This window comes from Franzmannia pantelleriensis (assembly GCF_900102875.1).
GTDB classification, from domain to species: Bacteria; Pseudomonadota; Gammaproteobacteria; order Pseudomonadales; family Halomonadaceae; genus Franzmannia; species Franzmannia pantelleriensis.
In genome coordinates this window covers 222,318-264,374 of record NZ_FNGH01000006.1, presented here as the reverse complement: position 1 = coordinate 264,374, position 42,057 = coordinate 222,318, and the positions used below count along the sequence as shown (strand labels likewise).

General features: G+C 63.8%; 37 protein-coding genes and 4 tRNA genes (1 of these 41 cut by a window edge). 14 read left to right on the top strand and 27 right to left on the bottom strand.

The window, feature by feature from the left end:
• The 4 genes from BLT16_RS09785 to BLT16_RS09770 form a co-directional block, all read right to left on the bottom strand.
• The coding region (locus BLT16_RS09785; protein ID WP_143025059.1) for an electron transfer flavoprotein subunit beta/FixA family protein at nt 1-380 on the bottom strand (380 nt) is incomplete at its 3' end.
• A gap of 147 nt (nt 381-527) precedes the next feature.
• Nucleotides 528-1,916, bottom strand: coding sequence for a hypothetical protein (locus tag BLT16_RS09780; protein ID WP_089658341.1), 1,389 nt, complete (start codon nt 1,914-1,916; stop codon nt 528-530).
• Nucleotides 1,913-3,538, bottom strand: coding sequence for a class I adenylate-forming enzyme family protein (locus tag BLT16_RS09775; RefSeq protein WP_089658340.1), 1,626 nt, complete (start codon nt 3,536-3,538; stop codon nt 1,913-1,915). Before BLT16_RS09775 ends, BLT16_RS09780 begins: the two co-directional genes overlap by 4 nt.
• A complete protein-coding gene (locus BLT16_RS09770; protein WP_089658339.1) occupies nt 3,538-4,689 on the bottom strand; it encodes an acyl-CoA dehydrogenase family protein in 1,152 nt (383 codons plus the stop codon). Before BLT16_RS09770 ends, BLT16_RS09775 begins: the two co-directional genes overlap by 1 nt.
• Before the next feature lie 181 nt (nt 4,690-4,870).
• On the opposite strand from BLT16_RS09770, the gene BLT16_RS09765 reads away from it, so the two are divergent.
• The 5 genes from BLT16_RS09765 to BLT16_RS09745 all read left to right on the top strand — a co-directional run bounded on the left by BLT16_RS09765 (nt 4,871) and on the right by BLT16_RS09745 (nt 9,874).
• Nucleotides 4,871-6,415, top strand: coding sequence for a 3-hydroxyacyl-CoA dehydrogenase (locus BLT16_RS09765; RefSeq protein ID WP_089658338.1), 1,545 nt, complete (start codon nt 4,871-4,873; stop codon nt 6,413-6,415).
• Between the two features lie 22 nt (nt 6,416-6,437).
• Nucleotides 6,438-7,643 (top strand): 3-oxoadipyl-CoA thiolase, encoded by a 1,206-nt coding sequence (locus BLT16_RS09760; protein WP_089658337.1) that lies wholly within the window; start codon nt 6,438-6,440, stop codon nt 7,641-7,643.
• Nucleotides 7,644-7,727: 84 nt separating this feature from the next.
• Nucleotides 7,728-8,543: an IclR family transcriptional regulator gene (locus tag BLT16_RS09755; protein ID WP_089658336.1), complete on the top strand. Its 816-nt coding sequence runs from the start codon at nt 7,728-7,730 to the stop codon at nt 8,541-8,543.
• Nucleotides 8,544-8,624: 81 nt separating this feature from the next.
• On the top strand, nt 8,625-9,179 hold the full coding sequence (locus tag BLT16_RS09750; RefSeq protein WP_176817202.1) for a sigma-70 family RNA polymerase sigma factor: 555 nt from the start codon (nt 8,625-8,627) through the stop codon (nt 9,177-9,179).
• Nucleotides 9,158-9,874: an anti-sigma factor gene (locus BLT16_RS09745; protein ID WP_089658334.1), complete on the top strand. Its 717-nt coding sequence runs from the start codon at nt 9,158-9,160 to the stop codon at nt 9,872-9,874. The genes BLT16_RS09750 and BLT16_RS09745 overlap by 22 nt, the downstream gene beginning before the upstream one ends.
• Before the next feature lie 9 nt (nt 9,875-9,883).
• Here BLT16_RS09745 and lhgO read toward each other — a convergent pair whose 3' ends face one another.
• Nucleotides 9,884-11,080: an L-2-hydroxyglutarate oxidase gene (lhgO, locus tag BLT16_RS09740; RefSeq protein WP_089658333.1), complete on the bottom strand. Its 1,197-nt coding sequence runs from the start codon at nt 11,078-11,080 to the stop codon at nt 9,884-9,886.
• Between the two features lie 128 nt (nt 11,081-11,208).
• On the opposite strand from lhgO, the gene csiR reads away from it, so the two are divergent.
• On the top strand, nt 11,209-11,907 hold the full coding sequence (gene csiR, locus BLT16_RS09735) for a DNA-binding transcriptional regulator CsiR (RefSeq protein WP_089658332.1): 699 nt from the start codon (nt 11,209-11,211) through the stop codon (nt 11,905-11,907).
• Nucleotides 11,908-11,921: 14 nt separating this feature from the next.
• Here the strand turns inward: csiR and BLT16_RS09730 are convergent, their stop codons facing one another.
• The 8 genes from BLT16_RS09730 to osmF form a co-directional block, all read right to left on the bottom strand.
• A complete protein-coding gene (locus BLT16_RS09730) occupies nt 11,922-13,745 on the bottom strand; it encodes a protein kinase domain-containing protein (RefSeq protein ID WP_089658331.1) in 1,824 nt (607 codons plus the stop codon).
• Nucleotides 13,746-13,756: 11 nt separating this feature from the next.
• The gene (locus tag BLT16_RS09725; RefSeq protein ID WP_089658330.1) at nt 13,757-14,971 is read right to left on the bottom strand and encodes a 2-oxo acid dehydrogenase subunit E2; all 1,215 of its coding nucleotides are present in this window, start codon (nt 14,969-14,971) and stop codon (nt 13,757-13,759) included.
• 16 nt (nt 14,972-14,987) lie between these two features.
• Nucleotides 14,988-15,965 carry an alpha-ketoacid dehydrogenase subunit beta gene (locus BLT16_RS09720; RefSeq protein WP_089658329.1) on the bottom strand — a complete coding sequence of 326 codons (978 nt, stop codon included), beginning with the start codon at nt 15,963-15,965 and terminating at the stop codon, nt 14,988-14,990.
• Nucleotide 15,966: 1 nt separating this feature from the next.
• Complete coding sequence (locus BLT16_RS09715) at nt 15,967-17,169, bottom strand: thiamine pyrophosphate-dependent dehydrogenase E1 component subunit alpha (protein WP_089658328.1); 1,203 nt, start codon at nt 17,167-17,169, stop codon at nt 15,967-15,969.
• A 204-nt stretch (nt 17,170-17,373) separates the two neighbouring features.
• Complete coding sequence (locus BLT16_RS09710; protein WP_143025058.1) at nt 17,374-18,087, bottom strand: ABC transporter permease; 714 nt, start codon at nt 18,085-18,087, stop codon at nt 17,374-17,376.
• Complete coding sequence (locus tag BLT16_RS09705) at nt 18,084-19,076, bottom strand: ABC transporter ATP-binding protein (protein WP_089658327.1); 993 nt, start codon at nt 19,074-19,076, stop codon at nt 18,084-18,086. The genes BLT16_RS09710 and BLT16_RS09705 overlap by 4 nt, the downstream gene beginning before the upstream one ends.
• A complete protein-coding gene (locus BLT16_RS09700) occupies nt 19,069-20,271 on the bottom strand; it encodes an ABC transporter permease (protein WP_245701576.1) in 1,203 nt (400 codons plus the stop codon). Before BLT16_RS09700 ends, BLT16_RS09705 begins: the two co-directional genes overlap by 8 nt.
• Before the next feature lie 5 nt (nt 20,272-20,276).
• The gene (gene osmF, locus BLT16_RS09695) at nt 20,277-21,164 is read right to left on the bottom strand and encodes a glycine betaine ABC transporter substrate-binding protein OsmF (RefSeq protein WP_245701574.1); all 888 of its coding nucleotides are present in this window, start codon (nt 21,162-21,164) and stop codon (nt 20,277-20,279) included.
• A gap of 76 nt (nt 21,165-21,240) precedes the next feature.
• Between osmF and BLT16_RS09690 the strand changes: the two genes are divergently transcribed.
• Complete coding sequence (locus tag BLT16_RS09690) at nt 21,241-22,248, top strand: DUF1853 family protein (protein WP_089658325.1); 1,008 nt, start codon at nt 21,241-21,243, stop codon at nt 22,246-22,248.
• A 51-nt stretch (nt 22,249-22,299) separates the two neighbouring features.
• On the opposite strand, the gene BLT16_RS09685 is transcribed toward BLT16_RS09690, so the two are convergent.
• The 3 genes from BLT16_RS09685 to BLT16_RS09675 all read right to left on the bottom strand — a co-directional run bounded on the left by BLT16_RS09685 (nt 22,300) and on the right by BLT16_RS09675 (nt 26,820).
• Nucleotides 22,300-23,568 carry a M20 family metallo-hydrolase gene (locus BLT16_RS09685; RefSeq protein ID WP_089658324.1) on the bottom strand — a complete coding sequence of 423 codons (1,269 nt, stop codon included), beginning with the start codon at nt 23,566-23,568 and terminating at the stop codon, nt 22,300-22,302.
• Nucleotides 23,569-23,717: 149 nt separating this feature from the next.
• Complete coding sequence (gene cysS, locus BLT16_RS09680; protein ID WP_089658323.1) at nt 23,718-25,124, bottom strand: cysteine--tRNA ligase; 1,407 nt, start codon at nt 25,122-25,124, stop codon at nt 23,718-23,720.
• 1 nt (nt 25,125) lies between these two features.
• Complete coding sequence (locus BLT16_RS09675; RefSeq protein WP_089658322.1) at nt 25,126-26,820, bottom strand: glutamine--tRNA ligase/YqeY domain fusion protein; 1,695 nt, start codon at nt 26,818-26,820, stop codon at nt 25,126-25,128.
• A 164-nt stretch (nt 26,821-26,984) separates the two neighbouring features.
• On the opposite strand from BLT16_RS09675, the gene BLT16_RS09670 reads away from it, so the two are divergent.
• Complete coding sequence (locus BLT16_RS09670) at nt 26,985-27,482, top strand: peptidylprolyl isomerase (RefSeq protein ID WP_089658321.1); 498 nt, start codon at nt 26,985-26,987, stop codon at nt 27,480-27,482.
• A gap of 68 nt (nt 27,483-27,550) precedes the next feature.
• Nucleotides 27,551-28,303 carry a UDP-2,3-diacylglucosamine diphosphatase gene (locus BLT16_RS09665; protein ID WP_089658320.1) on the top strand — a complete coding sequence of 251 codons (753 nt, stop codon included), beginning with the start codon at nt 27,551-27,553 and terminating at the stop codon, nt 28,301-28,303.
• 5 nt (nt 28,304-28,308) lie between these two features.
• Here BLT16_RS09665 and BLT16_RS09660 read toward each other — a convergent pair whose 3' ends face one another.
• From BLT16_RS09660 to BLT16_RS09610, 11 genes are all read right to left on the bottom strand, one after another.
• Nucleotides 28,309-29,349 carry a CobW family GTP-binding protein gene (locus BLT16_RS09660; RefSeq protein WP_089658319.1) on the bottom strand — a complete coding sequence of 347 codons (1,041 nt, stop codon included), beginning with the start codon at nt 29,347-29,349 and terminating at the stop codon, nt 28,309-28,311.
• Between the two features lie 104 nt (nt 29,350-29,453).
• On the bottom strand, nt 29,454-31,268 hold the full coding sequence (locus BLT16_RS09655; protein WP_089658318.1) for a SurA N-terminal domain-containing protein: 1,815 nt from the start codon (nt 31,266-31,268) through the stop codon (nt 29,454-29,456).
• A 182-nt stretch (nt 31,269-31,450) separates the two neighbouring features.
• On the bottom strand, nt 31,451-31,723 hold the full coding sequence (locus BLT16_RS09650) for an HU family DNA-binding protein (RefSeq protein WP_076748090.1): 273 nt from the start codon (nt 31,721-31,723) through the stop codon (nt 31,451-31,453).
• A 177-nt stretch (nt 31,724-31,900) separates the two neighbouring features.
• Nucleotides 31,901-34,309 carry an endopeptidase La gene (gene lon, locus BLT16_RS09645; RefSeq protein ID WP_089658317.1) on the bottom strand — a complete coding sequence of 803 codons (2,409 nt, stop codon included), beginning with the start codon at nt 34,307-34,309 and terminating at the stop codon, nt 31,901-31,903.
• Nucleotides 34,310-34,421: 112 nt separating this feature from the next.
• Nucleotides 34,422-35,702, bottom strand: coding sequence for an ATP-dependent Clp protease ATP-binding subunit ClpX (gene clpX, locus BLT16_RS09640; protein WP_089658316.1), 1,281 nt, complete (start codon nt 35,700-35,702; stop codon nt 34,422-34,424).
• A gap of 78 nt (nt 35,703-35,780) precedes the next feature.
• Nucleotides 35,781-36,401 (bottom strand): ATP-dependent Clp endopeptidase proteolytic subunit ClpP, encoded by a 621-nt coding sequence (gene clpP / locus BLT16_RS09635; RefSeq protein ID WP_089658315.1) that lies wholly within the window; start codon nt 36,399-36,401, stop codon nt 35,781-35,783.
• Nucleotides 36,402-36,517: 116 nt separating this feature from the next.
• Nucleotides 36,518-37,897: a trigger factor gene (gene tig, locus BLT16_RS09630; protein WP_089658314.1), complete on the bottom strand. Its 1,380-nt coding sequence runs from the start codon at nt 37,895-37,897 to the stop codon at nt 36,518-36,520.
• A 294-nt stretch (nt 37,898-38,191) separates the two neighbouring features.
• A tRNA-His gene (locus BLT16_RS09625) sits at nt 38,192-38,266 on the bottom strand.
• Between the two features lie 44 nt (nt 38,267-38,310).
• Nucleotides 38,311-38,385: transfer RNA gene (locus BLT16_RS09620), tRNA-His, on the bottom strand.
• Between the two features lie 63 nt (nt 38,386-38,448).
• Nucleotides 38,449-38,525, bottom strand: a tRNA-Arg gene (locus BLT16_RS09615).
• 71 nt (nt 38,526-38,596) lie between these two features.
• A tRNA-Pro gene (locus BLT16_RS09610) sits at nt 38,597-38,673 on the bottom strand.
• Between the two features lie 215 nt (nt 38,674-38,888).
• Here BLT16_RS09610 and folD point away from each other — a divergent pair.
• The 5 genes from folD to BLT16_RS09585 form a co-directional block, all read left to right on the top strand.
• Complete coding sequence (gene folD / locus BLT16_RS09605; RefSeq protein ID WP_089658313.1) at nt 38,889-39,752, top strand: bifunctional methylenetetrahydrofolate dehydrogenase/methenyltetrahydrofolate cyclohydrolase FolD; 864 nt, start codon at nt 38,889-38,891, stop codon at nt 39,750-39,752.
• A gap of 72 nt (nt 39,753-39,824) precedes the next feature.
• Complete coding sequence (locus tag BLT16_RS09600) at nt 39,825-40,292, top strand: S-ribosylhomocysteine lyase (protein WP_089658312.1); 468 nt, start codon at nt 39,825-39,827, stop codon at nt 40,290-40,292.
• Nucleotides 40,289-41,017 (top strand): 5'-methylthioadenosine/S-adenosylhomocysteine nucleosidase, encoded by a 729-nt coding sequence (mtnN, locus tag BLT16_RS09595; RefSeq protein WP_089658311.1) that lies wholly within the window; start codon nt 40,289-40,291, stop codon nt 41,015-41,017. The genes BLT16_RS09600 and mtnN overlap by 4 nt, the downstream gene beginning before the upstream one ends.
• 107 nt (nt 41,018-41,124) lie before the next feature.
• A complete protein-coding gene (locus BLT16_RS09590) occupies nt 41,125-41,487 on the top strand; it encodes a flagellar protein FlaG (RefSeq protein WP_089658310.1) in 363 nt (120 codons plus the stop codon).
• 116 nt (nt 41,488-41,603) lie between these two features.
• Nucleotides 41,604-42,057: the 5' portion of an alpha/beta hydrolase gene (locus tag BLT16_RS09585; RefSeq protein ID WP_089658309.1), read on the top strand. The gene runs 443 nt beyond the window's last position; only the first 454 of its 897 coding nucleotides appear in the window; it begins with the start codon at nt 41,604-41,606; the stop codon falls past the right edge of the window.

Below are 42,057 nucleotides of genomic sequence, written 5' to 3'. Positions count from 1 at the left end.
GTCTGGTTGTTGTCGGTGTCGATGGCCTGCTTGCCGAGAATCACCAGGCCCGGCTGCTCCTCCTCGACCACCTTGGCCAGCAGCTTGGCCACCGCCAGCGACTCGACGCGTTCGTCGGTCTCAAGGTGAATGGCGCGATCAGCGCCCAGCGCCAATGCGGTGCGCAGCTGCTCCTGGGCAGCCTTGGGACCCACGGTCACGGCCACGACCTCGGTGGCCACGCCTTTTTCCTTGAGCCGCACCGCCTCTTCCACGGCGATCTCGCAGAAGGGGTTCATGGCCATCTTGACGTTCGTGAGATCGACGTCGGAATTATCCGGCTTGACCCGGATCTTGACGTTGTAGTCGATGACGCGTTTGACCGCGACGAGGATCTTCATGGGCGGCTCTCCCGGTTCACATCACTGCCAGCGCCAGTGATGTCGTCTAAATTTCAAAGCGCTTATGTTTTGCATAGCAAAATGTAATTTCATTATACAGACAAGACAGTAAAAAACCCAGCGGGACAGGTCAAGCCCAAAAAAGCATCACCAGGGGGCAAGCACGAACCAGGCGGAAAGTAGCGGAATGGACGCCAGCAGGAAGTGAGCATTCCAGCGGTAGCCGATGCGTGTCGAGGCCACACCAGTGAAACGAGACAAGATCAACATGGAGGCGGTCATCGGTGAGGACATCAGCGCCAGTGCCCACCCCACCATCAGTGAAGCCCCTATCAGTGCCGGCGACAACCCCTCGATGGCAAGCGACGGTAACAGGCCGACCAGCAGCGTCACGGTCACGATCGGATTGACCCCCACCTGGGCCAGCACCACGACCATCAGCATCGCCAGCACCGCATTCACAGCACCCAGCGGCTGTAACAGCGTGATCAGTGGCGCCAGGCTCTGGACATCCACCAGGGCCACGCAGAGGTGCCCCAGGTAGCCGGCAGCCCCCAATACCACGATCTCGTTGGCACTCGGTGCCAACAGCCAGGGCAGCTGCCGATGCAGGCTGGCGACTGCCGCCGGGATGCCAGCGGCGCCCAGACGACGACGCTGCCAGGCTAGCCAGGCCATCGCTCCCAGTGGCGCCCCCAGCAGCGCGGCGATCGGCAAGCGTACGTCAAGGGCCCAGGAGAGGATAAACACCAGCGAGACGATCGCCATCAGCAGCAGCGAGAACTGCAAAAGCGGCATCAGCGAAGGCGAAGACGTCGCTCGGTTGGCGCGGTCGGGATGCGGGCCGGTCAGATGGTCTATCCCCCAGCCGACTAAGAAGATGACCAGTGCCGCCCCGAGCACGAAGGGCGCCAAGTCGAGCCAGCGCAACTGCGGCAGGCTCGACAGCACTACCGCCACGCCGATGCCCATCGGTGAGATCAAGGGCGCCAGCGAGAAGCCGCGCAGCAGCGCCAGCATCATCCGCCGCTGGCGGGCGTTGCGCACCCAGGCGCGGCCCTGGGCCGCCGCCAGCGTATTGCTCTTCTCGATCATGCCGGCGAACAGATTGAGCACACCGATATTGAGAATAATGCCGAACAGCGCGGAACCCGCCGAGAGAATCGGATAGCGGCGCCCGGGGGGCTGCAGCAGCATGGCCTCGCCGCAGCGACGCACCAGTCGCGACCGGTACGCCGGTAGGCGCAGCAGGCTGAGCGCTACCACAAAGGTGGCAAAAAACGCGAAGCGACCCGCCGCCTCGAACAGCAGGTGTCCAGGCGCAGCGGCAATCCACAGCGCCAGCGGCGTCAGCAGAGCAGCGGCCAGCAGCAGGCCACGCGCCATGCGTGAAAGTTGGCCGCCCAAGGACACCAGGTAGATCACCAGGGCAAGGATACCCAGGCCCTGCAGCACCAGGCTGCCAATAATCAGATGGCCGAGGGTTGCAAGGGTCACCAGCGCCAGCAGAGAGGAGCGCTGCTGGGCCCATTTCACTCTGTTTTGCCCTTCCCACCGGCCATATCACGCAGGCGTCCCTTGAGAATCTTGCCGCTGGCGGTGGCAGGCAGCGCCTCCATCATCACCAGAGTCGACGGCCGCTTGTAGGGCGATAGGCGCTCGGCGATAAACGCCCTGAGTGTGGCTTCGTCCACGCCAGCGCCCGGCTCGCACTGAATGAAAGCGACCACCTCCTCGTTACCGGCCACCTCACGCCCGACCACCGCCGAGAGGGTCACATCGGGGTGCTGGTTGATCACCGCCTCGACGTCGGGTGGGTAGATATTGAAACCGGAGCGGATGATCAGCTCCTTGCTGCGTCCAACGATATATAGCTGCCCGAGGTCATCGACACGGGCGATATCACCAGTATTGAGCCAGCCGTCATCACTCAGGCAGGCACGTGTTGCCTTGGGTTGGCGGAAGTAGCCCTTCATCACATTAGGGCCGCGCACCCAGAGTTCACCGATACCATCACCGCCCTGATCCTTTTCGCCACGCTCTGCTAGCGGCTCGAGACGGTACTCCAGCAGGGGCAACACCGCACCAACGGTATTGCTGTCGAAGCGGTCGTCGATGCGGGTCTGGCTGATGGTCGGGCTGGCCTCCGTCAAGCCGTAACCGTTGTGCAGCGTCAAGCCGAAGATGGCCTCGACGCGCTGCTTGGTGTCGCTGTCCAACGGGGATCCGCCGGCGGACATATAGCCAAGTTCCGGTGCGACCAGCGCACGACCCTGGCGCCGCAGATATTCCAGGGTGCGTGAATACATCGCCGGCACCCCCTGGAGCACCGTAATCCGCTCCTGGTCCAGGGCGTCGAGCATGGCCACCGCGTCAAAGCGTGGCACGGTATACAGGCAGGCACCGTTATAGAGCGAACCCATGCATACCGACGACAAGCCAAAGACATGCGACATCGGCAGCACCCCGTAGACACGCTGCCCCTGATTGAGGTGCCGCATGCCGCCGGAAATCGACGCGATATAGAGGATCCCGCGATGCGTCAGCATCACGCCCTTGGGCGTACCGGTGGTCCCCGAGGTGTAGATCATCGCCGCCACCTGATCGGCACCGCTGCGTTCGACGTGCTCGGGCGCGGTGTCACGAGACTCCCCGATATCCAGGGCGCCCAGGCGAGGATGATGATATGACGCGGCGCCGTGGCGTGCCGCGTGCTGTGACGCTTCATAGGAGGCCCCGCTGGTATAGAGCACCCGGCGCGGATCACAGTTATCATGAATCTGGTCAATTTCCTGAGCCGATAGCCGAGAATTGACGATCGCGACCCAGGCATCCAGTTCGCTGGCCGCCAGCAGAATGACGACCAACGCACGGCTATTTTCGCTAACCAGCATGAGGCGATCGCCGGGCCGAATGCCCAACGTCGTCAGCCATTCGGTGGCAGCCCGGATCTCGTCGCCCAGCTCGGCGTAACTCCAGCGCACCTCGCCATCCACCAATGCCAGCTGCGAGCCAAGGCGTTCGGCGTTGAACAGCACACGATGGCTCAGCCGTTCCGGCAACTCGGCCACCAACTCGCTAGCCAGGCGGCCGAAGATTCGCTCGTCCGGCGCCTGGTGGATCACTGACAGAGCCTTCAGCTCGCTGCCAACAGCCATCAGGACACCTCCCGCACCATATCGCGGGCGATCACCACCTGCTGAATCTGGGTGGTGCCTTCATAGATCCTGAACAGGCGGACATCGCGATAGAAACGCTCCACGGCATATTCGGCCATGTAGCCGGCGCCGCCGTGTACCTGTACCGCCCGATCCGCGACACGCCCCACCATCTCGGCACAGAACAGCTTGCAGCAGGAGGCTAGGGTCGAAACCTTCTCGCCAGCGTCCTTGCGCTGGGCAGCATCGAGCACCATGGTGCGGCCGGCATAGGCTTCGGTCTTGCTGTCGGCGAGCATTGCCTGAATCAGCTGGTGATCGGCCAGCGGAACACCGAACTGCTTACGCTCGATGGCATAGTTCAGCGACTCCTCTACCAAACGATCCGCCACGCCGACGCACACCGCGGAAATATGCAGGCGTCCGCGATCGAGCACCCTCATTGCGGTCTTGAACCCCTGTCCCTCCTTGCCGCCGATGATGTTCTCGGCCGGCACCCGACAATCTTCGAAGATGATGTCGCAGGTATGTGCCCCTTTCTGGCCCATCTTGCTGTCGGCCGGGCCACGCTTGAGGCCCGGGGTGTCACCTTCGACGATGAAGGCAGTGATGCCACCGGCGCCCTTGTTGCTGGGATCGGTGCGAGCCATGACGGTAAACAGATCGGCCTCGGGGCCGTTGGTAATGTAGCGCTTGGTGCCGTTGAGCACATAGTGGTCGCCATCGCGAACCGCCGTGGTCCTCAGGCTGGCGGCATCTGAACCGGCATCAGGCTCGGTCAGGCAGAAGGAACTCAGCAGCTCTCCGGTGGCCAGGCGCGGAACATACTTCGACTTTTGCTCGGGGGTACCGTCGATCAGAATGCCCTGAGCGCCGATGCCATTGTTGGTGCCGAAGACCGAGCGGAAGGCCGGCGAAGTCTTGCCGATCTCCATGGCCACCAGCGCCTCCTCTTCCATGGTCAGCCCCAGGCCACCGTACTCCTCGGGGATCGATAGGCCGAATAGGCCCATCTCCTTCATCTCCTCCAGCAGCTCGGGTGGCACAGCATCCTCTTCGGCCAGACGTGCTTCGTTGGGAATCAGGCGTTCACGCACGAAGCGAGAAATAGTGTCGACGAGCTGATTGAGCAGTTCGGGATCGCGAATCATGGCGTGTCCTCGGCGGTTGGCGGACTCTTGTTGGAATCGGCAGACGCTGCTTATGTTTTGCATAGCAGAATAGACGCCCACATTGTTGTCAGGCACTGTCACATAGCCTACGATGACCGTCAATAAACGAAATGATGTTTTGCTATGCAAAACTAAATGCGCCATGACGAGGAAACCGCCCATGTCGACCTCCCCCTCATCGCCGTCCGCCAGTACCACTCCCGCTGCTTTCCACGTGCTGGGCATCGTGGGCACTGGTGCCATGGGCCGCGGCATTGCTCAGATCGCCGCTCAGGCCGGACTGACCGTCTACCTTTACGACCAGCGTGACGGTGCCGTCGCCGAGGCCCGCGACTTCATCAGCGGCATGTGGGCCCGAGGCGTACAGAAGCAGCGCCTGAGCGCCGCTGATGCCGAGGGCTATGGCGGACGTCTCAAGGAAGCGGCGACCCTGTCCACGCTGGCTGAGTGCGACATCGTCATTGAAGCCATCGTCGAAAGGCTCGACGCCAAGCAGTCGCTGTTTAGCGAACTCGAGACGCTGCTCAGCGACCAGGCGGTCCTGGCGACCAATACCTCGTCGCTGTCCGTGACCGCTATCGCCTCGGCCTGCCAACACCCTGAGCGGGTCATCGGCTTTCACTTCTTCAATCCGGTCCCCTTGATGAAGATCGCCGAAGTGATTCCCGGGCTGCGAACCGACCCCGGCGTTGTGTCTCGGGTCGAGGCACTCGGCCAGTCGATGGGGCACTTCACCGCCCGCACCACCGACACCCCAGGTTTCCTGGTCAATCACGCCGGGCGCGCCTACGGCACGGAAGCGCTGAAGGTCCTCGGCGAGTGCGTTACCGACCCTGTCACCATAGACCGCATCCTGGTCGATCAGGGTGGCTTCCGCATGGGGCCGTTCAGCCTGCTCGACCTGACCGGGCTCGACGTGTCGCATGCGGTGATGGAGTCGATCTACCACCAGTACTACGAGGAGCCGCGCTTCCGCCCTTCGCCGCTGACGCGCCAGCGCCTCACCGCCGGCCTGCTGGGCCGCAAGAGCGGCGCAGGCTTCTACCGCTATGTCGACGGCAAGTCCGAGGTGGCGGACGAACCGCCTCTACCCCGCGTGGCGCCCTGCCCGGTCTGGATCAGCCCCGACCCAGCCGAAGCCTGCCAGGCCCTGACAAACCTCGTCGAGGCCGCCGGCTGGCCGCTGGAGGGCGGTGATACACCCTCGTCGCAAGCGCTCTGCCTGGTTGCCCCTCTCGGCGAGGACGCCACCGCCGCTGCGCTGCGGCTAGGCCTGGAGCCCGAGCGCTGCGTCGCCGTCGACCTGCTCGCCGGCCTCAAGGGGCGCCGCAGCCTGATGACCACTCCGGCCACCCGCCCCGAGGTACGCGCTGCGGCCATGGCACTGCTTGGTGACGACGGCACCCCGGTCAGTGCGCTCAACGACAGTAACGGCTTCGTGCTGCAGCGGGTGGTGGCCTGCATCGTCAACGTAGGCAGTGACATCGCCCAGCAGGGCGTGGCCACGCCCGACACCATCGACCGCGCCGTCGAGTTGGGACTGGGCTATCCGCGGGGGCCCTTGGCCATGGGCGACCACTACGGCAACCGCCGAATCCTCACGATCCTCGACAACCTGCTCGCTGCCACTGGTGATCCTCGCTATCGCGCCAGCCCTTGGCTGCGGCGCCGTGCCTCCATCGGCCTACCGCTGACCACCCCTTGAGCCCTACACGGAGATGACTCTCATGCAAGACGCCTACATCTATGACGGGCTGCGTACCCCCTTTGGCCGCCACGGCGGTGGCCTGGCTGGCGTGCGCCCCGACGACCTGCTGGGCCAGGTACTCAAGTCTCTGGTAACGCGCAATGGCTTTGCCCTGGAGTCCTATGAAGAGATCCTGGCAGGCTGCACCAACCAGGCCGGCGAAGACTCGCGCAACGTGGCCCGCCATGCAGGCTTGGTCGCCGGCTTGCCGGTCGAGGTCGCAGCGCAGACGGTCAACCGCCTTTGCGGCAGCGGGCTGGCCGCCCTGATAGATGCCGCCCGAGCCACGCGCCTCGGCGAGGGCGGGCTGTTCCTGGCCGGCGGCGTGGAGTCGATGTCCCGTGCGCCCTACGTGCTGGGCAAGGCAGAGTCGGCCTTCGCCCGCAACCAGCCGATGTATGACACCGTTATCGGTGCACGCTTTCCCAATCCTTGGATCGCCCGGGAGTTCGGCAGCCACAGCATGCCCGAGACCGCCGACAACGTGGCCCACGATCTGTCGATCAGCCGTGAGGCCGGCGATGCCTTCGCCGCTCGCTCCCAGGCACGCTATGCCGAAGCACAGGCGCGCGGCTTCTACGACGAGGAGCTGCTTGCCATCGAGGTACCCCAGGGCCGCAAGCAGCCGCCGCAGCTGGTCGAGCGGGACGAGCACCCGCGTCCAGGCACCGACGCTACCAAGCTCGGCAAACTGGGTGCACTATTCGACGGCGGCGTAGTCACCGCAGGTAATGCGTCGGGGCTTAACGACGGCGCCGCCGCGCTGATCGTGGGCAGCAGAGCCGCCGGCGAGCGCGCCGGCGTCGCCCCGCGGGCGAGAATCGTCGCCAGCGCCCTGGCCGGGGTACCGCCCCGCGTGATGGGCCTAGGGCCGGTGCCGGCCAGCCGCAAGGCGCTGGAGCGCGCCGGACTGACCCTCGACCAGATGGATGTGATCGAGATCAACGAGGCATTCGCCGTCCAGGTGCTGGGCTGCGCCCAACAGCTCGCGCTCGATCCCGACGACAGCCGGCTAAATGCCAACGGCGGCGCCATCGCCATCGGCCACCCGCTGGGCGCGTCAGGGGCCCGCCTCGCACTCACCGCACTCCGTCAGCTGGAAGCCAGCGGCGGGCGCTATGCGCTGGTGACCATGTGCATCGGTGTCGGCCAGGGCATCGCCTGCGTGCTTGAGCGTCTCGATTGAGACGGCCTGCCCCGCAGCGGCGGACGTCGCTGCGGGGGTATGCGATACTTAACCTATGCTCGGCTTTGGCACAGGGAACCCGCAATGCATAACCCCGCGAAATGGGAAGATGAATCGACAGCGCCACCCAAGGACCGTAATTTCGTCACCGCCCTCGCCCGCGGCCTGGAACTACTGCGCGCATTTGGTACAGGCGAGGAGTATCTTGGAAACGCTGAACTCTCCAGCCGCACCGGCATTCCCCGACCCACGGTCTCGCGCCTGACCTATACGCTGACCCAGCTCGGCTACCTGAAACACAACACACGACTGGAAAAGTACCGACTCGGTCCCGGCATTCTGGCGTTGGGCTACCGGTTTCTGGCCAACCAGGGCATTCGAGAGATTGCTCGGCCCCATATGCAGCAGCTGGCCGACACCACGGACTGTGCCATCGCGCTGGGCAGCGCGGACCGTCATGCCATGACGTATATCGAGGTCTGCCAGGGCAAGGGGCCTCTGGTCATGCGCCTCGAAGCCGGCTCTAGGATTCCCATCGCCACCACGGCCATTGGGCGCGCCTGGCTATGCGGACTTTCCCAGCCTCAGCGGGACAGCTTTCTGGAAGAACTTCGCCAGCAGTCTCCTGATCAATGGTCAGCGGTCTCCGCCACCATCGACAAGAGCCTCGAGGAGTATCAGCGCTACGGGTTCTGCCTCTCGGAAGGCGAATGGGAGCGCGACGTCAGCGCCGTAGCCATTCCCCTTGTGCTCGAAGACGGCGCCGAGATCATGGCGCTCAACTGCGGCGGTGCCTCGCTGCGCCTGAACCACGATATCCTGATCGACAACCTCGGCCCACGCCTTCGTGACGTCGCCGAGCGAATCCTGGCAGAGTTGCGACACGATCCGATGCGTTGACTCTATCAACCCCAAGGCACAATGGATTAAGGATACTGATCACCTGCTATGCTATCTGGCAGCACCGCCAAGGAAATCGGCATGTCTGAATTCTCTCAAGACCCTCTCGTGACCAGCCTCGCCGCCTGCGCGCAGGGTGACGGCAAGGCCCTGGAGCGACTCTACCGCCTCGCCAGTCCGCATCTGTACGCCCAGCTGCTGCGTATCGTAAGAAACGAGAGTGCCGCCCAGGACTGCTTGCAGCAGGTCTTTATCCGCGTTTGGCAGTCTGCCGGGCAGTACGACGCCAGTCGCGCCAAGCCGATGACCTGGCTGAGCACCCTGACCCGCAACATCGGCATCGACTGGCTGCGCCGCCAGCGCCCGCAGGAAGCCGACGGTCAGGCGCTGATCGACGAACTGGCCGGGCTCGATGATCCCGCCGCTGACGGCCAGCGCGATCAGGAGAGCGGGCAGTTGCATGAGTGCCTGGAGATTCTGCCATCGCAGCAGCGCAGGGTACTGGAGCTGGCATTCTTCCAAGGGTTGACGCATAGCGAACTGGCCACCGCCATTACCCAGCCGCTGGGCACCGTCAAAAGTTGGGTCCGCCGCGGCCTGGAGAGGTTGAAAGCATGTCTGACGACTGGGAATTAAGCGACCCCGATGAACGCCACCTGGCGGCCGGCGAGTATGCGCTGGGGACTCTCGATGCCGAGCAGAAAGCGCGCTTCGAGGCGCTGCTGGCGGTCAGCCACGATCTGCAGAACGATGTGGCCCTGTGGCAGGAACATCTGCAGCTGTTCAATGAGCAGCTCGACCCACACCTGCCGCCCGCCGAGGTCTGGCGACGCATTGCCAATGCCACCGGTGTCGCGCCTCGCCCCTGGTGGCAATCACTGGGCATATGGCGCACCGCCAGCGCCACCTTCGCCATTGCCGCACTGGCCCTGGGGCTGCTGTGGACCCAGAGTGAAGATGTTGTCCCCAGATTTGACGACGGCCAGGCAGTTTATGTGGTACTCGACGAGCAACGCACGCCGGGCTGGATCATCAGCGCCAGCGACGCCGGCGAGCTCTATGTTCAGGCGGTACAGCCCACTCAGGTCGGCGAGCAGCAGACCGGCGAGCTGTGGCTGATCGCCGACGAAACGCCGATCTCGCTGGGCCTGCTGCCCAACCAGGGGCGCCACACCCTGGCACCCAGCGAGGAACTGCGAGAGTTGCTGATGACCGCCGACCTGGCGGTTAGCGTCGAGCCGGAAGGCGGCGCACCAGAGGGCCAGCCGACCGGCCCCATCATCGACTCAGGACGCATGACCCCGGTGCGCGGCGGTACCTTCTCGTTCTGAAGCGTGCGCCTAGGCCTCTACCTGGGCACGCACCTTATCGACGATATGCGCGCCGATCGGCAGCGCCGAGGTAGCAGCCGGCGACGGCGCATTGCACACATTGACCGTGCGCCGCGTGTTGACGAACAGGAAGTCGTCGATCAACTTGCCCTCCCGCGACACCGCCTGGGCACGTACGCCCGAGGGATAGGGACCAAGATCGTCCAGGGTAAGGCTCGGGCAGTACTTACGCACTTCGTCCAGGTAGCCCTTGCGGTACAGCGAGTTCTTCATCTCGACCAGCCCGGGGCGCAGGTTCTTGCCCAGCACCTTGAGGATCCCGGGGTTGGAGAACATCTTGGCCATGTCGACCAGCGACATATCACGCTTGCGGTAGCCCTCGCGCTTGAGCGCCAGTACCGCGTTGGGGCCTACCGTGACGCTGCCATCGATCATCCGCGTCAGATGGACGCCAAGGAATGGCATGGAGGGGTCAGGGATGGGATAGATCAGGTGCTTGACGATGGCATTGTGCTGCGCGGGCAGTTGGTAGTACTCACCGCGAAACGGGCAGATGGTGAAGCCCGGGTCCTTGCCCAGCATACGCACCAGGCGGTCGGCCATCAGTCCCGAGCAGGACACCACATAGCGGCTGACGAATTCGCCCTGGCGCGTCTTGAGCACCACCTCGTGGGGACGCTCCTCGATGCCGGTCACCTCGGTGCCGAAGCGCAGCTCGCCGCCATGGCGATCGAATTCATTGGCCATGGCCCGGGCCACTTCGGCGTAGTCGACGATACCGCTGGACGGCACCAGTATGGCCCCCTCACCCACGATATTGGGTTCGCGCTCGCGCAGTTCGGCGGCGCTCAGCCAGTAGCGCTCCAGCCCGTTGGCCTCGGTGCGCTCCCACAGCGCCTGCATGCGCTGCATCTCCAGATCGTTGGTCGCCACCAGCAGCTTGCCGCAGGTGTCGTAGGCAATGTCATGCTCGTCGCAGAACGCCTTGGTAGCACGATTGCCGGCCAGGCAGAAACGCGCCTTCATGCTACCCGGCGCATAGTAGACGCCGGCATGGATGACGCCGCTGTTATGCCCGGTCTGATGGCGTGCCGGGCCATCTTCCTTGTCCAGCAGCAGCATGCGACGGCCGGGATAGAGGCGGTTAAGCTGCATGGCAGTGGAGAGCCCGAGGATCCCGCCACCGATAATGATGAAATCGTGCACGCGCGCCTCACACTAGGCTGAATGTTGACGTTACTGGATAATATCAGCTTACCAGTGATAATTTCGCCAGTTCAGCAGGGTTTGGGTATCATCAGAGCGCGGTATCACGACTCAAGCCAAGGAACGTCATGCCCTCGACCACGGACAGCCAACCACGCCAGAACCTCGCCATCAGCGCCTATCGCAGTCTCAAGCGCGATATCACCCGCGGCCAGTTCCGTCCCGGCGAAAAGCTGCTGATGAGCAAGCTCAAGGAGCGCTACGCCCTCGGCGTCGGGCCGCTGCGCGAGGCGTTGTCGCAGCTGGTGGCGGAGCGCCTGGTGGTGGCCATCAGCCAGCGCGGCTACCGCGTCGCGCCGATGTCGCTGGCCGAACTGCACGATCTCTACGATGCCCGCTCGCAGCTCGAGGCGATGCTGCTGCGCCTGGCCATTGAGCGCGGCGACGATGCCTGGGAGGCCAATATCCTGGCCAAGGCTCATACGCTGTCGCGAGTGATGGAGGTCAACGGACCGGAGGAAGTGCTCGACGTCTGGGACCACCGCCACAAGGCGTTTCACACCGCCATGGTCGCCGGCTGCAATTCCCCGCACCTGCTGCAGATGCGCGACAGCCTGTTCGACCAGGTCGAGCGCTATCGCCACCTGTGGCTATGCGAAACGGTGTTCTCGGAAAGTGCCCTGGAGGCCAAGCGACAGGAGCATGCCGCGCTGGTTGACGTGGTGCTTGCCCGCGATGCCGAGCGGGCCAGTGCGATGATGTGCGAGCACCTGATGACGCCGGTGCCGATCATCACCGACACCATGCGCCGTCAGGGCTTGCTGTGAGCGCTGATGAGGTGCTATCGATGCTGACACTGGGCACGCGGGTTGGGCGGGTAGTAGCGCTCGGGGAGGCGTTCGATGTGGGTAAAGAAACGCGTGTCCTTGTAGGGCATCTTCATATAACCCGATACGCCCAGCCCCTCGATCTGATCGATCGACGCAAGCATCGTCGCCAGCAACGCGGCGAAAGCGGGCTCCTGGTCGGGGTCGAGGAGCCGATAGTAGCTGTGAATCTTGAGATGGGTAGGCAGCGCCTCGAAAATGATCATGCCGGTGTGGCGAATGGCGTTTAGCGCCTCCAGCGCATTGATGATGGTCGCCGGCAGCGCCAGCAGCTCCTCCGGATCCGGCCCGTCCTCGAAGTAGGAGTGAACGCGGCTGTCGTCCTCTAGCTCGGGTACCGCACTGACTTCGTAGGGCAGCGTCATGCCCGGGGCGGCGTGAAACGGCTCACCGGGCCCGTCACGATCGATATGCAGGGTGTCGCGGGCATTGAACAGACAGCTCTTGAAGATGCCCTGGCGATAGACCGCCCGCGCCAACTGGACCATGGCGTTGACCGCGCTGACGAAGGCATCGCGGCGTGACGGATCGTGGAGGTTGAGCGAGGTGTCGATATAGATCCCATCACTCTCCCAGCGCACCGCCAGGCCGCCGACCACCGGGTAGCGCCCCAGTCGACTGACCGCTGCCAGGAAGGCCTTTTCGGTGTCGCCCATGCCCTGCATGAACTGCTTGTAGTAGCGGTCGAGCTGCACATCGTTGACCTCGGCGGGCGACGCCACAGCCCCCTCCTCGCGCAGGAACGCCTTGCGCGAACTGTAGACCACGGTGTCGATATCGCGGTCGGCGCGGCGGCTCCACACCGGCACCAGGGGCGCCGGCGGCGAGCCTGGCAGGTCGATCATCACATGCCGCGCCAAGCGTGGCATCTCGCGCAGGAAATAGTCGCCGGCACGGTAGCGCAGCGCCGGGTCGTCATCGAGCAGCGCCTCCAGCACGCGCGCGAACTCCCTCGGCAGCCCCAGCGAGGTCGGCGGCAGCGCCCGCCAGGCGAAGCGGCACGACTGGCCCGCCGCCAGCGCATACAGCGTGGCCGCCGCGCCCTGCTCATCGAAGCGCGGCGACGACAGTGCGCCGTTAAGCTGCTCCTCGCCGATGAAATAGACATCCCCCAGCCGCGCATTGGTCTGCTGCAGGTCATCCGCCATCAACGATGCAATGCCGCTGGTCAGAAACTGTCGCTGGGCATCGAGCTGAGCGAACACCGACGAGCCCCAGTCGATCAAGGCGATGCGCTCGCGCTCGGCGTCGAAGACCAGGTTCGAGGGCTTGATATCGCCGTGCACCACCACCCGCGACCCGCTGCGCAGCGCGCGCAGGATATCCGCCAACTGCGCGGCGATATGCACCACCAGTCGCGGGCTCAGCGGCCCCTCCTGCAGCGAGACCTCCTCGAGGTTGAGCCCCGGAGCACGCTCCATGACCAGGATCGACTGCTGGCGCACGCGTTGGAACGCCACCAGCCGCGGCACCTGGGGGTGGTCGACCTGCTCCAGCATGAAGGCCTCCTCCTCGAGGCGCGCCTGGAGCTGGGCCGGCAGCGTGATGCGGTTGAACTTGAACACCAGCCAGGCGCTCTCCAGCGCCCTGGAGCGGCCGGCGAACACGAAGCCGTAGGCGCCCTTGCCAATCAGCTCGATGTCGCGATAGCCGAGCTGCTCGAGCTGCGACCGACACAGCGCCACCCAATCCTTGAGCTTGCGCGCGTCGTCGTGGCTGAGCAGATAGATCGACTGCTCCTCGGGGATATAGAACTGCTGCAGCGGCGCCTCGCTCATCGCAGCCTGCCTCAGCCGAGATGCAACAGCATCGATTCCGGCGCTTCCAGATAGCCCTTCCACGCCAGGCAGAAGCGTGCCATGTCTCCGCCGTCGAGCACCCGGTGGTCGCCGGCCCAGGTGACGGTCATGATCGCCCGCGATACCACTTCACCGTCAGCATCGAAACGCGGCAGTCGCTGCACCCGCCCGATGGCGCCGATCGCCACCTGCGGCGCACTGATGATAGGGGTCGCATAGGTGCCGCCTAGCGCACCGATATTGGAGAGCGTAATGGTCGCCCCCTTGAGATCCTCACCCGTCACTCTTCCATCGCGGGCGAGCTCGGTCAGGCGTGCGATCTCGGCGGCCAGGCTCAGCAGGCTGTGCCCCTCGACGTGCTTCACCACCGGCACGATCAGCCCGCTGGGGCTATCCACGGCCATGCCGACATGGCAGTGCTCATGAAAATGCACCGCGTCGCTGTCCGGCTGGTAGCTGGCATTGACGCGGGGGTGTTCCGCCAGCGCCAGGCTCAGCGACTTCATGAACAGCGCCATTAGCGTCAAGCGCTGCCCCTGGGCCTCGGCCGAGACCTTGAGCCGCGCGTGAAGCGCCAGCAGGGCCGTGACGTCGATCTCCTCACCGTAGTGAAAATGTGGAATCGAGACCGCCTCGCGCATATGCCGGGCCATCGCCGCGCGCAGGCCGCTCTGGGTTTCGACGCGGGTCGCAGGCGCCTCGGTAACGTCGGATTCAATGCTCGACCGTGGCTGCTGCAGGGCGTACAGGTCCTCCTTGAGCACACGCCCCTCCTTGCCGGACCCCTCCACCTGGTCGAGCGCCACTCCCAGTTCCCGCGCCAAGCGTCTCACCGCAGGGCTCGCCGGGGTACGGGGCGTCGCCGGCAGCCGTTCGCCCGCCGGCGCCGTATCAGCCTCGAGGGGGCTATCCGCCGAACGCGCCTCCACCGCGGGGAGCGGGGAATCGACCTCAGCCGCATCGTCTCCTGCCGCGACCTGGTAGCTGAACAGCGACGAGTGCACCCTGGCACTCTCCCCTTCGGCGTAGTGCAGCGCCGTGACGCGGCCACTCTCCGGCGCAGTGATCTCGACCAGTGCCTTGTCGGTCATCACCTCGACCACCGGCTGATCTTCCTGGATCTCGTCGCCTTCGCTCACCAGCCACTTGACCACTTCACACTCGACGATGCCCTCACCGATATCGGGCAGTTTGAATTCGCTCATCACACGACTCCCATCCCTAGAAATTGACGCTGGCGCGGATCGCCTCGAGCACCTTCAGCGCATCGGGCAGATACTCCTTTTCCAGGGTCAGCGGAAACGGCGTATCCAGCCCGGTGACTCGGGCAATCGGCGACTCCAGGTACAGGAAACAGCGCTGCTGGATAGCGGCGGCGATCTCGGCGGCGAAACCGCCGGTAAGCGGCGCTTCGTGGCTGATCACCAGGCGTCCGGTCTTGAACACCGATTCGGCGATGCAGTCGCGATCCCAGGGCAGGATGCTGCGCAGATCGATCACCTCGCAGGAGATACCCTCGCGCTCGGCCATCTCGGCGGCCTCCTCGATGATTGGCATCTGCGCCCCCCATGCCACCAGGGTCAGGTCGCCGCCCTCCTTGACCACCTCGGCCTCGCCCAGCGGCAGCTGGTAATCGCCCTCGGGCACCTCGCCGCTGGACGCGCGATAGAGCCGCTTGGGCTCGAAGAACAGCACCGGGTTGGGGTCACGAATCGACGCCAGCAGCAGCCCCTTGGCCTGATGCGGGTTGCGCGGCACCACCACCTTGAGGCCTGGGGTATGCGCGAAGTAGGCCTCGGGCGACTGCGAATGGTAGTGACCACCCGAAATACCACCGCCGTAGGGGGTACGAATCGTCAGGCCGCCGACGTCGAACAGGCTGCCCGAGCGATAGCGGAATTTAGCACTCTCGTTGACGATCTGGTCGAAGGCCGGGTAGATGTAGTCGGCGAACTGGATCTCGGCGACCGCCTTGTGCCCCTGGGCGGCCAGGCCGTTGGCAAAGCCGACGATTCCCTGCTCAACCAGCGGCGTATTGAAGCAGCGCGCCTTGCCGTACTTCTCCTGCAGGTGGCTGGTGGCGCGAAACACCCCGCCGAAGCCCCCCACGTCCTCACCAAAACAGATCACCCGCGGGTCGCTGTCCATGGCCACGTCGAGGGCCTGGTTGATCGCCTGAAGCATATTCATATGCGCCATCTCACTGCCCTCCCGCTTTTGCCGCATCGCCGTCACTCAGGCCGACAGCGCCACGTGGGTAGTGGTCGGGATAGCGGCGTACGTGGGCCTCCAGTGCGGCCAGCTGCTCGGCCAGGGCCGGTGGCACCTGGTCGTAGACGTCGCTGACCAGGCTCGCCAAGGGCGGCGGGGGCTCGCGTTCGGCGCGCTTCATGCCGGCCAGTATCTCGCCGCGCAGCTGCTCCTCGCGCCGGCGCTCGTCGTCGTCATCCCACCACCCCTGATGCTCGAGCCAGAGGCGCATCCGCGCCAGCGGATCCTTCTCGCGCCAGGCCGCCTCCTCCTGCTGGCTGCGGTAACCGGCGGGATCATCCGACGAGGAGTGGGCGGCCAGACGATAGGTCATGGCCTCGATCAGTACCGGCTTGTTGTGTTCGACGGCGAGTCGGCGTGCCGCCAGGGTGGCCTGGTAGACCGCCAGAATGTCGTTACCGTCGACCCGTATCACGTGCATGCGGTAGCCAAAGGCGCGCGGCGCGATGCCGTCGGCGGCGAACTGCTCGGCCACCGGGGTCGAGATAGCGTAGCCATTGTTGCGGCACAGGAAGATCACCGGCACCTGATGCACCGAGGCCATGTTGAGGGCGGCATGGAAGTCCCCTTCCGAGGCCGCGCCTTCGCCGAAGAACGTGATGGTACAGCGCCCTTCAGCGTCCAGCTTCTGGCCATAGGCATAACCCACCGCCTGGGGAATCTGGGTCGCCAGCGGCGAGGAGATGGTCATGTAGTAGCGCTCGGCGGAGCCGTAGTGGATCGGCATCTGACGCCCCTTGCCATAGTCCAGGGCATTACCGAACAGCTGATTCATGAACTCGTCGATGGAGAAACCGCGGTAGGCCAGCGCCCCCTGCTCGCGGTACTGCGCCATGATCATGTCATCATCGCGCAGCGCCGCGGTAGCGCCGACCACGGTGGCCTCTTCGCCTGTGCACTGCAGGTAGAAACTCAGCCGCCCCTGGCGCTGAGCGGCCAGCATGCGCTCGTCCAGCACCCGGGTGAAGCGCATCGCGCGGTAGATGCGCAGCGCCTGGTCCTGGGTCAACGCTGGCGCTTCGGCGCCCGTATGCAGGGTGCCGTCCTGACGCAGCAGCGCAAAGGTAGGGATCTGCCATTCGTCGCCGGTCATGAACTGCGGGGCGTGAACGCTGGAGGTGTCGCGGGTCATGATCCTCTCCCTGGGGTAGTGGTCGGAGGAGCGTCGTCGCCTTGTGGGCGCGACCGTAGGGCGGTGCGATGAATGCCCCTGTTCTCAAGGTAGCCGCTTGGCGTCATCTCACCCATTCATGGATCAACGCTATCATCAGTTTACGTTAACGTCATCCAACCGTCCGAGCAAATGCTTCTTCACACGATGGATCCCGCTTATGCGCTACTGCAAACGCTCGAACAGGCTATCCACGCACAGCGCCAGCAGTGCGATCAATATCGCCCCTTGCAGGATAAACGCGGTGTTGCCGTTGACGATGCCGGCGATGATCGGATCGCCCAGGGTTCGCGCGCCGATGGTCGAGCCGATTGCCGCGGTGGCGATATTGATCGTCACCGAGGTGCGAATGCCGGCCAGGATCACCGGCCGTGCCAGCGGCAACTCCACCTGCCATAGGATCTGGCGCCCCGACATGCCCATGCCGTGCGCCGACTCCATTACCCCCGGTGAGATGCCCTGAATCCCGACCAGGGTGTTGCGCACGATAGGCAGCAGCCCGTAGAGCACGAGCGCGACGATGGTCGGCACGCTGCCGAAGCCGAGCACCGGCACCGCCAGCGCCAGCACGGCCACCGGCGGAAAGGTCTGGCCAATCGAGGCCAACTGGCTGACCAGCGGCAGGAAGTCACGCCCCCACGGCCGCGTGACCAGGATCGCCGCGCCCATCCCGAGCAGGATGGCACACAGTGAGGCCACCCCAACCACCAGCAGATGATTGGCCACCAGGCTAGCGAAGCTGTCGCGCTGATAGATCAGCGTGCGAGCATCCGGTGCGATCAGGCGAAACCCCTCCTCGAGCCGCGGCATCAACAGCATCAGGGTCACCAGCAGTAGCGCCCAGGCCAGCGGCGCACTCGAGCGTCGCAGCCAACTCATGCGCGGGTGTTCCGCTCGACAACGGCATCTTGCAGCGAGAGGCTGCCGACCACCTGCCCTTGCGTGTCGCTGACAAGCAGGCTGTCGACGCCGTGCCACAGCATCAGCGACAGCGCCTGACGCAGGCTGTCGTCGGCAGATACGCCCAAGGTATCTACCGCCGGGCCGCCGGCCTGGGCATCGGTCAGCGGGCGCATGCGCTCGGCGACGCGGGTCAGGGCGGCGTGTTTGAGGCCGCGATCACGGCCACCCAGCAGCGATTCGACGAAGGCGTTGGCCGGCGCCTGAAGCAGCGCCGCGGCGCTGCCCTGCTGGACGATGCGGCCGGTATCCATGACCACGAGGCGGTCGGCCAGCTTGAGTGCTTCGTCCATGTCATGGGTGACGAAGACGATGGTCTTGTGCAGTCGCGCCTGCAGCCGCAGCAGCTCATCCTGCAGGCTCTCGCGGGTAATCGGATCCAGTGCACCGAAGGGCTCGTCCATCAGCAGAATCTCGGGATCTGCCGCCAGGGCTCTCGCCACACCGACCCGCTGCGCCTGCCCACCGGAGAGCTGGTGGGGATACTTGCCGGCAAACTCATCTTCATCAAGTCCGAGCAATGCCAACAGCTCGCTGACCCGCGCGGCGATGCGTGCCGCCGGCCAGCGCAGCAGGCGCGGCACCAGGCCGATATTGCGCGCTACCGTCCAGTGGGGAAACAGCCCGGTACTCTGGATGGCATAGCCGATCCGGCGCCGCAGGCGCTGCTCGTCGACGTCGCGAATCTGCTGACCATCGATGCGAATCTGCCCGGAACTGTGTTCGATCAGGCGGTTGATCATGCGCAGGGTGGTCGACTTTCCGCAACCCGACGTGCCCACCAGTACGCATAGCTCACCGCGCGGAATCGCCAGCGAAATGGCATCCACCGCAGTGGCATCGCCAAAGCGCTTGGTGACCGCATCCAGCTCGATAAGCGCCGGCGCGGCTCCCGATTGATCAGGCATGGGCCGTCTCTCCTCGTCCCTGAGCACGTCGCAGCTGCTCGGCCAGCGCGCTGAATAAGCCATCCACCAGCAGCGCGATCAGGATGATCGGCAAGGCCCCCAGCAGCACCAGATCCATCGCCGCCTGGCCAAGCCCCTGGAAGATAAAGGTGCCAAGCCCGCCGGCACCGATCAGCGCCGCCACCGCCGCCAGGCCGATGGCCTGCACCGCAGTGATGCGAATCCCTTCCAGCATGACCGGAAGCGCCAGCGGTAAGCGCACCTGCCAGAACACCTGAGCAGGGCTCATGCCCATACCGCGTGCGGCGTCGGTCACGTCAGCGGCCACCTCATCGAGGGCCACAAAAGCGTTGCGGGTCATCGGCAGCAGGCTATAGGCCACCAGCGCGATCAGCGCCGGCGCCCAGCCGATGCCACGCACGCCCAGATCACCCAGCCAGGTAAACCGCACGGCCAGGTAAGCAAGCGGGGCCAGCAGCAGACCGAACAGCGCCAGGCTGGGAATCGTCTGCAGCACGCTCAGCACGCTGAACGTGCCACGCCGCAAGCCCGACCAGCGGCGCATCGCCAGCGCCAGGCCGGCCGCCAGCAGCAGGCTGATCCCCACCACCGCCGATACCAGCAGCAGGTGATAGCGCAGCGCGGCATGAAACGCCGCACGGCGTCCATGGTACTCACGCATCAGCGCCAGGCCATCGAGCCCGCCGCCCGTCAACGCCAGCAGCAACGACAGCCCCAGCCCCAGCAACAGCCCCCACCTCAATAGCGGAGACAGGGCCAGGCGATTGATCAACTCCAGCAGCATCAACAGCAGCAAGAACAGCAGCGCCCACAGGCCAGCCCCCAGGCCAATACGCGCCGAACTCATGCCAGGCTCGATCTGCGCAGCTGCGACGACCACCAGGGCCCAGGGCAACAGCGCCAGGCACAGGCCAACCAGCGTCAGAGCTGCCGACAGTGCGCGCCGCGTGGGCCGCCACGCCAACCAGGTCAGACCGGCAAGCACCATCAGTGCGCCAGTCAGCGCCATTGGGCCACCAAGGGCCCATAGCGTCAGGCCCTCACCGGGCATGATGCGATTGGGCTGCACACTGACTAGCGGCAAACCGACTATCGCGCCAGCGGCCAGGGCTGTCAGCACCAGCAGCACCGGATTGGGCGCCGCGGGGGGCAGCGCACAGGTATCAGACGTCACGTTGCTCAAAGGCCGTCGAGAAACTCGCTGGCGACCTGCCGCGGGTCGGCACCCTCGACCGCCACATCGCCGTTAAGGCGCTGTAGGGTTTCCAGGTCGAGAGCCTGAAACACCGGCGTCAGCAACGACTCGATCTCGGGATGAGCCTCGAGGACATCCTCGCGAATCAGCGGCGCCGGCTGATAGACCGGCTGCACACCCAAGGTGTCCTCGAGGACCCGGATATCCAGGGCATTGAGCCCGCCATCGGTGCCATAGGCCATGGCGGCATTGACACCGTTGGTCTGCAGCGCTGCGGCACGCAGCGTAGCGGCCGTATTGCCTCCCGACAGCACCACCAGCTGATCGGAACTGAGCTCGAAACCGTAGGCCTCCTGGAACGCCGGCAGCGCGGCCTCGGACTCGACGAACTCGGCGCTGGCGGCAAAGATGAATTCACCACCATCGGCCAGGTAGTCGGCCAGGTCCTCGAGGGTTTCGAGGCCGTGCTCACGGGCCAGTTCGCCGCGTACGCTCATCGCCCAGGTATTGTTGGCATCCGCCGGCGTCAGCCACACTAAGCCGTTGCGCTCCCGGTCCAGCGACTTGACCTCGGCATGGGCCGCTTCGGCGTCACGCCACAGGTCGCTGTCGGCCATGTCGAAGAAGAAAGCGCCGTTGCCGGTGTACTCGGGATAGAGGTCGATTTCGCCAGCGATGATGGCCTCGCGTACGATGCTGGTACCGCCCAATTGGGTACGATCCTCGACCTCGATGCCGCCCCGCTCCAAGCTGAGCAGGATCAGCTGGCCGAGCACGGCCCCTTCGGTGTCGATCTTCGACGACACCACCACGGGTTCGTGGGCCTGAGCACTGCTCAGGGTCAGCAAGCCGCCGGCCAGCACGGCACTCATCCACGTCAACGTCCTGTTCATCGCAACCGCTCCAGTGTCAAATGGGTATGGGGCTCAGTATAAGGAACGTAGCCGCATGTGTCAGACGGACGATCAACGCCGCATCGAGCGCTATATTCATCCGCTGGTTCGCGACCTGGCCTGGCTGATCGACGCGCCCGACCTGTTGGCGATGCCTTGGCCGGGGCGCCCGTCACGCGAGGAACTGGGTCTGGCCGGTAGCGCCCTGATCGACTATCTGGATGCCCAGCACCGCGCCCCCCAAGCACTGGAGCAGCGGATTGGCGACAGTGTTAACGGCCGCCTCGGCCACTACCATGAGCGTCTCTGGCAGCACCTGCTCGACACGGCCCCCGGCACCCGCCTGATCGCCCACAACTGCCGGATAGAGCGCGACAAGCGCACCCTGGGCGAGCTCGATCTGATTTATCAGCGGCGCGACGACGGCCGGCTGGTGCACCTGGAAGTGGCCATCAAGTTCTACCTTGGCCTCGCCAGCGGGCCGGGCGACGCCGACAGCCAGACACGCTGGATCGGGCCCGGCTGCGTCGACAGCCTGGCGGTCAAGCGTGAACACCTGCATTATCACCAGCTGCCGCTGCTCGACCGGATCAGCGACGCGGCAACCCTCACCCAACTGCTCGGTTCAACGACGCTGGCCGAAGACGCCCTCGCCCGCGGCATCGATCAGCGCCTGGCGATCCCCGGTGCACTGTTCTACCCGCTCATCGCTGCGCCGGCAGTCGATGCCGCCGCCCTCGTCGCCCCCCGCGAGGCCACCGCCGACCACCTGCGCGGCCGCTGGCTGCATTATCGTCAGTGGGCTGAATACAAGCGCTCGCTCGACGGCGACACTCGCGGCGCCTGGCTCAGCAAACCCCACTGGATGGCTCCGCCCCACGACGACCAACTGCTGCCGCTGGCCGCACTGGACCACCATATCCAACGCCACTTCGCGGACTACGCCTCACCGCTGCCGGTGATGCTGCAGACGCCATCAGGCTGGCAGCGGCTGTTCATCGTCGGCGACGATTGGCCGCGACGCATTCCGCTCCCGCCCTCTACGCCTCTGGCCACTCAGTAACCGATTTGGGCGTCCAACCACCCGCTGAGATACCGGCAGCGGTCGCCACCATCAGGCGACGGGCTGATCGGCGGACTCAGCGAGCGCCATGCAGAAGCTCGCCAGTACTGCAACCACCACGCTTAGGTCATCGGGTTCGATGGCCTCGTCGGGATGGTGGCTGACGCCTCGCGCGCAGCGCAGGAACAGCATGCCGATGTCGCACAGCGCCTGCATCGCCAGGCCATCGTGGCCGGCACCGCTGAACAGGGTGCGTGGCGCCACCCCGTTGGCCGCGACCGCCGCCTCGAGCTGGGCGACCAGGGCGGGGGCACACTGCACCGCGGCCTGTTCGTAGATCAGCTGGTGCTCGAGGCGCAGGTCCAGCGCAGCAAGCGCCGCCTCGATACGCGCCAGCAGCGTGTTGCGCGCCGCCAGCCGCGTGGCATCCTCGGGCGAGCGCAGCTCGACGGTGAGATCGGTACGCTGGGGAATCACGTTGACGCCGTTGGGTGAGTTGTCGATCTTGCCCACCACCCCAACCAGCTCATCGGTGGTCTTGCACAGCTCATCGACCAGCCCGATCACCCTGGCGGCCCCTACCAGCGCATCCTGGCGAAGGTGCATCGGCACCGTCCCGGCGTGCCCCGCCAGGCCATGGATGCTCAGCTTATGCCGCTCGATACCGGTGATGGCGCTGACCACGCCGATCGGCAGCCCCTCGGCCTCGAGCTGCGGGCCCTGTTCGATATGCACCTCGACGAAGCCCAACGCCGCGCCGGGGGGATAACGATCGTCGGCGATACGTTCGGGGTCGCAGCCAAAATCAAGCAGCGCCTGGCGCAGCGTCACCCCTGCATCGTCCTCGGCCCCGAGCATCACTGGATCGAAGCTGCCGGCCAGCACCTTGGAGCCCAGCAGCGTCGAACTGAAACGCGTGCCCTCCTCGTCGCTGAAGGCCACCACATCGAGGTGAAAAGGCAGTGCGATGGCGTGGTCATTCAGGTAGTGGACCAGCGCCAGCGGCAGCAGCACGCCCATGATGCCGTCGTACTTGCCGCCATGCGGCACGGTGTCCTGGTGCGAGCCCATAATCAAGGTGCGCGCATCGGGATCGGCACTGGCATAGCGCCCGATCAGATTGGCGCCATTATCCACGCGCACCGTCATGCCTGCGTCGCGCATCCAGCCACCAAGCAGATCCAGCGCCGCGCGATGCTCGCGAGTCGCGCACAGCCGGGTCACGCCCTCGCTCTCGGGATCCTCGGTTTCGCTAACCCTGGCAATCTGCTCCAACCACTGCCAGGCCAGCGCACCGGCTTGTTCGTAGGTAACCCCCATGGTCTCGCCCTTGGTGTGCCGGCAACGCGATGCCAGTCTATTTATCATGATAAATAGACTAGTAAAGGTGACGAACCACTGTCAAACCCCACCATAACGACGACGCCCGGCATCTGCCGGGCGCCGAAACGGGATGAAGGCAGAACATGCTAGTCGTCGACGCTGGTCAGTACCCAGGTGGTGCCCTCGCGGGAGTCCTTGAGCTCGATCCCCAGGGCGGCCAACTCGTCGCGGATGGCATCGGCCCGGGCGAAATCCTTGGCCTGCTTAGCCGCGGCACGCTCGGCGATACGTGCGTCGATATCGGCGGCCGGCAGCGGCAGCGCAGTGTCACCGCCCTTGAGGAAGGTCGCCGGATCCTGCTGCAGCAGGCCGAGCACGCCGGCCAAGCGCTTGAGGCCAACGGCTAGGCGCGGTGCCGACGCAGGTGCCTCCTTCTTGGCCCGATTCAGCTCGCGGGTCAGATCGAACAGAGCCGACAGCGCCACCGGGGTATTGAAGTCATCGTCCATGGCGGCGTTGAAAGCGCGCTCTGCCTGAACCACCGGCGCGCTATCCGCCTCGTCGACACCCACCAGGTCCAGACCATCGAGGGCCGTATAAAAACGCTCCAGCGACTTGCGCGCCTCGGACAGCGAATCCAGTGCATAGTTGATCGGGCTGCGGTAGTGGCTGGCCACCAGCAGGTAGCGCACCACTTCGGGATCGTGATGTTCGAGCACGTCGCGGATGGTGAAGAAATTGCCCAGCGACTTGGACATCTTCTCCTGATTCACCCGCACCGCCCCGGCATGCATCCAGGTGTTGACGTAGGGCTTGCCGGTCGCCGCCTCCGACTGAGCAATCTCATTCTCATGATGCGGAAAGGTTAGATCCGGCCCGCCACCGTGAATGTCGAAGGTCTCACCCAAACAGCAGGTCGACATCGCCGAGCACTCGATATGCCAGCCGGGGCGCCCCTCGCCCCACGGCGATGGCCAACTTTCCTCGCCGGCCTTGGCAGCCTTCCAGAGCACGAAATCAAGCGGGTCTTCCTTGTGCGCCTCGACCTCGACCCGCGCCCCGGAACGCATCTCGTCCAGATCACGATTATTGAGCTTGCCGTAGCCCTCGAACTTGCGCACCCGATAGTAGACGTCGCCGTTGTCCGCGGCATAGGCGTAGCCCTTGCCGATCAGCGTCTCGATCATGCTGACGATCTCGTCAATATGGTCGGTAGCGCGGGGCTCCGCGTCCGGCCGCGCGACGAACAGCCGCGCCTCGTCCTCGTGCATGGCGGCGATCATGCGCTCGGTCAGCGCGCTGATGCGCTCATCGTTCTCGTCGGCACGCTTGAGAATCTTGTCGTCGATATCGGTGATGTTGCGCACATAGGTGACATCGTAGCCGCGGGCGCGCAGGTAGCGGGTGATCACATCGAAGGCCACCATCACCCGGGCATGGCCCAGGTGGCAGTAGTCATAGACGGTCATGCCGCACACATACATCCGCACACGGCCCGGCTCGATGGGGGTAAAGGGTTCCTTGCGCCGCGTCAGCGTGTTGTAGATCTGCATATCAGCCCTTTTTCTGGCCATCGTTCTTCTGGATTTTGGCCCAGCCATCCTTGAGCCCCACGGTGCGGTTGAACACGCGCTTGCCATCGACGCAGGCATGGCGGTCGGCACAAAAATAGCCGACACGCTCGAACTGGAAACGGCTCTCGGGCGCGACCTCAGCCAGGCTCGGCTCGCCGATGGCCTGGCATACCTGCAGCGACTCGGGGTTGAGGTGCTCGAGGAAGTCGGCGTCCTTATCCTTGTCCGGCTGCTCGACCTGGAACAGGTTATCGTATAGGCGCACCTCCATGGGCACCCCGTGGTCGGCGCTGACCCAATGGATCACGCCTTTGACCTTGCGGCCCTCAGGGTTCTTGCCCAGGGTGTCGAAGTCCACCGAACAGTGCAGCGCCGTGACGTCACCGGCGGCGTCTTTCACCACCTCGTCGCAGCGGATCACATAGCTGTTGCGTAGGCGCACTTCCTTGCCCGGCGCTAGACGGAAGAACTTCTTGGGCGGCTCCTCCATGAAATCGTCGTGGTCGATGTAGATTTCACGGCTGAACGGCACCTTGCGTACGCCCAGGTCGTCGCGGGCCGGATGGCCGGGCACGTCATAGACCTCTTCATGCCCCTCCGGCACGTTGGTCAGCACCACCTTGAGCGGCTTGAGCACGCACATGGCACGCGGGGCATTGTCCTCGAGGTCGGAGCGAATGGCGTGGGTCAGCATGGCGATCTCCACCAGGCCGCCGTCGGCGCGGGTCACGCCGATCATCTCGCAAAACTTGCGGATCGAGGCCGGGGTATAGCCGCGCCGGCGCATGCCGGAGATGGTCGGCATACGCGGATCGTCCCAACCGTCGACAATCTGCTCGTCGACCAGCAGCTTGAGCTTACGCTTTGAGGTCAGGGTGTAGTTGAGATTGAGCCGCGCAAACTCGATCTGACGCGGCACGCAGGGCACCGGCAGATTGGCCAGAAACCACTCATAGAGCGGCCGATGATCCTCGAACTCCAGGGTGCAGATCGAGTGGGTTACCCCTTCAAGCGCGTCCGACTGCCCGTGAGTGAAGTCGTAGGAGGGGTAGATCTTCCACTTGTCGCCGGTCTGGTGGTGATGAGCATGGCGAATGCGATAGAGGATCGGATCACGCAGGTTGATGTTGGGCGCGGCCATGTCGATCTTGGCGCGCAAAACCTTGGTCCCCTCATCGAACTCGCCGGCGCGCATGCGCTCCAGCAGGTCAAGGTTTTCGTCGGCGGAACGCTCGCGATACGGGCTCGGCTTGCCGGGTTCAGTAAGCGTGCCGCGGTACTCGCGGATCTCATCCGGCGAGAGATCGTCGACATACGCCTTGCCCTCGCGAATCAGATGCTGCGCCCAGGCGTAGAGCTGGTCGAAGTAGTCCGAGGCGAACCGCACCTCACCGGCCCATTGAAAGCCCAACCATTCGACGTCGGCCTTGATCGCATCGATGAAGGCCTGCTCCTCCTTGGCCGGGTTGGTGTCGTCGAAGCGTAGATGGCAGTCACCACCGAACTGCTCGGCGAGTCCGAAATTCAGACAGATCGACTTGGCATGCCCGATGTGCAGAAAGCCGTTGGGCTCCGGCGGAAAACGGGTGACGACCTTGTCGGCACGACCGCCTTCGATCTCGTCGCGAATCTGGTTACGAATGAAATTCGGCGCGCTGGTGGTATCGGTGGTCATGGTGTGAGAGCAAACCTCTGGTTGGCGCGGTGGCGACCGCCTCGGCCCAAGGTAGGTAACATCCCTGCCCTTGCGACTTCGCGTGTCGATACAAAACGGCTATTATAGCGTGACGCAGACGCGCTACGCCAAGGCGCCCCCTTACAGACCCTCAGGAATTTCACATGATCGTTCTGCAGACCAATTTCGGTGACATCGTCGTTCGCCTCGAACATGACAAGGCTCCCAAGACCGCTGCCAACTTCGAACAGTACGTCACCGACGGCCACTATGACGGCACCCTGTTCCATCGCGTCATCAATGGCTTCATGGTTCAGGGGGGCGGATTCGATACCGACTTCAACCAGAAGCCGACTCGCGACCCGATCGAGAACGAGGCCGACAACGGCTTGAAGAACCTCACCGGCACCCTGGCCATGGCGCGCACCCAGGACCCGCACTCCGCCTCGGCGCAGTTCTTCATCAACGTCGCCGACAACGACTTCCTCAACCACACCGGCAAGTCGATCCAGGGCTGGGGCTACTGCGTGTTTGGCGAAGTCGTCGAAGGCATGTCGGTGGTCGAGCGCATCAAGGACGTACCGACGACCCGCCGCGGCATGCACGCCGACGTGCCCGCCGAGGACGTGGTCATTCAGCGCGCCTATCTCAAGGACGCCTGAGCCCGATGCCAGATCGAAACGCCCGCCATCGCGCGGGCGTTTTATTTCGCCTAACGCGGACCCATGCCATGACGACCCTGCTGATAGCTGACCTGCACCTTCACCCCAGCGCCCCCGAGGTCACCGAGGGCTTTCTTGCCTACCTGGCCAATCGCGCCAGCCAGGCTGACGCCCTGTACATTCTCGGCGACCTGTTCGAGGCGTGGATAGGTGACGACATCCTCGACAGCCCCGAACTCGATCCGCTGGCCACCCGCGTTGCCGAGGCACTCAAGACCCTTAGCGACGGCGGCACTCGGCTGTTTCTGATGCATGGCAATCGTGACTTCCTGCTCGGCAAGCGCTTCGCCGACGCCTGCGGCGCCACCCTGCTGCCCGACCCCTACCGCATCGAGCTCGGCGGCAAGCCGGTGCTATTGATGCACGGCGACAGTCTGTGCACCCGCGATGACGCCTATATGGCCTTTCGTGCCCAGGCCCGCGACCCGCAGTGGCAGGCCCAGGTACTGGCAATGCCGCTGGAGGCACGCGTCGAGCTGGCCAAGCGCCTGCGTGAACAATCCGGCGAGGCCAACTCCAACAAAGCCGAGGACATCATGGACGTTACCCCGGAAGAGGTCGACAAGGCACTGATCGAGCACGATGTCGCCACCCTGATCCACGGTCATACCCATCGCCCCGGCGTGCACGTACTCGAGGTCAACGGCCAGCCGGCACGCCGCCTGGTACTCGGCGACTGGCAGCCACAGCGCGGCTGGGAGATCCGCATCGAGGCCGAGCGTCCGCCGCAGCTACTGGAGTTCGCCCTGAGCAATAGCTGAACCGCTCAGGCCTGCGTCTCGGCGGTCAGCTGGCAGGCAGCCAGCCGTGCCTCCAGGGCCTGGGGGTCCGGCAACGTACCAGCTTCGCCGATCAGTTCCAGCCGCGAATCACGCCGCCAGGCAGTCGGCGACAGCTCACTGCGGCCGTTGCTGCGATTGAACAGCCACCAGCCAGCATCGGTGTGCCATACCGCCTTGACGCGTAAATCACGATCCAGACCGTCCAGCAGCTGCGTCAAAGCGTCCAGCGAGAACGTATCAGCGACGTGCCAGCGCCAACCCAGGCTGGCATGCCCCAGCGACTCACCCGTCTCGAGGCACGGCCGCCCCGGCGCCGGTTCACGGTAGGCGTACTCATCCAAGGTTACCGTCGGCGGCGGCTGGTGATGCGTCGATACCGCTGTGCCAGCCTGACTGAGTGAGGTCGCGGGGGCCCCCAGCAGCAGCGACGGCGACAGCCGGCCGTGGGGTGCCTCATCCACCCAGCGCTTGGGTGGCCACATCGCATCCACGTAGCGATACGCCTCACACCGCTGAGCCGCCGTGCTTAGATCGGTCATGGTCAGCGCCACTGCGTCGGCCATCAGCAATTGATCGCGAAACGTCTCGTGCTCCCGGGCCCTGGGGTCATCCAGGCGCCGTGGGTCGAGCAGTGTGACGATCTCACGCACGTCCAGCACCGACTCGAAGGCCTCACCGCGCAGCATATCCAGCAACCCGGCGGGATGTCCCAAGCCCGACGGCTCGACGATCAGGCGATCCGGTCGCTCACGGCGAATCAGATTGACCAGCGCGGCCTGCAGCACGAACGCCAACTGACAGCACAGGCAGCCACCCGGCAGCCCCTTGACCACGACGTCATCACGGCTCTCGAACATCGCCTGATCGATACCCACCTGGCCGAACTCATTGATCACGATCGCCCAGCGCTCGCCGGCGGGCTTATGCGCCACCAGATGGCGAATCAGGCTGCTCTTGCCGCTGCCCAGAAAACCGGTGATCACGTGGACCGGTATCGGCTGCTTGTTGTCATCGCTGTGCTGCATGGCCACCTCGAGTCGCAGACCCTCAATCGTTACCTTATAACATATTTCGGGCAAAAAAACGCGCGGCCCAAGCCACGCGTTTGAATCATCAAAACTACCTATAGTTAGAGACGTTCGATCTCCGCCGTACTACGCAGGTATTCAAGCAACCCCTGGATCGCTGCCTGGGCACGTAGCCGTTCGGCCATCTGGGTCACGAACCCTTCGACCTCGGCATCCACCTCACCGCTGGCGACGCTATCCAGGGCAATGATTGCCACTCGGTCGCCGTCGACCACGTGACCATAGCGGGCACCATCCTCGGGCCGTGGCAAGCGGAACGCGGCGCGGATCACCGCCTGGGGCGCGGCACCGGACTGCCGATCGACGCTCTCCACGGCCTGCCAGTCGATATCGAGTTCGTCACCGTCGCGCAGCGCCTCGATCTGCGACGCCGCCAGGTCACGCAGTGCTTCACGGCGCAGATTGGCCATCACCGACGCTTCGACCCGCTCACGCACCTCGTCGAGCTCGAGCAAGGTGGCATCACGATGGTCTGCGACGCGCAGGACCATGCGGCGATCGTCGTCGAGCTCGAGCACTTCGCTGTTGAAGCCCTCGACCAGCACATCATCGCTGAATGCAGCCTCCATTACGCCCGGCTCCGACAGCACGCCCTCGGCAGCATCACGAGACACCCAGTCGGTGGTCTGCAACTCGAGACCGATATCATCGGCAACGCTCTGCAGATCATCCGCGGCAAAGCTGTCATCGATCAGCTGCTGGACGCGACGATTGAAATCGTCGGTCACCTCGGACAGTGCCGCCTCACGCTGAAGATCGTCGCGAATTGCCTCGAAGCTGGGCATATCCAACTCGGTGACGCGAATCAGATGCAAGCCATTGCCGCTCTCGACGATATCCGAGGTATCACCTTCGCCGAGGCTGAAGGCCGCATTCTCGAAGGCATCATCGAAGAAGCCACGGCTGACCGTCCCCAGATCACCACCGGCCCCGCTGGTCGAGGTATCGTCGGAATACTCCTCGGCCAGCTCGGCAAAGTCGTCCCCCTCATCGAGGCGCGCCTGCACCTCCTCGAGACGCGCCTCGGCCTCCTCGCGACTACGCTCGCCGTTGAAGGTCACCATGATGTGCGAGACACGCCGCTCGGCATCGCTGCCGCGCTCGGCATAGGCATCACGCAGCGCCTGCTCATCGAGCTCGTACTCGGCGGCCATCTCGTCACGGTCGATGATCACATACTCGAGACGCACCTGTTCGGGACGCTGGTAATTGTCAGCGTTGACCTCGTAGTAGGCCTCGAGCTGCTCTTCGCTGGCCTCCGGCGGCGTCTCGAGGTCGCCGACCTCGAGCAAGTGATAGCGAAAGCTGCGCGTCTGGCGCTGCAACTCACCGAGACGCTCGCGCTCACTCTCCAGCGTAAAGTCACTGAAGGCGAGGCCCTGCTGCAGCTGCTGACGCTGCATGTCGGCCTTCAGCTCTTCGCGGAAGCTGGTCGGCGAATAGCCGGCGCTGGCCAGACGATTGCGGAACAGGTCGGCGTCGAACCGGCCATTCTGATCCTGAAACTCCGGCAGCGTAACGATCAGCTGGTCGAGCTGACCCTCGGAGAGGAACAGGCCGCCATCCTCGGCGTAGCTATCCAACAGCGCATCGGTGATCAGCTCATCGAGCACCTGATTACGCAGCGCCCGCTCCTGCTCCGGCGGCACCTGGCCGCTGCGGATGGCGCGCTGCACGTTCATCTCCACCTGCTGGCGGGTGATGGTCTGGCCGTTGACCTCGGCCACGTCGTCCGGGCTACCGGTGAACAGCGTCACCAGCGAATCGACCCCGAACAGGGCCATGGTCACCACGACGGCACCGATGATGATCTTGGCGCCCCAACTCTTGGAGCGGTCCCGAATACTTTGCAGCATGCTAGCCTCAGCTGAAGAGTGGCACGAAATCCCTGGAGATCGAGAAGGCGATATTATACCCGCCCGCTACCGGCGGCGACTATCGCCGTGTCACGACGTACGGGTGGCAAGCAATAAAAAGGCGCACCGCTTTCGCGATGCGCCTGGCGGCATACGGCACGTCCGCGGGGCATGGGCCCTGCTTAGTTGACCGAATCCTTGAGTGCCTTGCCTGCCTTGAAGCTCGGCACCTTAGCGGCGCTGATCTCGATCGGCTGGCCAGTCTGAGGATTACGGCCGGTACGCGCGGCACGCTCCTTGACAGTAAAAGTACCAAAACCTACCAGAGAAACGGAATCGCCCTTCTTGAGGCTGTCAGTCACGCTATCGACCATGGCGTCAAGCGCACGGCTAGCAGCCGCCTTGGGAATATCTGCAGATGCAGCGATGGCTTCGATCAGCTCGGACTTGTTCACACTTCACCCCTTGACTATTTCGGAAATTGACTTCTAATCGGCGCTAGCTTTTTTCGGCATACACGATCATGTCAAAGCATGATTTATAGCAATGCGTGCAAAGATCTGTCAAGTAACACTTGGCCTCAACCCCCACCATGACTGACTTCTGCTTCAGTCATGGTGGAGAAAATAGCGTTAATGCGTACTGATCATTGAGTGCGAAGCGCCTTTCTCATCTGGGCGCTGATCGTCACTCTTGACGCCAGGCATTGCCACAAGCGCCTCGTCCAGAACTTCATCAATCCAACGCACTGGCATGATATCCAAGGCATTCTTGATGTTGTCCGGGACCTCCTTGAGATCACGACGGTTTTCTTCGGGTATAAGCACTTTCTTTATACCACCCCGTCGAGCGGCCAGCAATTTCTCCTTTAGGCCACCGATCGGCATCACCTCACCGCGTAGATTGACCTCGCCGGTCATCGCCAGATCACAGCGCACCGGTCGTTCAGTGTAGGCCGAGACCATCGCCGTGACCATTGCAATCCCCGCACTCGGGCCGTCCTTGGGGGTCGCGCCCTCGGGGACGTGAATATGCAGGTCCTCTTTCTCAAAGCGCTCGGGGTCGATACCCAGCGCCGCAGCTCGCGCCCGTACCACGGTCTGCGCAGCACTCACCGACTCCTTCATCACGTCGCCCAGCGAACCGGTCTTGTTGATGCGCCCCTTGCCCGGCGTCACCAACGACTCGATGTTGAGTAGCTCGCCACCCACCGAGGTCCAGGCCAGGCCGGTGACGCGCCCCACCTGATCCTCCTGGTCGGCCAGACCGTAACTATAGCGGCGTACCCCGGCATGCTGCTCGACATCCACTGCCGCCAGCATACCCGGCGCCTGGGCGCCCTCCTTGGCCTCCGCCTCGAGCCGCTCACGCAGTACCTTGCGGCAGACCTTGGCAATCTGCCGCTCGAGTTCGCGCACGCCGGCCTCACGGGTGTAATAACGGATCAGCTCGAGCAGCGCATCGTCGGCCAGCGTGAGCTCACCCTCCTTGAAACCATTGGCCTTGAGCTGCTTAGGTACCAGGTAGCGCTTGGCGATGGCCAGCTTCTCGTCTTCGGTATAGCCCGGCAGCCGGATGATCTCCATGCGGTCGAGCAGCGGACCAGGAATGTTCATCGAGTTGGCGGTGCAGATGAACATGGTCTCGGAGAGATCGTAGTCCAGCTCCAGGTAGTGGTCGCTGAACTTGTCGTTCTGCTCCGGATCGAGCACTTCGAGCAGCGCCGACGCAGGGTCGCCGCGATGATCCATGCCGATCTTGTCGACCTCGTCGAGCAGGAACAGCGGGTTCTTGACCCCGGCCTTGCTCATGCGCTGTACCATCTTGCCCGGCAGCGAGCCGATATAGGTCCGCCGGTGGCCGCGGATCTCGGATTCATCGCGCACCCCGCCCAGCGCCAGGCGAACGTACTTGCGGTTGGTGGCCCGCGCAATCGACTGGCCCAATGAGGTCTTGCCGACCCCGGGCGGGCCCACCAGACACAGCACCGGCCCCTTGAGTTTCTTGACGCGCTTCTGCACGGCGAGGTACTCGAGGATGCGTTCCTTGACCTCTTCGAGGCCGTAGTGGTCCTCGTCGAGCACCGCCGCGGCGCGCGCCAGGTCGTGCTTGACCCGGGTGCGCTTCTTCCACGGCACCGAAATCAGCCAGTCGAGATAGGAGCGCACCACCGTCGCCTCGGCGGAGGTCGGCGACATCATCTTGAGCTTGCTCAGCTCCTGGTTCGCCTTGTCGGCCGCCTCCTTGGGCATGCCGGACTCCTCGATGGCGGTCTCGTACTTCTCGGCCTCGTTGGGCACGTTCTCGAGCTCGCCCATCTCCTTCTGGATGGCCTTCATCTGCTCGTTGAGATAGTACTCGCGCTGCGACTTCTCCATCTGGTCCTTGACCCGCGAACGGATGCGCTTCTCGACCTGAAGCAGGTCGATCTCGGACTCGATCAGCGCCATCAGATGCTCGATGCGGTCGCGTACGCGATCCATTTCCAGCAGCTGCTGCTTGTCGTCGATCTTCAGCGACAGATGCGCACAAACGGTATCCACTAGCCGGCTCGGGTCTTCGATGCCTGACAGCGAACTCAGGACCTCATTGGGCACCTTCTTGGAGAGCTTGACGTACTGCTCGAACTGGTTGAGCAGCACCCGCACCAGCGACTCCTGCTCACGCTCGGTGAGCGGCACGCTCTCGCGCAGCGTCACACTGGCCTGAGTGTAGCCGGCCTCGGCAACGCTGATATCACCGACATCGGCGCGCGAGGCGCCCTCGATCAACACCTTGACGGTGCCGTCGGGCAGCTTGAGCAGCTGCATGATCTCGGCCACGGTGCCTACCGCAAACAGGTCCTGGGTGTCGGGATCATCCTGGCCCGCCTCGCGCTGGGCGACCAGCAGCACTCGCTTGTCGGCCTCCATGGCCGCTTCGAGTGCCTGGATGGATTTTTCACGCCCCACGAACAAGGGGATGACCATCTGCGGATAGACGACAACATCGCGCAGGGGAAGAAGGGGAAGACTCAGGGTCTGTTCGGCGTTCTGCTGCATCGCAGACGTTCCTCAAATCGGGGGATTGGTCTGGTGATGGGGGCATCGCCGGCACTTTACAAGCGAACGGGGCCATGACTCGCATGGCCCCGCGCACGGATCAGCGGCGGACTCAGCCGTCCTTGCCGGCCACCTTGCTCTCGTCTTTCTGAGAGTAGATCAACAGCGGCTCGCTTTCGCCGGCGATCACCGACTCATCGATCACCACCTTGGTGACACCCTCCAGCGAGGGAATCTCATACATGGTATCGAGCAGCACCGACTCGAGAATCGAGCGAAGCCCGCGGGCCCCGGTCTTGCGTGCCATGGCCTTGGCCGCCACGGCGCGCAGGGCATCTTCGCGGAAGTCCAGTTCCACCCCTTCCATGTCGAACAGCTTGGCATACTGCTTGATCAGCGAGTTCTTGGGCTCGGTGAGGATCTGGATCAACGCATCGTCGCTGAGCTCGGTGAGGGTGGCGATGACCGGCAGACGACCGACAAATTCGGGAATCAGACCGAACTTGACCAGATCCTCCGGCTCGACGTCGAGCAGCAGATCACCCACTCCCTTGCTCTCATCCTTGCTCTTGACCTCGGCATTGAAGCCGATACCGCCCTTCTCGGCACGATCACGGATCACCTTGTCGAGGCCAGCGAAGGCGCCGCCAACGATGAACAGGATGTCGCCGGTGTCGACCTGCAGAAACTCCTGCTGCGGGTGCTTGCGACCGCCCTGGGGCGGTACCGAGGCCGTGGTGCCCTCGATCAGCTTGAGCAGCGCCTGCTGCACGCCCTCACCCGACACATCGCGGGTGATAGAGGGATTATCCGACTTGCGCGAAATCTTGTCGATCTCGTCGATGTAGACGATGCCTTTCTGGGCCTTGTCGACATCGTAGTCGCACTTCTGCAGCAGCTTCTGGATGATGTTCTCTACATCTTCACCGACATACCCCGCCTCGGTCAGCGTGGTGGCATCGGCGATGGTGAAAGGAACATTAAGCAGTCGCGCCAGGGTCTCGGCAAGCAGCGTCTTGCCACTACCGGTCGGGCCGATCAACAGGATGTTCGACTTGCCCAGCTCCACATCATCGGACTTCACATCGGCACGCAGCCGCTTGTAGTGATTGTAAACCGCCACCGAAAGCACCATCTTGGCGCGGTCCTGTCCAATCACGTAGTCATCGAGGGTGTGACGAATTTCGCGCGGAGCCGGCAGACGATCGTCGTCGCCCTCAGCGTCGGCTTCGAGGACTTCCTCGCGAATGATGTCGTTGCACAGATCGACGCACTCATCGCAGATATAGACGGACGGGCCTGCAATCAGCTTACGGACTTCGTTCTGGTTCTTGCCGCAGAACGAGCAGTAAAGCAGCTTGCCGCTGTCGTCCTTGCCTTTGCCGTCGGCCATTCGCGTACCTCATTACGGACGGCGGCCGGTAAGCCGCCGGAGTTGCCTATCGTGAAAACTTAGCAGGAAATCACGCTATCAGGATGCCGGGCGCTTATCCAGCACGGCATCGATCAGACCATACTCTGCTGCCTGGGGCCCGTTCATGAAGTTATCACGATCGGTATCCTTGGCAATGGTCTCGATGTCCTGCCCGGTATGCTCGGCGAGAATCTTGTTGAGCTTGTGCCGGATACTGAGAATTTCCTTGGTATGGATCTCGATATCCGACGCCTGGCCCTGGTAGCCGCCCAGCGGCTGATGAATCATCATCCGCGAATTGGGCAAACAGAAGCGCTTGCCAGCGGCACCGCCAGTCAACAACAGGGCGCCCATGCTGGCCGCCTGACCGATGCACACCGTAGAGACGTCAGGCTTGATGAACTGCATGGTGTCGTAAATGGACATGCCTGCCGTCACCGAGCCACCCGGCGAATTGATGTAGAGATGAATGTCCTTGTCCGGATTCTCGGACTCGAGGAACAGCATCTGCGCCACGACCAGGTTCGCCATGTAGTCTTCTACTGGCCCAACCAGGAAGATCACACGCTCCTTGAGCAGGCGCGAGTAGATGTCGTAGGCCCGCTCGCCGCGTGCACTCTGCTCGACCACCATTGGCACCAGGCCACCGGCGTTTTGAATATCGAACTCGTTGCCCATCTGTGTGATGTCCTTTAATCGCTGTGGTAAGCATCCAGGCGAACCCGGATATCGTCTACCTTACACCATGACGCCAAGCCCGGCGGTTGCCGGGCCTGTCAACGTTTGCCGGAAGCTTACTGCTTGGCGGCGTCGTCTTCGCTTTCCTCGGCACCTTGTTCGGCGCCGTCCTCGGCATCACCGGCCTCAGCCTGCTGCTGAGCCGCCTGCAGGGCTTCCTCGTAGGACATCTCGACGTCCTTGACGGTCGCCTGGTCGAGCAGCGAATCGACCGCCTTCTCCTCGAGAATCGCCGACTTCAGCTGGGTCTTGAGCTGATCGTTGCTCAGGTAGTACTCGATAACCTGCTCAGGCTCCTGATACTGCTGAGCCAACTCCTCGACCTTGGCCTTGATCTCATCGTCGCTCGCCTCGAGCTCACCCGACTTGATCACCTCGGCCAGCAGCAGACCGACCTGGACGCGGCTCTTGGCCTGCTCGGCGAACAGCTCATTGGGCAGCTGAGAAACGTCGAAGTCCTCACCCAGGCCAAACTGCTGTGCGGCCTGACGCTTGAGAGCATCGGTTTCCTGCTGAACCAGCGCTTGCGGCACCGGGATGTCATTGACCTTCTTGAGCGCCTCGAGCACCTGCTGCTTGACGCGGTTGTCCACCGCCTGCTTGGCCTCGCGGGTCATGTTCTTGTGCACTTCGGCACGGAACTTCTCGACATCTCCCTCTTCGACGCCAAACTGCTTGATGAATTCCTCGTTGACCTCGGCGAGCTGCTGGGCGCTGACCTTGTGCACCTTGACCTTGAAGGTCGCTTCCTGACCGGCCAGGTTCTCGGCCTGATAGTCCTCCGGGAATGTCACCTTGAGCTCTTTCTCGTCGCCCGCCTTGGCGCCGACCAGCTGCTCTTCGAAGCCGGGGATGAAGCTGTTGGAGCCCAGCACCAGCTCGTGGTTCTCGGCGCTGCCGCCCTCGAACGGCTCATCGCCCAGGAAGCCCTGGAAATCGATGGTGATCTGATCGCCATCTTCGGCGGCGCGCTCAACGGTCTCCCAGGAGGCGTTCTGCTTGCGCAGGGTCTCGATCATCTGGTCGACATCGGCGTCCTTGATCTCGACCACCGGGCGCTCGACCTCGGTGCCCTCGATACCGTTGAGTGCCACCTCAGGATAGATCTCCAGCGTGGCAACGAACTCGAGATCCTTGCCGTCCTCGTTGACGGTCGGCTCGATCTGCGGGTAACCGGCGGGATTGAGGCTCTCTTGAGTGATCGCCTGGACGTAACGCTCACGCATCACCTCGCCCACCACCTCATTGCGAACCTGGCCGCCAAAGCGCTTACGCACCACGGTCATCGGCACCTTGCCCTGGCGGAAGCCGTTCAGGCGAACGTTCTTGGCAGTGTCCTTGAGACGGGCCGCAACGGCCTGGTCGACCTCTTCTGCCGGCACCTGAACCGTGACACGGCGTTCGATCTGGGAGGTCGTTTCGACGGAAACTTGCATGAATAGTCCTCTACCGACTGGGCGTTCTGATGAATGCGTTGTCTGTTGAATGCGTGAATGTGCTGATTTGCGCAGCGAGAGCAAAGGGGGTAATTCTATGAACCCCGCCAGCCTCTGGCAAGCGCGCCATGCCTCGTCTATGGGGGCAACGCTGCGGTTTACAAGGCCTGCAGCGATCGATCAAGCCTGTGACGCGCATTTTTATGCGCAGACACGCCAAAAACTGCCACCGCCATTTGGCGCAGCAGACGAAGTAGACATGATACGAGAAAAAGAAAGTGATGCGGGAGGTAATGGGGTGGATGATGGGGATCGAACCCACGACCACCGGAGCCACAATCCGGGGCTCTACCACTGAGCTACATCCACCACTACCTGAAACACAGCGCAATCTATCAAAGCAGGATGGCGAATGGGGTGGATGATGGGGATCGAACCCACGACCACCGGAGCCACAATCCGGGGCTCTACCACTGAGCTACATCCACCGTCGCCATGAACCAGCCTGACCTGCGCTTGCTCATTACTGCCTGCCACGACAACGCCTATCCTGGCGCGCCCAGCAGGACTCGAACCTGCAACCTACGGCTTAGAAGGCCGTTGCTCTATCCGATTGAGCTATGGGCGCATTCTACGACCTTCAGGCTCGTGCCGACAACCCCTTGATGATATTTTTTCAATATAATCAAACAGTTGAAATGGTCGGGGTGGAGGGATTCGAACCCCCGACATCCTGCTCCCAAAGCAGGCGCGCTACCAGACTGCGCTACACCCCGCCGACATTTCGCTCAACCTGCCGGACCCATTGGGCCCCGGCAATGCGAGGCGTATTCTACGGATGTTTCGCCTGCGGTCAAGCCTTTAGCAATGCCGGAGCCGAACATGGGCGCTTTGACTCAGGCCCGGCACATGCGAAAATCGCCGCCCATACCGTTTTCGGCGCCTGCAGCCGCACGCAGGCCACACCCACCATGTGCCAGGGGATTACTCAATGACCGCCCAGTTGATTGATGGCAAGGCAATTGCCGCTCACGTACGCCAACAGGTCGCCCGCCAGGTCGCCGCACGGCGTGACGCAGGCGGACGGACTCCCGGCCTTGCCGTTGTCCTGGTCGGCGATGATCCCGCCTCACACGTCTACGTACGCAACAAGCACCGCGCCTGTGACGAGGCCGGCATTCACTCGGTCCAGCACGAACTGCCCAGCGACATCAGCCAGGCCGAGCTCGAGGGACTGATCGATAGCCTTAATGCTGACCCCAGCGTCGACGGCATCCTGCTGCAGCTGCCGCTACCCGGGCACCTCGACGCACGGCCGATACTCGAGCGCATCCTGCCGCATAAGGACGTCGACGGCTTTCACCCCTACAACCTCGGCCGTCTGGCCCAGCGCTTGCCGGTGATGCGGCCGTGCACCCCCAAGGGCATCATGACCCTGCTTCAGGAGAGCGGCCTCGATGTCCGCGGCCTCAACGCCACGGTGGTGGGCGCCTCCAATATCGTCGGCCGCCCCATGGCCCTCGAGCTGATGCTGGCCGGCTGCACCACCACCGTCTGCCACCGCTTCACCCGCGATCTCGAAGACCACGTGCGCCGCGCAGAGCTGCTGGTGGTCGCCGTGGGCAAGCCCGGACTGGTCAAGGGCGAATGGGTTCGCGATGGCGCCATCGTCATCGATGTCGGCATTAACCGCGAAGACGACGGCCGCTTGATCGGCGACGTCGAATTCGCCCCCGCCGCCGAGCGCGCCAGCTTCATCACCCCGGTGCCCGGTGGTGTTGGCCCGATGACCGTCGCCTCCCTGCTCGAGAACACCCTCTACGCCGCCGACGTTCACGACGCCATGCAAGCGTGAGCTGAGTCAGGTAGAATGCGCGCCTTCTCAGGGCTACGCGCCCCTTCAATTCTCCATCATCGCGAGGCCGCCATGAGCGAACAGCAGATGAACGTGGAAAGCTTCAATCTCGACCACACCAAGGTCAAGGCACCCTACGTGCGCTTGGCAGGGGTCAAGGTCGGCGACAACGGCGACCAGATTCACAAGTACGACATGCGCATCTGCCAGCCCAACCAGGCGCACATGGAGATGCCCGCCCTGCACTCCCTCGAGCACCTGATGGCCGAACTGTCGCGCAACCACACCAACAAGGTCGTCGACATCAGTCCGATGGGCTGTCAGACCGGTTTCTACATCGCGCTGATCAATCACGACGACTATGACGACGTCCTCGAGCTGCTGCGCAAGACCCTCGAAGACATCCTGGTCGCCGAGGAAGTCCCTGCCTGCAACGAGATGCAGTGCGGCTGGGCAGCCAGCCATAGCCTCGAAGGCGCCCAGCAGGTCGCCCGCGAGTTTCTCGCCAAGCGCGACGAGTGGCGGAGCGTCTTCGCATGAAGCGCATCGGCATCATCGGGGCCATGGCCCAGGAGGTCACCTACCTGGCGAGCCTGCTCGAAGATGGCAAGACCCGCCAGCACGTCGGCTGCACTTTTCATATCGGCCGTCTGCACGGTGTCGAGGTGGTGATCCTTCAATCCGGTATCGGCAAGGTCAACGCTGCCATCGGCACTACCCTGCTGCTCGACACTTATCAGCCCGAGGCGATCATCAACACCGGCTCCGCCGGTGGCTTCGGCGAAGGGCTCGAGATCGGTGACGTGGTGGTCTCCAGCGAAGTGCGCCACCACGACGTCGACGCCGTGGTGTTCGGCTACGAGCACGGCCAGGTCCCGCAGATGCCTGCCGCCTACCTGCCCGACCAGCGGCTGGTGACGGTGGCCCGTCATAGCGTCGAGGCGCTCGGCGAAGTGCGCGTAGTGGAAGGCCTTATCGCCACCGGCGATGTATTCATGGCCTGCCCCGAGCTGGTCACCAAGACCCGCTCGCGCTTCCCGACCATGCTCGCCGCCGAAATGGAAGCCGCCGCCATCGCCCAGACCTGCCACCTCTACGGCTGCCCCTTCGTGGTGATCCGCGCACTCTCGGATATTGCCGGGGGTGGCGACAACCACCTGAGCTTCGAGCAGTTCCTGGCCAAGGCCGCGGACCACTCGGCACGCATGGTAACGGCCATGGTCGCGCGCCTCGCCACGACCGCCCACACCCCCGCCAATGCATGAGCAGCACCAGCGTCCGCTATCATTTGACAGGTCGCACTAAAGCTAACCCCCCCCCCTGCCGATAACCATCTGGACAGAAGAGCCATCTGCAGGGATAGGGACATAAAATGAGCGACCTGATCAATGACATGAGTCACGCCACCCATGGCTTGACCGCACAGCAGCGACTGGACAGCATGCTTGGCCAGCTGGGCCAGAGCCCGCTGCCGGCCCCCGAAAAGCAGGCCGAGCGCGGCGCCGCCGCCCTGCCCCCGACCGGCAACCTAAGCGAACCGGTACTGCGCATCAATGAAGTCATGCGCCCCTACGGCATCGAATTCCATCTCAACGATTTCGACTCGCGTACCGTGACCAAGATCGTCGACCGCGACAGCGGCGACGTCATTCGCCAGATCCCCAGCGAAGAGGTGCTGCGCATCGCCGAGTCACTCAGCGAACTACAGGGGCGACTGATCAACCTCGAGGCATAGGGCACGATCGAGGGAACCCCGGGTACCGGTGTGGGTCGCATCAATATATACACAAAGCCTCTACGAGCGTATAGCCTTGTATAAGATGCGCACCCACCACCGTACGGATAGCCGCCATGCCGCCCTATCGTCGACTGATCGCCCTGCTCTGCCTGCCCCTGCTGCTGGCCGGCTGCAGCCGTCACCTCAACGCCCCGAGCGAACCGCCCCCGGGTCTCGGCAGCGCCAGCCAGCAGGTCACCCGCCTCGAAGGGCTAACCTATACCCCAGACGACTGGCCCGAAACGCTGCGGGCAGACGTCTACCTGCCCGACGATCACGGCAACGGGCTGCGACCCGCGGCACTGGTGGTACACGGCGGTGGCTGGCAGCGCCGTGACCGCAGCGATATGGACGGGATCGCCTTGCGGCTCGCTCAGGCAGGCTTCGTGGCAATCAATGTCGAACATCGCTTCGCCCCGGCGTACCAATTTCCCGCTCAGCTGCACGACTTGCAGATCGCCATGCGCTGGCTGCATCAGCATGCCGACGAGTGGCGCATCGACACCCGGCGCCTGGTCGGCGCGGGCT

What these genes read in the sequence shown, in the direction of transcription:
- BLT16_RS09775 (WP_089658340.1), bottom strand. Translation starts at nt 3,538, where the DNA reads ATGGCTGTTGGCAGCGAGCTGAAGGCTCTGTCAGTGATCCACCAGGCG.
- BLT16_RS09770 (WP_089658339.1), bottom strand. Translation starts at nt 4,689, where the DNA reads ATGATTCGCGATCCCGAACTGCTCAATCAGCTCGTCGACACTATTTCT.
- BLT16_RS09765 (WP_089658338.1), top strand. Translation starts at nt 4,871, where the DNA reads ATGTCGACCTCCCCCTCATCGCCGTCCGCCAGTACCACTCCCGCTGCT.
- BLT16_RS09760 (WP_089658337.1), top strand. Translation starts at nt 6,438, where the DNA reads ATGCAAGACGCCTACATCTATGACGGGCTGCGTACCCCCTTTGGCCGC.
- BLT16_RS09755 (WP_089658336.1), top strand. Translation starts at nt 7,728, where the DNA reads ATGCATAACCCCGCGAAATGGGAAGATGAATCGACAGCGCCACCCAAG.
- BLT16_RS09750 (WP_176817202.1), top strand. Translation starts at nt 8,625, where the DNA reads ATGTCTGAATTCTCTCAAGACCCTCTCGTGACCAGCCTCGCCGCCTGC.
- BLT16_RS09745 (WP_089658334.1), top strand. Translation starts at nt 9,158, where the DNA reads ATGTCTGACGACTGGGAATTAAGCGACCCCGATGAACGCCACCTGGCG.
- csiR (WP_089658332.1), top strand. Translation starts at nt 11,209, where the DNA reads ATGCCCTCGACCACGGACAGCCAACCACGCCAGAACCTCGCCATCAGC.
- BLT16_RS09730 (WP_089658331.1), bottom strand. Translation starts at nt 13,745, where the DNA reads ATGAGCGAGGCGCCGCTGCAGCAGTTCTATATCCCCGAGGAGCAGTCG.
- BLT16_RS09725 (WP_089658330.1), bottom strand. Translation starts at nt 14,971, where the DNA reads ATGAGCGAATTCAAACTGCCCGATATCGGTGAGGGCATCGTCGAGTGT.
- BLT16_RS09720 (WP_089658329.1), bottom strand. Translation starts at nt 15,965, where the DNA reads ATGGCGCATATGAATATGCTTCAGGCGATCAACCAGGCCCTCGACGTG.
- BLT16_RS09715 (WP_089658328.1), bottom strand. Translation starts at nt 17,169, where the DNA reads ATGACCCGCGACACCTCCAGCGTTCACGCCCCGCAGTTCATGACCGGC.
- BLT16_RS09710 (WP_143025058.1), bottom strand. Translation starts at nt 18,087, where the DNA reads ATGAGTTGGCTGCGACGCTCGAGTGCGCCGCTGGCCTGGGCGCTACTG.
- BLT16_RS09705 (WP_089658327.1), bottom strand. Translation starts at nt 19,076, where the DNA reads ATGCCTGATCAATCGGGAGCCGCGCCGGCGCTTATCGAGCTGGATGCG.
- osmF (WP_245701574.1), bottom strand. Translation starts at nt 21,164, where the DNA reads ATGAGTGCCGTGCTGGCCGGCGGCTTGCTGACCCTGAGCAGTGCTCAG.
- BLT16_RS09690 (WP_089658325.1), top strand. Translation starts at nt 21,241, where the DNA reads ATGTGTCAGACGGACGATCAACGCCGCATCGAGCGCTATATTCATCCG.
- BLT16_RS09685 (WP_089658324.1), bottom strand. Translation starts at nt 23,568, where the DNA reads ATGGGGGTTACCTACGAACAAGCCGGTGCGCTGGCCTGGCAGTGGTTG.
- cysS (WP_089658323.1), bottom strand. Translation starts at nt 25,124, where the DNA reads ATGCAGATCTACAACACGCTGACGCGGCGCAAGGAACCCTTTACCCCC.
- BLT16_RS09675 (WP_089658322.1), bottom strand. Translation starts at nt 26,820, where the DNA reads ATGACCACCGATACCACCAGCGCGCCGAATTTCATTCGTAACCAGATT.
- BLT16_RS09670 (WP_089658321.1), top strand. Translation starts at nt 26,985, where the DNA reads ATGATCGTTCTGCAGACCAATTTCGGTGACATCGTCGTTCGCCTCGAA.
- BLT16_RS09665 (WP_089658320.1), top strand. Translation starts at nt 27,551, where the DNA reads ATGACGACCCTGCTGATAGCTGACCTGCACCTTCACCCCAGCGCCCCC.
- BLT16_RS09660 (WP_089658319.1), bottom strand. Translation starts at nt 29,349, where the DNA reads ATGCAGCACAGCGATGACAACAAGCAGCCGATACCGGTCCACGTGATC.
- BLT16_RS09655 (WP_089658318.1), bottom strand. Translation starts at nt 31,268, where the DNA reads ATGCTGCAAAGTATTCGGGACCGCTCCAAGAGTTGGGGCGCCAAGATC.
- lon (WP_089658317.1), bottom strand. Translation starts at nt 34,309, where the DNA reads ATGCAGCAGAACGCCGAACAGACCCTGAGTCTTCCCCTTCTTCCCCTG.
- clpX (WP_089658316.1), bottom strand. Translation starts at nt 35,702, where the DNA reads ATGGCCGACGGCAAAGGCAAGGACGACAGCGGCAAGCTGCTTTACTGC.
- clpP (WP_089658315.1), bottom strand. Translation starts at nt 36,401, where the DNA reads ATGGGCAACGAGTTCGATATTCAAAACGCCGGTGGCCTGGTGCCAATG.
- tig (WP_089658314.1), bottom strand. Translation starts at nt 37,897, where the DNA reads ATGCAAGTTTCCGTCGAAACGACCTCCCAGATCGAACGCCGTGTCACG.
- folD (WP_089658313.1), top strand. Translation starts at nt 38,889, where the DNA reads ATGACCGCCCAGTTGATTGATGGCAAGGCAATTGCCGCTCACGTACGC.
- BLT16_RS09600 (WP_089658312.1), top strand. Translation starts at nt 39,825, where the DNA reads ATGAGCGAACAGCAGATGAACGTGGAAAGCTTCAATCTCGACCACACC.
- mtnN (WP_089658311.1), top strand. Translation starts at nt 40,289, where the DNA reads ATGAAGCGCATCGGCATCATCGGGGCCATGGCCCAGGAGGTCACCTAC.
- BLT16_RS09590 (WP_089658310.1), top strand. Translation starts at nt 41,125, where the DNA reads ATGAGCGACCTGATCAATGACATGAGTCACGCCACCCATGGCTTGACC.